Here is a 57,671-nt window from a genome sequence, read left to right on the forward strand (position 1 = left end):
CTTTAGAAAAACCTTCGCCATAAATAAGATCAATATCAGCTTGTCTAAATGGTGGCGCTACTTTATTCTTAACAATTTTTACGCGCACACGGTTGCCATATGGCTCCCCATTTTTCTTTAAGGTTTCAACACGACGAATGTCAATACGTATACTGGCAAAGAACTTTAAAGCACGACCACCTGTTGTTGTTTCAGGATTACCAAACATCACGCCAATTTTTTCACGCAACTGATTGATAAATATACACGTTGTATCCGATTTCGATAACGAACCCGCAAGTTTACGCAACGCTTGCGACATAAGGCGCGCTTGCAGGCCCACGGTGGTAGCCCCCATTTCACCTTCAATTTCTGCACGAGGCACTAAAGCTGCAACTGAGTCAACAATAATGCAATCAAATGCACCTGAATGGACCAATCGATCGCAAATTTCAAGTGCTTGTTCACCGGTATCGGGCTGAGAAATATATAAATTTTCTAAATCGACTCCGAGACGTGCAGCATATACGGGATCAAGCGCATGCTCTGCATCGATAAAAGCTGCATAGCCACCCATTGCTTGAGTTTCTGCTAATACTTGAAGCGCTAATGTGGTTTTACCACTTGATTCAGGGCCGTATACTTCAATAATACGCCCGCGCGGAACACCTCCAATACCCAATGCTGCATCAAGCGCAAGCGCGCCGGTTGGTATAACTTCAACGGCAAGGTTATGATTTCCATCCCCGAGTTTCATGATGGAACCCTTACCAAACTTACCCTCGATTTCTGCAATCACTGCCTTAAGAGCATTATCTTTGTCAGCGCCCATTACCGCTCCTTACTCCTTTGCTTTTCAAAGCTTGTATCTATTATAGCGTACAAACGTTTGAAAAAACCAAACTATTTATTTTCACAGTATAAGCATTAAATCTTGCAAAAAACGAACAAAAATATCCTTATTTATGCGTTATTTCTTCCCTATTTATACGCCATTTTGCTGTAAAAAGACGCTTTATATCCGTTTCATGTGCTCGTTTTTGTATGATATCTGTTTTGCTACTCGTTTATTTGTCCTGCTGATACGTAACACAACCGCTCTGAGAAACTGAAATATGTGTTATATCATCTAACTGACACGCTGCATGTAAAAGTTGAAGTGCAAGAATAGTTGTAGCTATGCGCACATCAAAACGCGATCCTGAAAATTGCACGGTATATGAACAGCAACGCTGATCTTTGCACAAACCAACACACACATAACCAATTGGTTTATGAGGAAGTGCTCCTCCAGGGCCAGCAATTCCACTTACAGCAACACTGAGAGTTGCGGCTAATTGCTTTTGTGCGCCACGTGCCATTTCTTCAACACACGCTGTTGTAACAACAGCATCTTCCGTTGAAAATTGCGCTCCTACATGGCAGATGTTTTGTTTGATTTGAGGCGTATAACACACCAGTCCACCTTTAACAACGCTTGATGAACCAGGTACTGAGGTAAGATATTCGCAAATCATACCACCTGTAAGACTTTCTGCTGTACCAAGGGTATATCCATGTGCTCGCGCGCAGGTAATAAGCTCGCGTGCGTATAACGTAGCATCCATCATACGATCAGCAACTGACAAAAATGATGTATCGCCCTGTAATGACGCAGCGTTTTCCGTCTCATCACACGAAACCGTGCGAGGTGTCGTTTTCTCCAATGAAGATTGCTCTAAAGCTTGTGAACTTTCATTACAGAGGTTTTGATGGTATTGGCTTGTACATAATCCCTGAACAGATGCGCTTTCATGTAGAGGGATACTTTGCTGGAACGCACTGCCATTGCTTGTGCTTGTAACGCCCTCACTGCATACGCAATTTTCAACCGCACAAGCGTCTGCAGATCCGCTATCAACAGCAGCAGAGAGCACTCCGCCAGCACCTTGTGCATCTTCAGAATGAGTAATGTTGTCGCTATTTACCCCTATACCAGCCACACGCGAAGCAGAAAAACCACTCTGATCGGTTGGAGAAGATGGAGCCAGAGGAGTTGTTTCACGGGAAGGTGCCGTACTTCGAGAAGCAGTTGAATCAAAAACGCTACTAATCGTTTTAGTGCGTGCTTGCAGCCATTGCTCGAAACTGCGCCTGTTCAACGAAGATAAACCAATCACGTGACGCGCTTTGGCAATGTAATCGAGCATGGAAACAATCGTCAATATAAGCGCGATTGTCATGACAATCCAGCTGATAATCCACAACACTTCATTGGGGCTTAACAGCATGTCTGCTTCGCTGTGCGTATCTTTAATAGTAAACAGCACGATTGCAATCATCTGAAAGACAGTTTTGAATTTGCCCAGATAACTTGCTGCAATAACAACCCCTGCTGTCGCGGCAAGCATACGAACACCACTCACAATAAACTCGCGCGCAAGGATAATAAGAACAACCCAGCTCGGCAAAGCTCCCAGCTCGATAAGGGCAAGCAGCGCTGAAGCTACAAGAATTTTATCGGCAAGCGGATCGATGAATTTTCCGAAATCGGTTACTTCATTGCGCGAGCGTGCAAGATAGCCATCAAGCCAATCGGTAGCAGAAATGATAATAAAAATTACTGTTGCAATAATGCGTTGAATATCTTGTGTAATGATAGTAACGCCTAAAAGTGCAGGCCAAGGGCTTAAAAGTGCTGTCACAAACACAGGAACAAGGCAAATGCGTATTAACGTCACCATATTAGCAGGAGTAAGTATGCGCTGCGGCGTATCAATGCTGTGAGAAGTATTGTCGTCTATTCGAGCTTCTATAGTATTTGTATCGCACGTATACGTATCAGAGTGTTCATAATTGTGAACCGTACCATGGCGTTCGTGTTCATTTGTTTCCACATATGAATTTTGAACAGAGCTTTTCTTGTTCATTACTACCTTCTATATATCTGAACTCGTTAGTATCTACGAGAGTTTAAAACTATTCTATATACAAGCTGAATATTTCTCAAATAACCGTCTATTTGATGCGTTTTACAACAGGTATGCATACCGTATACGTAACGTGCTACACAATAATCTCACACATGTGCTGTCAATACGCTTGCAGTACGCTTACAGTACGTTTTCCTTATGCACGAGACGCTTCAAGTTCATAGAGCAGCGAATCGGTAATAGTAACATTGGCTACTTCTCCAGGTGTTCCTCTATCAACAAAGGTACAACCATCAACATCAGGTGCTTGAAATGCCGTTCGTCCATAAAGCATTCCATCTTCATCGTATCCAAGCATAAGAACCGAAGCTCTGCTGCCTATGCGCGCTGCCATCCGAGGCGTACACACACAATCAGCAAGCTCGCGCAACTGTCGTGCACGCTGCATCTTTACCTCTTCGGGAACTTGATTCTCGAGGTCATACGCTCGCGTTCCCTCTTCTCGTGAATAGGGAAAAATACCAATATAGTCAAGATCAGCTTCTTCAACATAATTGCAGAGCTCTTCAAAATCATCATCACTTTCACCAGGAAAGCCAACAATAAATGTTGTGCGTATAATGCAATCAGGTATTTTTTCGCGTATATGCCGACACAATTCATCGTATTCTTGTGCGCTTCCACGTCTGCGCATACGTTTAAGAACCTGCGCATTTACGTGTTGAAAAGGAATGTCAAGGTAGTTGCATACATTAGCACGGCGCGCTATAACATCAAGCAGCTCATCAGTAATACCTTCAGGTTGAATATACATAACGCGAAACCAGGTAGTTGGGAAAACAAGCGCAAGTCTATCGATGAGGGATGCAAGGCTCGATTTCTCTTTAAAATCGTCTCCCCATCTGCCGGTATCTTGAGCAATGAGCACAACTTCTTTAGTTCCCCGCGATACTAAGTCGCTGATGTTTGCATAAATATCTTGAAACGTAAAACTGTGGTAACGCCCACGAATATACGGTATTGAGCAAAACGAACAAAAACGATTACATCCATCAGATATTTTTACATACATCGATAAGGGAGCAGCTTCATTAAGAACGTCCTTATCGGAACCTGCTGATGAGCGCGTTATATCAAAAAGCTTATCAAGCACTTCTACTATATCGTCTTCTTTTGAACATGGTACAAAAGCACGCGCTTCAGGTAATTCACGGGTAAGATCCTCACCATAGCGCGCAGGCATACAGCCAGCAACAACCAAATGACCAGTTCCAGACGCAATGCTGTCATACTGACTTACGTCAAGAATTGTTTCAATGCTCTCTTCGGTTGCACTTTGAATAAATGAGCACGTATTAACGATAACAACATCTGCTTGCTCTGGTGTGTCGATGATAGTATAGCCAGCACGCTTAAGCTTCGTTGACATGGTATACGTATCAACTTCATTTTTTGCACAGCCCATTGTTATAAAAGCAACTGATTTATCAAGGACAGATAAAGACGTCATAAACGCATTCCTTAACGATAATTGTTGAATTGCAAAGGAATACCATAACTTTGCTGCTTCACAAACGCAATAATTTCTTGTAAAACATCACGTGAAGGAGAACTAACGCGCAGCTTATCGCCCTCAATCTGAACTTTTGCCTTAAATTTTTCACCCTTGATGTCTTTGTTAATTTTGCTGGCAATATCTTTGTCGATACCTTCAACAACCTTACCTTCTTTTACGGAGGTGCCCTGAGCGCTATCGCGTGTATCGCTCCAGGAAATCGCTGCTAAATCAAGGCCTCGTTTAACCCATTTCGATGATAAGATATCAATAACTTGGCCAATTACAAAATCGCTCGGTGCATGAACAGTAATAGTTTTAGCAGCTTTATCAAAATCGATACTCGACTTGGTATCTTTCAGGTCGTAGCGCGATTGCAACTCTTTTTTTGTCTGCTGAAATGCATTATCTGCTTCTTGAATGTCCACTATCGATACAATATCAAAACTTGATTCTTTAGCCATAATCCGAAAAGCCTTTCTGTTATTGTGAACGTTCCCGCGAACTTGTACGTGCTGTTGAATTGGATTGTTTCTTTACTGATTGCTCTTTTTTGCTACTTGATTGCGAAGAGTTTTGTGTTGTTGTTTTCTTTGAGCTTTCCTGTTGCTTTGAACTTGATTGCGCATCGTCTTGGTTATCGCTTGCACGCGATGAACTATCAGATGAATCTGTTATACCGTGATCTTTTTTCCATTGCTTAATATAATCATCAAAATCAACGGTATAACTGTATACGCCGCGCTTCGAGGATTTAAGCGACACAGGCTTGCCATCAACAGTAACTTTTAAGTTAATAGGTGACGGCGTTTCAATTGTCCAACTTCCGCTTGTCAGTTCAACATCTTTGGAAATAGGCCCTTTCAGAGTTTCTGTTTTAGACTTTTTCTTGCCTTCTGTGATAGTAACTTTACTGGTAGCATCAACGGTAGCAACACCGTACGTAATGGTAATGCTTGACGGAATGCGAGGCGCTGCTTGAGACGTATCTTGGGCACTTTGCTCATCTTGTTGGCTCGTAGTATCAGCAATGCCGGTAATAGGAATAGCAGCAAGATCATCGGCGTGCTGGCGCGGTCGTCCAAAAAAGAGTGAAACAACGATTATAACAACCACGACAAGCGCAATAACTCCCAGCAAAAGTGGCCAGTTTAAACGCTTAATTCCATCGCTTAAACCTGATAAATTTGAAAATGAAAACGGTGTTGGCGTTTTAACACTGCGCGCATGGCGCTTATGAGGCCAACGACTTGGAGCATCACTTAGAAAACTTTGGGGCATGTCGCTTCGCTGATATGCGCCTATATCGTGTCGTTCATCTCCTTCCACAGGAGAAATACGCCGTGAGGATCCATATAGCCCGTAATCACCCCGTGCAAAACGCGTTCTGTCATCATAAAGATCGCGTCCTAAGGGCGAACGACGTTTAGGAATCGATGTTTGATGCGTGTTTGCACTGGTAAAGCGATGGTCACGCGCAGTTGCGGCTTGATCGTTTACGCGTGATGGCGATGTGGCTGAGTACAGCGAATCGGCTCGCCTTGAAGGAAAATTACGGCGAGCTCCCCTATCAAGCTGATCAGCATACGCTTCTTCCAAAAAACGATTCACGATATCGGTAGGATTCAAGCCTAAAAAGCGCGCGTATGCATTCACCATATTACGTGCATAACCTCGTGGTGGAATATTAGAAAAATCGCCCGACTCAATCGATCGTAAAATATCGCTTCGAATGCGAAGACGACGTCCTACCACATTGATATCAAAGCCTTGGCGTTCTCGTTCTTCACGCAAGAGCATACCTGAGGTTTTGTGAGTCATGTGTTTCACTATCCCTTACTTGTACGACAACAGTTAATCGTTTTGCTCAAAGGCTTTCAGCGCTTCAAGCTCCATCATATCTACGAGTACTTCGCGCGGGCGGCTGCCATTTGCAGCGCCAACAATACCCTTTTGTTCTAGCATATCCATTATACGACCAGCACGCGCATATCCAACGCTCAGTTTACGTTGAATGTTTGATGTAGATCCAAGACCGCTTGCAACCACAATGTCAGCTGCTTCCCACAACTTCGGATCGTCAGCTTCAACACTACCACCCGATCCATCAGGCATTGAATCACCAAGCGTTATAAGGTTTGTTTTAAGAATGTCAGTATGATACTCGGGCTCACCCTGAGATTTAAGCTGTTCAACAACAGAAAAAATCTCTTCTTCGCTTACAAAACAGCCTTGAATACGAACCGGCTTTGCAAATTCAGGCTTGGAGAGAAGCAAATCGCCATTTCCAATGAGCGCTTCAGCGCCTGCAGTGTCAAGAATAACGCGACTATCAAGACCTGAGGCAACGTTAAAGGACATGCGGTTCGTAATATTAGCTTTTATGAGGCCTGTCACCACGTTTGCAGACGGTCGCTGCGTTGCAACAATCAAGTGGATACCAGCTGCGCGCGCAAGCTGGGCAATACGACTGATAGAAAATTCCACTTCCTTACCAACATTCATCATTAAATCGGCAAGCTCATCGATGATGATAACGATGTAAGGCAGATGATCGTCAGGCAATGTTGATGCTTGAGTTGTATCGTTTGTTTGTTGCGTGCTGAATGGAGCCGCGGTAGACACGTTATCCGTTAGCAGTACTGTTTTTTCAGACGCTAAAGGTTCATCTGCACCGCCGGTTTCATATGCCGAGTCATCAGATGCGTTTTCGGCTTGCTCTTGCTGGCGTGCTAATTCCGCTAAACGTTGCTTTTCTTGAGCAACTTTTTCGTTGTATTGCGCAATGTTTTTGGCGCCCACTTTTGAGAACACTTTCAAGCGGCGCTCCATTTCAGCAACACCCCACGAAAGCGCGCTTGCAGCTTCTTTCGCTTCCGTTACAACTGGCACATAAAGATGAGGAATGCCATTATACGGACTAAATTCAACTCGTTTTGGATCGATCATGATAAAACGCACCTGACGTGGTGTTGCTCGCATGAGCATCGACATAATCATCGAGTTAATGCCAACTGATTTTCCTGATCCTGTTGTACCACCAATAAGCAAATGAGGCATTTTGGCAAGATCGGAAATAATCGCACGACCTTCAACATCCTTACCAATAGCAATTTCAAGCGGCCCACCGTGCGCTTCTTTCAAAATATCGCCCAAAAAAACGTTCTCGCGTGTTGCGTTTGGAACCTCTATACCAACATAGTGAGTACGTGGAATAGGAGCAAAAATACGTACACCTGGTGCAGCAAGTGCGAGTGCAATATCATCCGACAAGCTCATAATGCGACTAACACGTACACCAGCGGGTAAATCTATTTCGAAAAGCGTTACCGTTGGGCCCGCAATCCAATCGACAACCGTAGCCATAATGCCAAAATCGGCAAGCGTTTGTTGTAAACGCGCTGCTGTTTCGGCAAGTTCTTTGTCAAAAGAAGCGCTTTGGCGTGTCTTGGTACTCGTTTTGAGCAGCGTCATCGATGGTAGCTCGAAGGAGTCATCTTCATCACTGAATGCATCAACTACCGCACCAGTACCTGATTGTACGGGTGCAGACGGTAATGACTGGCTATGTTGCTTGCTTGATGGAGTGCGGGTTGCATGGGGGTTTGTTTGTTTACTATCGCCACTTGCACAAGAAACTGTGCGCGCAGATGACGTGGATGATGTTGGCGCGTTTCCACATCCTTGGGATGCAGTGTGAGCAAGTGAACTGCTTTTGCAGTGTGCTTTATCTTGTAAGAGCGCTTGACCTGTGCGAAGAGGCAATACGCTTGTTGGATCGTCTCCGTATGCATCACTATAAGCACTCTGATCTGATGCACCGCCCGATAAAGAAGTATATCCATTCCTTCGAGCGCGTTGCTGCCCTTGATGTTTACCGACTGAATCACCTGATGAAGCAGACGTATTAAGAACTGTTGTACCAGCAAGCGGTATACGTGTAGGATCCCATACTGCTTGTGTAACATCGCAAGCAGCAACATCTGCATCGCTTCCAGCACGGTCATACCCTTCATACGTATCATATGCGTTAACAGGAATGTTTTGAAACGATTCTACTGGTTGACAATCGGCAGCTACCTGTTGTGCCGCGCGGGCTTCTTTGCGCTGTGTAATAAAAGAATGCAGCGCCGCTAAGCTGCGCAGCGGTGAAAACCCTATGAGCGTTGCACCGATAAACATAATTCCAAGCGCAATAACAATTGAAACATATACGCCAACGGTAATAAGCCCCATCCATGCAAAAAGCGCTCCGATATAACCTCCATAGGCTACAACGGTATCGCTATTAAACATAAGAGCTGCAATATCACCTGATGAACTTGGTACCGGCGTTGCCAATGCACAGAGTATGAGCAATGCAAAAAATATAACGAAAGCACCCAATGTCAAGCGTAAAGCAAGCATTTCTCGCACACGCATGCTGATACACGCACTTCCCGCAACAAAGAAAATAAATGGGAAAAGATAGGCGCCTTTACCAAGCAACAGCAATAAAAAGTGCGATACTTGTCGTGCTACTATGCCTGTATTAGGAAGCAAGCACATAACAAAAATTACCAGACCAAGTAAGATAAAGATGATACCAATAATGACATTTTTCGTATGACCGTCTAAAAACGTTTCAGCTGGATATTCTAAAGAAAGTTGACGCTCTTGTTTGCGCGCTTGTATCTTTTCTTGAGGAGCAAGCGCGCGATCCTGGTTGCGCACGGCACGCCGTGGTGATGTCGATGATGGCTTCGTGGATTTGCGCGCCACACTTTCTCCTTACTATAAAAACCATTGACAGCTGTAATGTTTCGCAGGTGGTATGTACGTATCACTCTTATCGTATTACTACAGTATAACGCCTTTAAGCAACAGCGAGAATAGTTACAATTATTAAAGGTCGCTGCTTAATACTCTCTTGAAGCAAAAATGATGTTGCATTACGCACTTCACGCTCAAGAGCACCATTGCGCTTACCGTTTGCAAGCTGTTTTCGAATAATGTCTTGCACATTTGCTTTAATGGTATCAGTAAGCTGTTGGTTTTCTTGTTGTGAAACACCGCGAAATACTACAACGGGGGCTCCTATAATCGAAGACGTCGTATAAGAAACTGCACAACTGATGCTTACTACACCTTGCGAACCTAAGCTGGTACGATCGCGCAACACGTAATCGGAAGTGTCAGAAATCCTCGATCCTTCAACATAAATTACGCCGCTTTTTACTTTCTCACCAATATGTACCGATCCATTATGAAGTTCAAGCGATTCACCATTTTCGAGAATGAAAATATTTTCCTCTTTTACGCCCGTTGCTTGTGCAAGACGTGCATGAGCTCGCAAATGCATAGCTTCACCATGAACAGGCATAAAGTGCGTTGGTCGAACAATACTTAGAATGATTTTTAGCTCTTCAGCACCTGCATGACCAGATACATGGACGAGCGCACGCGATTTATCGTACACATCTGCACCAATTTTTGCTAATAGATTGATAATGCGTGTCACAGCTTTTTCATTACCGGGAACAGGAGTAGCTGAAATAATAACGGTGTCGCCTGCTTCAATACCAACGGTTTTATGGCTGCCACCAGCCATGCGCGCGAGTGCAGAAAGCGGTTCTCCTTGCGAACCAGTACACAACACAACCAACTTTTCAGGCGGAATATTGTTGATAGAAAACGCATCAAGAAGACAGTCGTCAGGAACGTTTAAATATCCCAATTTACGCGCGATTTCAGTATTTTGAATCATAGAGCGACCCGTAACAACCACTTTACGCCCCGCACGCAGCGCAGCATCACATACTTGTTGCAAACGATGGATGTGACTTGCAAATGACGCCACAATCACCTTACCTTTAGCATGCGCAATAATAGGCTCAAGTGCTTTTCCTACTTCTAGTTCAGATGGTGTAAACTGCGCATGAGTTGCATTTGTTGAATCAGATAACATGAGATCAACGCCAATTTTTTGAAAGCGCGCGAGGGCCGCAAAATCGGTATGAACGCCATCAATAGGTGTTTGATCGAGCTTGAAGTCGCCTGTATGCAGCACGTTTCCTGCGGGTGTTGTAAAGAAAATCCCTACTGCTCCAGGAATTGAGTGATTAACTGCCCAAAACTCTGCTTGAATGCAGCCCAGTTGTATAGTTTGACCTGCTTTAATTTCAATAAGTGGTACACCTTTAATGCCATGTTCCTTAAACTTACCCTCAATAAGCCCAAGCGTCATGCGTGTACCATAAATAGGGACTGGATGTGGCAAATCTTTAAATAAATACGGCAATGACCCGGTATGATCTTCATGACCATGGGTAATAACAACACCACGTAGGCGATCAGCATTTTCGATAACATACGAATAATCAGGAAGAATTAAATCAACACCAGGATGATCATCATCAGGAAACATCAAGCCACAATCATCAACAACGAGGTCGTTTCCACATTCAAGAACCGTCATGTTCTTACCAATAGCATCTAAGCCACCTAAAGGGATTACCTTAAGTGTTGCATGAGGATCACGCGTCGTACGCTTAACACGATTGAGATAATGCGCAGAGGTGGGCTTATCAGAGCGCTTACGGGCACTATATGGACGCGACACATTTTGATCGTCCTGAGAAACACGAGACTGCTTGTTGGTATGCACAGCGTGAATGGATGTGCTTGCGGCATTTCGTGATGTTCGCGTATTACGTTTTAGGTTTGGCGCACTCTCTGTACTGCGTGAAGCACGCTTGGTACGTGGCACGCTCGATACATGAGCATCATATGATGCAGCTGATGTACGCTCATGAACATGAGAGCGTGTATGTGCTCGCGCAGTTCTAGCAGAACCATCGTGTAATTCAGAACGCTGAGACGCGGTGTTTTTGTTTGATCGGTGTGTGTTTGAGGGGTAAGTATTAGTTTTGCGTGTTTCGTGCATTCATACTCCTTGTTAGGTGCATAGCAATATAAAGCCTTATTATCAGGCGCTATACACATCCGTTATGTATATCATAAGTGCATGTCAGCATACATGCACATACAGCCAAAAAATTAGTTCTTGTTATTGTAGCGCAAAACCGCACTCCTGCAAAAGCGCAGCAAGGCGCTGTTTTTGCTCAGGCGTAGCTTCAATAAGCGGCAAATGCAAACCGCCCACAGAGCGGCCTAACAGGTGCAATGCAGCTTTCACTAAAATGGGATTTGCTGTTTCAAACAAGCCTTTCATAAGGGGTAATAGTGCCGTATGCTCACGATACGCGTCATCGAAGCGCTCTTGTTCGCACAAGACAAGCATATGCGCCATACGCGCTGGTGCAATATTAGCAATCGTAGAAATAACGCCTGCTGCTCCCCTTTTTGCAAGTTCAAATGTTAAAGAATCGTCACCAGAATATACAGAAAAACCAGCTGGCGCGTTATCAATAATCGTTTGAATTTGCTCGATATTACCACTTGCCTCTTTTATCGCAACAATGGTATCTACATCATGCGCCAAACGCAACGTGGTTTCTGCTTGCATGTTAATTCCACATCGACCTGGGATGTTATACAGCACAAGCGGCTTATCGCTAGCGTGGGCAATATGTACAAAATGCTGATAGATGCCTTCTTGCGGAGGCTTGTTGTAGAACGGCACCACCGCCATAAGCCCATCAACAGGAAATTTGGCAATACGTTTTGCAAATGCGACAGATGCTGCTGTTGAATTCGAGCCAACATTTGCAAGAACAGGAACACGTGATGCCGCAGCGTTGCATACGCACTGTATTTGTGCTGTGCGCTCATCTTCTGAAAGGGTGGGTGCTTCACCAGTCGTGCCACACACGAGCAGTCCTTGTGCTCCGCTTGTGATAAGCTCGTCAGTAAACGATTCAAGGCGCTTAAAATCGATAGAACCATCAGCTTGAAATGGTGTAACCATCGCGCAAACAACGCGACCAAAGGGAGCATTTTGCATCATAGCGTGCTCTTTTCTCTTAAGGGTGCTTCGTGTGATATCCATAGTAACCAAAGTAAGCGATCATTGACCGCAAGCGCGTAAACTGTTTACTTCACGTCCATAAAGTTCTCAAGTCCAACAATAAGCCCCGTATGTAAAGGAGCTTTGCGAATGCCCAGCAACACACCAGGCATGTAGGAATTGCGATCCCATGAATCGTGACGAATAGTAAGCGTTTGACCAAATGAACCAAAAATGATTTCTTGTGAAGCAACGTAGCCCATTGAACGCACGCTGTGAACGGGAATTCCTTGGACGCAAGCGCCACGCGCACCCTCGCAACCTGCCGTTTCGCTTTCTTTCATCGGCGCTTGGCTTGGCTTGCCGTCGCGCGCTGCAGCGATAAGTGCTGCGCTGCGCAGAGCTGTCCCTGAAGGAGCGTCAAGCTTTTTAGCGTGATGGTACTCGATAATTTCCACTTCAGGAAAATAAGGGGCAGCCACTTGAGCAAACTGCATCATCAGAACAGCGCCTGTGGTAAAGTTGGGAGCGAAAAAGACGCAAAGCTTATCGCCTGCACATTTTTCCAGTTCATGCAGCTGTTCATCGCTTAAACCCGTTGTGCCAATAACGCAATTCACGCCTGCACGTAAAGCTGCTTTGCAATTATCAAATACTGATGTTGGTTGCGTAAAATCAACCAACACATCGCACGTATGCGCTTCAAGCGCGCTTGCAACACTGGTATACGTTGGGAAACTACGCGTTTGTTTATGAGGGTCGATACCGCACACAACCGTCATGTCGTCAGCAGACGTAACGGCATCAACAACAGCGCTTCCCATTCTTCCAGCATATCCTGCAACAGCAACGGAAATCATACTACATCCTTAAATTTATGAGTAAAACTATCTAATTACCTTGGACCTAAGCGCAAAAGCTCTTCGGTTGCACGGTTCGCTTTTATAATACACCCCCGCGCAAAAACTAAGATAGCGCATTTGAACTATCGTAGCTTTTCCGCAAGGTAAACATTTTTTCAATAGCAGAAATATCGTCGTGCGACAGATCCCAAAACGATACACAGTGATCTTTCATTCCTTCGGCACTTGAGGCATAGCAAGTTGCAATATTGCGGCGTTGCTGGAAAGGGTTAGCAGTAAAGCGCAAAGATTGTATTTTGGTGCGCGGCATAAATACGCGCGAGCCCCAAAAACCCACGTTATCAACAAAAATATACGAAGGTGTTATGTAGACGTATGCGTGAGAGAACCATTTATACGCATGAAAGGCACGACAAGCCATAAAAAGCACTGCTGCGCCAATAAAGATACCATCTACCACAATAAGACTCGGGAAAATCACACACAGATCGGGGTCAGTGCTTCCAAAGGTTATTATCGCAGCAACAAGGCAACTAAAAGCAATAACCAGATATAAAGGCACGTTTCTCCACAGGAGTTTTCGCGTAAAAGCACGAACGAGGCAATGCGCATCGGGAACCGCAATAACGTGCGCTTGCGAGAGAAAAGCCGCATGTGAAGCGGTGTCGGTATGCGTAGTGTTTGAGAGCTCATCAGAAGCTGCACGAGGGCTTTCGGTTTCACACACCCACGCACCAAGTGCAGCATCAGCACTAAACTCCGGAAGAAAATCCCTTAAAAAGCTTGGAATATCTTTTTGTTTAATAAACGGAAAAATAATTTGCGTGCCGTGTTTAACCGTTGAATCGCTTTTAATAGACTCATGCACTGACGTAATAAGTCCAATGCTGATATTTTGATAACCAAGCAGCGCATGAAGAAATTCTTTGTCGCAATGCAGCGATTGAATGCGTGCGATATCAATTTCATTTGTGTGGCGCGTAAAAAGGCCATGCTCAATGCGAATGCGATCATCAAAGCGCTCGACAGTAAACCCAACACGATGTTCAATGGCACGATATATCGCACCCCACAAAGCAATCGCATACGGAATGATAGCGAAAAACAGTTGAGGTGTTTGTGTTTGAATTGCTATCACTATAAAACACGCAAACGTAATAAGCAAAATGAGTACAGGGCCCATACATTCATTGATGATACTTAAAATAAGCTCGTGTAATGCAAGCTTGCGCTTCGCACGAGCCGTAATACGAAGACGCTCACCTAAGCCTGCTGTTGAAAAGCTTTCAAACGCATCATCAATCACATTGCTATACTCAGAACGCTCGCTACCAGAAGGAGCGGATAATGGCGCATTGGCCGATGTATTGCTGGTTTGAAGCGATTCAGGCGATTGTGGTGCGTTGGCACCATCACGTACTGGCGCAACAGGGTGAGCAGAGCTTGACGATAAGGCTTTCCGAAGTTGAAATTCATACTCAACTTTTTTTGCTTGTGCAAGTGTAATAAACGGAATTTGAATTTGCTCGTTTGTTTTCCCGCCTGCAGTTACAATATTTAAATCGCAACATCCACATAGGCGCTGTATCAACCGTGCTTTCGTGTTGGTGGATTGCACTTTAATATACGGAAGATGGATACGCTTTTTAAAGATAATCCCGCGCTTGAGCACAAATTCTTTGCCAGTAAACGTATACGACAAAAAATGACGCGTTAAGGCTGCCTGCCCGACGTAGAGCGCAATAAAAATCACCACTAGAAAAAACACGGCAAACCCAGGCACGCTAAACGTAAAACCACCAACAGAAAACTGGTGCATTTCGCCTGCATATTGTGCAAGGAGCTGAAGAGCTTTCGTAACATCATCTACCTGTATGCCCTTGCCGCTAAAAATGGAATTTTGCACTGATTGAGCAAAAATAATAAGAAGGAAAAACACGCCATACAAAGGCGAAAGCAACACAAATAACCATGAAATTTTTTGTGGATCGTCGGTTGCAATAAGATGTGCGCTTTGTGATGCAGTAGGCACATCAGACGTGCTATCTGCATCGTTTTCGGTTGTAGGTATTGTGGTAGCGTCAGAAGCATCAGAAAAAGGAGTTTGCATTATACATCCTCCTTAGCAAGACGCGTAAGATGTGCAATTTTGTCGCGCAAAGTATCGATATATTCCTGTTCAATGCCAGGAATACGCTGTTGTTCCGCAGCGGTAAACACCGAAAGGTCAAGCATCTTAAACAAGCTCAATAAGGGGCCTTGTTCAGTATCGATATTTTGAACGCGCACCAGTGGAATAACAATCGTGTGGCGCCAAATAATGCCGCGACGAATAAAAATATAGTGCTCTTCAATAGCATAGCCCGACACCTTATATTGCAAGAAAGGCAAGAGCAACGCCGCTGCCAGCAAAATAAGCCACAGCACGCACGAACACACAAGCACAATAAAGCCTGGCGTAAAGGAAGAAGTTTCGAAAGCTAGCAAAGAGAGCTCCGGTGCTGCATACACAAGAGCTCCCTGTATAACAGCGCATACAATAACCATAAATAAGGTGACGCCAATAGCATTTCCAAGCATCCATACGTATTTAATACGAGGACATAAGGGCGTGTATGCTCTGTTCATAGATATCCTTACTCGAGATGTTATACCTCATGGTGCCTGCGAACATTGCGTTCAGCATGCAGAGAATGACGATGTTGCTGATCTGGCGTAGGTGCTTTATGAGTCGCAGGAGCAGCAGGCTTGTCAATACGATCGAGAGATATCTTACCAGATTTCGCATCAACCTCCAACACTTTCACGTGTACGATGTCGCCAACGGTAAGAGCATCTTCAACGCTGTTCAAACGTCCCGTTGTGATGCGCGAAATGTGCAGCAATCCATCTTTTGAAGGCGTAAGGCGCACAAACGCGCCGAAGTCCTTAATGCCCACTACTTCGCCGTTATATTCTTCTCCCACTTCAGGCTCTTTGACAATCTCAAGAATACGCGCTTTCGCATCGGCACCTGCTTTGCCATCGACAGCAGCAATACGAATGGTGCCATCTTCAAGAATTTCAATGGTGGCACCGGTTTCATCTTGAATACCGCGCACAACTTTTCCGCCTGTGCCAATAACTTCGCGAATTTTATCTTGTGGAATATGGATAGTTTCAATGCGTGGCGCATAATCAGAGAGCTGTGCACGCGGCGCATTGATTTCAGCAAGCATTGCGTTAAGGATAAACGCACGTCCCGATTTGGCTTGTTCAAGGGCACGGAAAAGAATGTCAAGCGACAAACCGCGTGCTTTATTATCCATTTGAAGTGCGGTAATACCCTTAGATGTTCCTGTTACTTTGAAGTCCATATCGCCGAGGAAGTCTTCAAGGCCTTGGATGTCGGAAAGCACAACCACACCGTCGTCTTCCTTGATAAGACCCATCGCGATACCTGACACAGGAGCGCTAATAGGAACGCCAGCATCCATAAGTGCAAGCGTAGATCCGCAGGTGGAAGCCATAGACGACGAACCGTTTGACTCAAGAACTTCAGACACAACGCGAATAGCATACGGGAAGTCTTCTTCGCTTGGAATAACAGGCAAAAGTGCGCGCTCGGCAAGGGCACCATGGCCTACTTCACGACGCTTCGGCGAACCCATACGGCCCACTTCACCGGTGCAATACGGCGGGAAGTTATAGTGGTGCATATAGCGTTTACCTTCGTCAGGTTCGATAGTGTCAAGGCGCTGCCACTCGCTTAACATGCCCAGCGTTGCCACTGAAAGCACTTGCGTTTGTCCGCGCTGGAACAGGCCTGAACCGTGTACACGTGGCAGGTAACCAGGCTTTATGTACAGCGGACGAATTTCATCGGCGCGGCGTCCATCAACGCGCTCGCCCGTTTCAATAATCATACGGCGCATCGCATGCTTTTCAAGCTTTTTCAGCTCGGCTGCAATATCGCTTGCCCACGCTTCTTGCTCTTCTTCAGAGAAATTATCGGCAACAATGCGCTCTTTCAAGGCTTCAACATGAGCAATACGCTGCTGTTTATCGGCATCTTTCAAAGCTGCAGACATCTCGTCGTAGTACGCACTAATGCGCGTTGCAATTTCAGGCACTGCTTCATGAAGCTTCCACTGAACAGGCGTAATGTCAACACGCGACAAGAAGCGCGCCTGCGCGTCGCAAAACGCCGCAATAGCTTCCTGGCCAAATTGCATAGCAGCAAGCATGTCTGCCTCATCCACTTCGCTTGCCCCTGCTTCAATCATCGAAATATAATCTTTGGTACCAGCGATAACGAGGTCGAGATCTGACGCTTCTTGCTCGGCATATGTTGGATTAATGATAAATTCCTTGGTCTGGGCATTGCGCGCTACACGAACGCAAGCACACGGGCCATCGAAAGGAGCTGCGCCAATCATAAGCGCAGCTGAAGCGCCCTGAATGCAAATGGTATCCACCGGATTTTGCTGATCGGCTACCAAAGGCGTTGCCACAACATGCACTTCTTGCTTAAAGCCATCCACAAAACCAGGGCGAATAGGTCTGTCAATCATGCGCGCGTTCAGCGTAGCTCTATCGGATGGCTTCGCTTCACGCTTTAAGTACCCACCAGGAATACGACCAACAGCATACATCTTCTCGATGTAATCAACTGTCAGCGGGAAGAAATCGTAGTCGCGCTCTTCCCTCGAGATAACAGCGGTTATCAGTACCGTTGAGTCGCCTTGCGTCACAAGTACCGCGCCACTTGCTTGTTTTGCAAGCTCACCTGTTTCAAAGCGATACGTTTTTCCATACAGTTCAAATTCTTCTACTACTTTGTTCATATATACTTCCTTCTTCTTTGCGCTGTGCAAAGAACCTCTTTAGGCATAAACACAGGCGCCATGAGCTTATGCGTTGCATGCCTGCGAGCAAAGCTATCCTTATAGCTTCAACCGCCCTCCGTTGTGCCCACGTATTTTTTCTGGACACGTGTCTTGGTGCTGCACACAGAAAAGCCCGCGTTGCGCGGGCTCACCGAACTAGATATTGTCGCGAATGCCAATCTTTTTGATAAGCTCACGATACTGCTCAATATCGCGGTCTTTAATGTATTTCAGCAAACCGCGGCGCTTACCAATGAGCTTCATCAAACCACGACGAGAATGATTATCTTTCTTGTGTGATTTAAGATGCTCGGTAAGGTTACGAATGCGCTCCGAGAGAATTGCAACCTGAACAGGAGCACTTCCCGAATCGTTCGCGCCCGAGCCAAACTGCTCAATAAGTTCAGCGCAACGTTGCTTTGAAATACTTAACTTTTCTGCCATAATTCCTCCTTAACGCAGATGCGTTTTCGCTTTGAACTGAGACGATAAGCGGCAGTGCATACCATCTAAGTAAAAAGTAGCTCATGTGAGCAACGCGTTTAGTATATCGTATAACGCCCCGCAAACAACGGCACAATTCCACGCTTTCACAAACGAGCTTCTTTTTAACACAATTTCCAAACAACACTTCAAAAACACCGAAAGGAACTTCTGCGCATAACGCTACATCTCATAGCGTGATTACAAACATAGTGTGTGCTAGCAGCATTCGTTAAACGCAAACACAATCACGGTATTGCAGACAACGATTACGAGCACCGTCCACGCGCTAGAGCAGTAATGTCATGAGAAGCAAGACGTAGTGATTTTAATGTAATCGATAGGTGAAAGCTTAGCCACGTGCTTTCAAATTCAAAAACCTTTTTAAGGAGTGAAAGCTCAAGCACGGCGTCTGAAAGTTGTGCAAACGTAGAAGTTTCTAACGTCCAATAGCAATTCAAAAACGCATAAGAAAGCGTATGTTCATACGAGCAACTTTGACATGCAGAACACAAACAACCGCCTTCGTTACACGAAAAACGCTGATAATTACGGGTAAGCTGCAAAGGTGATCCACAGATGCAACAATGCGTTAAGCAAGGACGAAAACCTGCCATGCTATATGCTTTCAACACATACGCAGCAGCAATCCACCAACTTTGTTGTGACGACGTATGTACAATAGCGTGTAACGCAGCATGCGTAAGTGCATAAAATTTTTCAAATGCAAGATCTTCTTGAGCAAGGTGCTGTGCAAGATCTCCTACGATGCTTGAGGTAAGCAATTTGGTGTAATCATTGCGATTTGTTTCTTTAAAATTTACGGGCAGCGCTTCGGTAAGCTGTGCTAATTGTGAAGTAGCACGTGCGGAATAGCGGATAGTAGCATACAGCTCAATGGCATGAGCAAACACGCTTTGCGGCTTGCGTGCACCTTTGGCAACCATACTGATAAGCGATCCGTCTTCACAAAGAATGGTAATGATCATGTCAGTTTCTTTGAGTTTCGTTCGCTTAAGTACAATGCCACATCCGCTGATATAACGCTGTTGCTTAGACATAATTCACCACTTCAAAGTACGTACGTACCCATAAAAATAACGTATGAGCATGGCGCGAATTGCAAGCGTTTGAGCCATTACGATACCGAAAGCAGTTTATTATGAGCATCAAAACTTAACGTAAGCGTTACGTCGCGACTTTTCAAAAATACCGATTCGCCGAGGATAGTTGCATAAGGCTGCGCAGCAACGTTTGCTTTTACTTTATTGGCTCCACTATACGTTACTTGACGAACTTCGTTTATTTTATACGGAATACCGCCTAATTTTATCGTTGAGCCAGATTTAAGCTGCTGCTTTGCAAGTGCAACCAGTTCAGTACCGCGATATTTAACTGCTTTTAGCGTTACAACGCCACCAGAATGCAACTTTTCGCCTGCTGCAGGATCGCTTGAAACAACATGCTCTTTTTCGGGAGCATCGGTATATGTGTAGCTAATGTCGTACTTATAACCAGCAGTTTTGAGAACATCGCTTGCTTCTTCAACCGATTTATTCACTACATCAGGAACAACATACGGCGCAGCAAGTGTTAAGGTAATGGCACCATCAGCTGGTAGTTGCGTATTCGCATCGGGGTGCTGTTTGATGACACTTCCCTCTTCTTCATCGCTTGGAATACTCTCAACACGAATAGCGGTATAGCCATATGAAGAAAGCTGCTGCTCGGCGTCGTGTTGAGATAGTCCTTTTACATCAGGAACAATACGCGCACGTGCAACGACGAGCGTTACCACAGAGCCTTTTTCAAGACGCTTTGACGCAGCAGGGTCACTTCGCAAAACGACATCATGTGCATCATCTGAAAACTCATCAGCAAACGCAACTTCAAAGCCTGCATCCTTTACAATTTCAGCAGCTACATCGGGCGTTTTACCTGATACATCGGGAATGGGCTTTCCTCCCCACAACGACATCGCATACGTAATCGTGACAACACACAGCATGACTGGCACCAACACAGCGCTAATAAGTAAGGCACGTTTTGTACCAGCAGAAAGTGGTGCGCGCTTACGTACGGTGTTTTCTGCAATATATTCCTTTGTTTCAGAAACTTCATCGGTATGAATGGCAGGCATTTGCATAGTTTCGCCGCCTGTGGCAAAACGTGGCTGCGTAATATCAGCCACACGACGAGTTGAAACGTTATCATCGGTAAAATCTTGAAAGCCGTAGCCTGATTCTGTTAATCCTGATAAGTCAATTTTTTGCGTCAGTTGAGCATCGGATGCTACATGTGGTGTTGACGCTTCACGTACTTTATCGGATGATGGTGTACTTGTTTGTGCTTGATCAGCACTTTGAATATGCTCGTGTGGATGCTCAGGAGAAGTATCAGCACTATCCGCTTCATTGTGTGGCACGTAAGAAGAACAAGCTGCAGAAGTGCTATTGGCATCATCAACTGTTGTCACAGGTGCAGAAAAAACATCTGGATTGGTACTTTCAATATGAGATGCATGTTCGTGTTCTTGAGTATCAGATACCCGTGAGGTGTGCGCATCAAACGTATGAGATGCTTGAGCTGGCTGAGATGTATCGCAAGAACGAGAACGAGCGTTTTGCTCCAGATCTTCGACTTGTGATTCATCTTGTACATTATCTGAGGCATACGAGTGCTCATAGAGCAATGCGCCGCAACCGTCACAATAACGAGCATCGTCTCTATTTTCACGATGGCAAAGAGGACATTTCATGAACACTCACGCTCCTTATCTACTAGCGCTATTGTATATGAAAACGAGTAATGCTAACAAGTGACAAACGAAAGCTTCTGCAGTTTTACAGGCTGCCACTTTCCGCGTTTTTAGGAGCCATCTACGCGCATTCAATGCTGGTTTTTGCTCCTTGACTCCTTGTTCTAAGCGGTTTCTTTGCGCCTGTTATGCGCCTTCGCCATAGCCAAACCGCTCAATACAGCTTGCATCACGCCGCCAATTTTTCTTAATCTTAACGCGCAAATCCAGAAAAACTCGTGTTCCTAATAAGCGTTCAAGATCTCCTCGTGCTTCAATACCAATGCGCTTAATAGCACTTCCACCAGCACCAACTATCATGCCTTTTTGTGACGCGCGCTCAACATAAATAATTGCGTACAGTGACGTAAGATTTTTCTTTTTTGAAAACGACATCTCTTCAACCATCACACCAATCGCATGAGGCACTTCATCACGAAAGCTCCGCAAAATTTTCTCGCGAATAAACTCAGCAACAATAACTTCTATCGCTTGATCGGTTTTCATGTCATCGGGAAACCAGCGCGGACCTTCAGGCAAGTGATCTTGAACGCAGTGCACAAAGCGATCGACAGAATCCTTGTCAAAAGAGCTTACAACAGCAATATCGTCCCAGGTAGCAAGGGCGCGTGCAGCTTCAATTTGATGCGAAATTTCTTCTTCTGTTGCACAATCGGCTTTAGAAATCACAAGCACTTTGGGAACAGATATGTTTTTCAACTGGTCGATTACCCACTTATCGCCGCGCCCACATTCCTGATGAGCATCAAGAAGCAATGCGATGCAATCGACATCCTCAAGCGCCTTCAGCGCTGATGTATTCAGATGCTCTCCCAAAACATCGTGCGGTTTATGCAAGCCAGGTGTGTCGACCATAATCATCTGGAAACAATCGGTTGTAAGAACAGCACGAAAACGATGGCGTGTTGTTTGCGCTGTTGGAGATGTAATAGCAAGCTTGGTTCCCATGATCGTGTTAAGCAAGGTCGATTTGCCAACATTCGGACGACCGATAAAACACACAAATCCCGAGCGAAACGCGGGTGTTTGTTGCGTATAAGATTGAGATGTATTTTCTTCATGACACGATGCATCATGCTGCATACTTTGCTCCTCTTTTTCCTGGTGAAAAGTGCACGCATGAGCCTTATGACCCGTATCGGATACGTGAGAAGTGCTCGGTAGAGAATTGGTTGAAGCGTGCATAAAACTTCCTTTGTAACGTATAAAGCAGTTTACACTACCAAACGTAGCGTAGTATATCGTTTTTGCTCGTCATGGGTATATTGTGCGGCGGTAGTACTCATGGCGTATAGCGTATACCTTAATGCAAAATATGAGGAACAAAAATAAGAAGCCCTATTATAAGCGAAAAGAACGCTGCTACCAATACACTCCCAGCAGCAGCATCTTTTGCGATACGTGCCAGTTTATGGTAGCGCGCTGTTGCTAAATCAACGCAGGCTTCAAGTGCTGTATTCATGCATTCAAGTGCGCAAACAAGTGCTATACACACCAGACATACGCACCACTCCCACATTGATAAAGAAACGATAAAACCTGCTATAAGCACGATAAGCGCACACCCAAGATGAATTTTCATATTCCGTTCGTGAATAATGCAGTAGAGAATACCACGTGCCGCTACATAAAACGCAGTGAGCAACGACTGTGAACGCACGTGCTTGACGGGCGATAGTGTGCTTGAAGGCGCATTCGCTGTGCTTTCAAACACACGCGCACATTCTGGCGATGCCACATCCGCCGCAGTTTGAAACGCTCGAGTGCGGTCATGCGAAAACACGCTTGCACCATCTTCATGCACCGTGTTCCTATCCAAAAGCGTATTTGGCGCTTCACCAGTTTTTTCTTGCTGTGTTGGATGCGTGTTCATAGCACTCATTGTCCGTAGACACTACCGAATAAACGGACGCTTATAGAATGCAGATAAGATGTCGCGTTCGCGCTGCTCCATAACAAGAGCTTCATCTTCTTTCATATGGTCGTAGCCACATAAATGCAGCAGTCCATGTACAATAAGCAAACTCAGCTCATCGGTAAATGTGGTGCCGTATTCCTTCGTTTGCTCAAAACACACATCGGGCGCGATAATAACATCACCCAGCTCAAAAAGCTCGTCAGTGGGCCCAAAATCACCTGTTGTATCTTGAGCATCACATTCAAACGACAACACATCAGTTGGTCTATCAATGCCACGATAGCGCTTGTTTAAATCGTGAATAGTATCATTATCGACAAAACTAATGGAGACTTCTGTATTTTCAGGTAGGTGCTCTTGCTTCATAGCAAACAGCGCAAGCGCTTCAACATCAACGAAATCAAACACATCTCCACGATGATTGCACGCAATATGAACTTCCATATATACTCCTCATCTGCATATACATTAGTATCTTTACAACGTATTTCGCGCTTTATTATACTGCTCGCGCAGCACAATAGGAATTAAATCGCCTTTGCTCGAGTAGAGCGGGCGTGGAATTTCATGATAGCTATCGGTAAGCGCTGTATCATTTTCAACTAATACCAGCTCCTTTGTGCCAATGCGCGCATTAAAATCGGCTTCAAACAATTCCTCAGAGAGAGCACGAAGTATACTTGCCCGCATACGCTTAAGCGGCTCAGGTACTTGATTAGGCATATGGGCAGCTGGCGTTCCCGAGCGAACAGAATACGGAAACACGTGCAATTTACAAAATTGAGCAGCGCGAATAGCGTGCACCGTAGCATCAAAATCGGCATCCGTTTCCCCCGGAAAGCCAACAATAACATCCGTTGATAACGCAATTGATGGCATCAACGAGCGCAAACGTGCCACAAGATCTAAATACGTTTCAATCGAATAATCGCGCTCCATCGCTTCTAAAATACGCGTAGAGCCCGATTGCATAGGCAGATGAAGATGCCTGCAAATACGTCCTTTATGCTGCGCCATCAACTCAATAAGTTCATCATCAATATTTTGTGGCTCTACACTCGATAAACGAAAACGAAGCGGTGCTTGATCGCTGCTATGTATATCGGCGGTAAGCTCAAGCAATTTTTCTAGCAAACGCGCAAGTGTAATGCCTTCATAACAATAGGATCCAGTATTGATACCCGTAAGAACAATTTCACGCACTCCTGCTTGTGCGTAATCGAGCACTTCATCAATAACGTCGTACGCATTGCGCGATGTTGCTTTCCCACGAGCAACATGAACAATACAAAACGTGCACGCGTGATCACACCCATCTTGAATTTTAATACTCACACGCGTACGAAAATGTTCACCAACGCGCTGTGGACGCTGTGGCAGGCTTACGCCGGTGTCTGGCGTGCCGTGCTCCAATTCATCAGAAAAATAGTGACCATCCAACTCTTTTACGAGTGAAGCTTTAGGAATTACTTGTACGCGTGAATCAATGTCTGAAAATTCAGATGGATGAAGTGCACTTGCACACCCTGTTACCACAACGTGCGCGAAGCAATTATGCCTAAGCGCACTACGTGTTGCTTTGCGTGCTTTTTTATCGGCTTCTCCTGTAACAGTACACGTATTAATAACTACTAAATCGGCTTCATCAAGCGCAGACAACTCAGCACCTCGCGTCAAAAAAAGAGCTGTTAGTTGGTCTGACTCAACCTTGTTTACCTTACAACCAAGGTTAATAACGTGAAACTTCACACAAGCTCCTAGTTAAACACGTCGCGCAATTTTTCAAGAGGGCTGCGACAGTCGCTAATAGTTTCTTTTCGAAGTGCAGCAAATTGTTCGAGTAATTCACGTTGCTTCTTATCGAGTTTTTTCGGTATAACGATACCAATATGGATAAACAAATCCCCGCGCGCCTCACTTCTAAAACGAGGCATACCATGGCCTTTTGCACGAACGACTTGACCGTATTGACAGCCCTCAGGAACGTTGAAGCTTACAATTTCATCGGGCATAATACCCTCAATGGTCATTTTGCTGCCCAAACTTGCTTGAACCATAGATACATTTGTTTTAACGTGAAGATTATCGCCATCGCGCTCAAAGAGCGTGTCATCTTCAATGCGACACGTAACAATCAAATCGCCTGAATGAGCACCGCGCAAGCCAGCTTCGCCAAAACCACTTAAGCGCAGCTGCTGAGAATCACGAATACCAGCAGGAATTTCAACCGTAACTTTTTGACGATCGGGAACGCGACCTTGTCCATCGCATTCACTGCATGGCTTGTCGATAATACGTCCACAGCCACGACATTCTTTACACGGGCTTGTTGTTTGCATATCACCTAAAAAGGTACGCTGGACACTTACAACACGTCCGCTTCCATTACAATGAGGACACGTAACTTCTTTGCCATTTTCACCTAAGCCGCTTGCATGGCATTCAGGACAGGGCGATAAACGATCGTACACAATTTCTTTTTTAACGCCACATGCAACTTCTTTTAGCGTTAAGCGCAGGCCAACTCCCATATCACGCCCTTCACGGCGTTGCTGAGCATTCATGCCACCATTAAAAAACGTACTAAAGATGTCACCCATGCCGCCAAAAATATCATCAAAGCCGCTAAATCCGGCACTCTCTGATGCTGCTGATCCAGGAATAGTGCCAAAACGATCGTACGCTTGGCGCTTTGAGGAGTCTGATAACACATCATATGCTTCATTAAGTTCTTTGAACTGCTCTTCTGCACCTTCCGAAGAATTAACATCGGGATGCAATTTACGTGCTTTTGAGCGAAATGCTTTCTTAATTTCGCTTTCAGATGCATCGCGATTAACTCCCAGGATCTCATACAGATCTTTTGCCATAAACGAGCGGCCTCCTTAGTATTGGCACGTATTATGAATAATCGTACATACCATAACGATATACACTATCTTTCGTATTAAAATACTATTGTGCATCATTAAGCGCTTGAATAGCACTTTGCACCGCTTTGATTACCTTACTGTAATCAAGCCGTGTTGGTCCAATAACTGCAACAACACCTGCGTTATCTCCGCTTCCATAGCGTCCTGTTACTACTGAAACACCTGAAAGTGCGTCTTGTTTATTCTCGCTACCTATGCTCACTTGCAAGGTATTTGTGCACTGTGTCTGATTATGGTCGAGCATCTGGAAAAGCACGGTATCGTTTTCAAGAATTTGCATAAGCGGCACAATGCTTGCAGTGTCGCTAAATTCCGGTTTTTTAGCAAGACTTGACATACCTACACGATGCGATCGAGGTGCGGTTTTCTCATCGTGCAAGCATAACAGCACTGCTTCTAACACCTGTTGTTCAATACTCGTACGAATTATTCCCCGTTCATAAAGTATATGAAGATCGCTTTCCCTAAAATCATTACACGTATGTCCTACCAGAATGTTATTAAGACGCTCTTGCAATTCGCTCAGTTCTTGCGCAGAACACTCACATGAAAGCTCGATGTGCTTGTTTAAAACCTTACCATTTTTTGTAACAACAACAGCAACAATATGGATATCACTGAGCGCAACAAGCGTAAGTTGCTGTATAGGAGACTGATCGGCTTTCGGCTCGTATACAACCGATAAACAATCAGTAAAACTACTTAACGCACTCGAAGCTAATTCCAGCTTTTCGTCAAGTTCAAGCGCTTTGTTCTTCAAGTGTTGAATAAGAGCTGGAGAAGCGCTCGACTCTTGTAAAACACCTGATGCGATAAGGTCGTTTACAAAAGCACGATATCCTCTATCAGTAGGAACACGTCCTGCAGACGTATGCGGCTGTGAAATATACCCCTCATCTTCAAGGAATGAAAGTTCATTTCGGACGGTAGCAGGGCTTACGCCTAAACGGTAGCGTTGTGTGAGCGTGCGAGAACCCACAGGAAGTGCCCATGAAACGTATTCTTCAATAAGAAGTGCTAAAACACGTGCACGTCTATCCGATAACACTTGTCCTCCTTTCCTTGTAGACTCCTACGATTGCAATGCCATTCTAGCAATTGTCCAAGACGAGTGCTAACGAAGCAAGAAATCTCCTAAAAACTTACGTTTAAGGATACGTGTTACAAGTGCGTACAAGCAGTGGTGGTATCTTCAACAACGTGTTTTGAATGCAGATGAAACCATGGAAAATGCTTATGTGTTGAGATACATGGAAAAGAGAGAGTATGAAATCAGGTATAACGGTAATGGTGCGCTTACATACAGACACAACAGATACATACGCTAACAAGCTATTTACAAAGCGTTGTAAGGAGTACTGCTATCGAGTAAAGCGCTAAAAATTTCATTACCACACAACCAACCGCGCTCAGTGGGGACAAAGCGTCCGTTCACATGCGCACACAAGCCACGTTCTGCAAGTTCATCAAGAATTGCGCGCACGCGAGGAACAACGCTGCATGCTTCCTGAACAAATGCATCGCTTAAGCCGCACGACATACGCATACCGAGCATTGCATCTTCAGCATAGCGCTCAGCAAGCGTAAGCGAATCGATGCACACGCGATCATTCGCTTTCTGCAAAAAGCGCTTGCGGCCCCAGGAGCCTTGCTGCATGCTCACACTTCCCTCACCTAAGCCTAAGTAGCTGCGCGATGTCCAATACGCGCAGTTGTGTTCACACTCAAAACCGCGCTGCGCATAACTTGCTACTTCATAGCGATGAAAACCATTCTCTGTTAACAAGGCTTCTGCAATAAGCATATGACGTGCAGCTACATCATCATCAACATCGGGCATACGGCCTTGCGCTACACGCATTGCAAATGGCGTATTATCTTCTATGCTTAAAGGATATACGCTTATGTGTGTGATACCCAAATCTATTGCACGCTGAACACTGTGTGAAAATGATTCGTCACTTTGACCTGGAATTCCACACATAAGATCGATGCTTACCTTTGATACAGAGCGCTGTGCTATGCAGATAGCATCCTGCGCACGGCGCGCCGTATGAATGCGTCCAAGCAGCGATAAAATTGTATCGTCAAAGCTTTGAACACCCAAAGAAACGCGCGTAACACCACGGCTGGAGAGTACCTGTAACAGCTGGTCAGTTAAACTTTCGGGATTTGCTTCAAGCGTACATTCCAACGGATGATGCTTCAAATCACACAGATCAAAGAGCGCATCAAACACGCGCACTAAACGTTCAAGTCCCAAATAGCTGGGCGTTCCACCACCAACGTAGATTGTCTTAAGAGTGTCAAGTTCACCACGCTTAGCATGCTGATACAGCGCGTCTATAAGCGTTTGCGTGTACGTATCCATTGCTGGATTATCGGGCGCACTCGCACGCGTTTTGAAATCACAATAAGCGCAGCGCTTCGCACAAAACGGTACGTGAATGTACAACGCTTGATACGCATCGCTTACATCAGGCGCGTTCATCGCATGTCTCGCTTGTAACGTGTTCGTTTTCGTGGGCACGTTCGTGAACAGGCGCAGGTGCGCTTTCAGGTGTGGGCGCGGGAGTGGATGCAGAGTGTTTTGCTGTCTGTAAACAAACGGTGCTTGTCTGTTCTGAGGTGGAAGCTAGCTGACATTCAAGTTCGTCAAAAACATCCAGATAGTCTTGAAGCGTTAAGCAAGAACAAATGCGAGCGCGCGCATGCGTTGCACCAGGTAATCCCGATACATACCACATAGCATAGCTGCGCATTTTTTTCAGTGAAAAGTCAAACTGAGCAAGCATACGTGCATGAGTACGCGCACATTCAAGGCGTTCAGCAGGTGAAACGTACACATCGTGCGGAATATCTATTCCGCTGCGGTACGCATCTATTGCATTGCGAACACTGCGAAACACCCATGGATTTCCTTGTGAAGCGCGTGCAATCATAATGCCATCGCAATTCGTTTCTTTATACAGAGCAATTGCGTCAGCCCCGCCACGAACATCACCATTTCCGATAACAGGAATCGATACCGCCGCTTTAACACGCGCAATCGCAGCACGTGATGATACTCCCCGATACATCTGTTGCGCATAACGCCCATGAACCGTAAGTAATGAGGCGCCTGATTGCTCCATACGCTGGGCAAATGACACGCATGTTTCACGATCAAGGTAATAGCCACGACGAAACTTTACACCAACAGCGCAGCTTACACTATCACTCACAGCGCGCACAATGCTCGCAGCACGCGCAGGTTCTTCCATAAGCGCACTTCCGTCACCCTTGCTTACAATTTTTCGGGCAGGACAGCCCATATTGATGTCAATATATGCCAAATGAGTTCCAAGATGCTCCTGTACAAAAGCAGCTTCGTGAGCCATCACAGAAGCGTCATGTCCAAAAATTTGCACCGCAACATACGGCTCATGTGCGCCAAGGGCAATTAAGTCGAGCGTCTTTTCGCTGTGATATTCAAGGCCTTTCGTAGACACCATTTCCGTATACGCTAAAGACGCACCTGCTTGCAAAGCTAATTGACGATACACAACATCACTCACGCCTGCCATCGGTGCACATACAATCGGATAGCAGGCAAAAAAAGCCTCAAAATCAAACGGCTTTGGCTCTGATGCGTACCGAGCATCTGATGCTTGGTGCGCACTTGCACATGAACAATCAACATGCGTCATGTTAGTTTGCATAGACGGATTTTGTTGTTCTGAATATAAAGGTATGTCACGCGCTGAAACGCATGCGCAGGAAGGCGCACTATTCGTATGTGCATTTTCAAATCTTGACATTCAAATTCGCTTTCTGGTAAATCTTCAACGCTGTTAGTTATCCACTTTAAGAATTGCCATAAACGCTTCTTGAGGTACGTCAACATTGCCGATACTTTTCATGCGTTTTTTGCCTTCTTTTTGCTTCTCAAGCAGTTTTCGTTTGCGCGAAATATCGCCACCGTAACATTTTGCAAGAACATCCTTGCGCTTAGCACGAACAGTTTCGCGCGCAAGCACACGCCCGCCAACAGCTGCCTGGATGGGCACTTCAAACATCTGACGTGGAATAATATCTTTAAGTTTTTCAGTAAGAATGCGTCCTCGCTCGTAGGCTTTGTCTTTATGGATAATAAACGACAGCGCATCGACTGGTTTTCCAGCAAGCAAAATATCAAGCTTCACTAAGTTGCTGGGCTTATAGCCAAGAAATTCATAATCAAGCGATGCGTAGCCTTTGGTGCTCGATTTCAACTTGTCAAAATAGTCCATAATAAGCTCGGAGAGTGGCATTTCCCACACAAGTTCTACTGTTGTTGGCGAAAGGTAATTCATCGTAATAAATGTTGCACGCCGCGACACGCTTAAATCCATCACAGCGCCCACGTAATCGGGTGGTACTAAAATTTTAACGGTTAAATAGGGTTCTTCAATCTGTGCGATTTCACTTGGATCAGGCAGTTCCTGAGGCGAATGCAGGCAGATACACTCCTTATTGCGCAAATAGACTTTATACTCAACAGAAGGTGCTGTTGCTAACAAGTTCAAACCGAATTCACGCTCAAGCCTCTCTTCAATGACTTCCATATGCAAAAGACCTAAAAACCCTACACGAAACCCAAAGCCAAGTGCATGTGATTTTTCTTGTTCCCACACAAGTGCAGGATCGTTTAACGACAACTTCTCTAAAGCTTCACGCAAGGGTTCAAACTGATCGCCTTCGATAGGAAATAAACCCACAAATACCATCGGCTTAACATCACGGTATCCAGCAAGTGGCTCGCTTGCTGGTGTATCAAAATGCGTAATGGTATCGCCTACTTTCACAAGCGATACGTCTTTAAGCCCGGTAACAACAAATCCAACATCACCCACATTAAGTGATGGAAGCGAAAGTTCAGCAGGAGTTTTGACACCCAAATCTTCAATTAAGGCATCGTTATGAGTTGCCATAAATTGAATATGATCGCCTTGCGACAAATATCCATCAACAACACGAACAAAGGCAATAACGCCACGATACGGATCGAAATACGAATCGAAAATAAGCGCACGCAATGCAGCGTGCTGATCGCCTTGAGGAGGCGATACATTGTAGACAATAGATTCAAGTAAGTCTTGTACACCCACACCTGTTTTTGCAGAACAAAGCACAGCGTCTTGTGCTGGAATTGCAAGGGCTTCCTCAATTTGAGCTTTTACACGTTCAGGTTCGGCAGCAGGTAAATCAATTTTGTTAATGAGCGGCACAATATCGAGATTGGCATTCATAGCCATCATTGCGTTAGCAAGTGTTTGCGCTTCAACACCTTGTGTTGCATCCACAACAAGCACAGCACCTTCACAAGCAGCAAGCGAGCGTGACACTTCGTAGGTAAAGTCTACATGACCTGGAGTATCAATAAGATTAAGCTCGTATTCCTTGCCATCATGAGCCGTATATAATACCCGAACAGCCTGGCTTTTTATGGTAATGCCTCGTTCGCGTTCAATATCCATGCTATCAAGAATTTGCTGTTGCATATCACGCTTTGCAACACTGCCGGTAATTTCAAGAATGCGATCAGAAAGCGTAGATTTTCCATGATCAATATGCGCAATAATCGAAAAATTACGTATGCGTGAGGGATCATGAGCTGTTGAAGTTTGTTCTTTACGTGGCATGAATACTCCATCTCGTTTCTAGGTCGATTACCTGCGCATAACATGTATAATAAATACTACCATCGATGGAAAACCACCGATTGCTTAGAGCATATACGCAACCGTATTGCTAACAGCGTTCTATAATGTACCAAAGATTTCTGTGCTAATTATAGATAAACGATAAAGAATTACGGAAATATAAGCTACATTATTGAAAAAATATGTTAAAATTTTTGAGTTTTCGGTAAGAAACCCACGTTTTATGGAGGATTAGAGTGGCGAACATTAAGAGTCAAAAGAAACGCATTATCACCAATGAAAAAGCACGTTTGCGCAATCGTGCCGTGAAATCGGAGCTGAAAACTGCAACACGTCGAGTACGCGAAGCAGTTGCTGCTGGCGCAGGTCAGGAAGCATACCGTGCAGCTTTAAGCGCATGTCGCTTGTTAGATAAAGCTGTATCTGCTGGAGTTATTCACAAAAATCAGGGTGCTAATCGCAAATCGGGTGTTATGCTTCTTGCAAATACCATCGTAAGCCAAGCCGATCGCGATGCTTATGTAAAACCCGCAAAAGCTGAAAAGAAAACTGGCACCAGCAAGGCCGATAAAAAGGCAGCTCGCGCAAAAGAGCAAGAACAAGCTAATAAGGAAAAAGCCAAGCGTGTTGCAGATCACAAAAAAGCTGTGAGTGCTGCTGCAAAACGCAAAGCAGCTGAACCTAAACAGGAAGAGGAAGCTGCCGGTGAGGCTGAATAGCCTGCATTGGTGTATTATTCCCCACTCATTTTGGTCTCTTACGTTTACTAAAAAGCTCCTGGTGCGCAGGAGCTTTTCTCATATAAACTACGAGGCACAAAACACTGCGTAGATCGTGCTTTAGCCTACGTTATATAGAATGTAGCGTGCGCGCACCGTTATTGCACTACGCACCATGCTTATAAGCACTCTTGATACGCTGTAGCAGTATCTCTTATGCCTACGACAACGATGTAACTTCATAGCCTGCTTCAACGATAGCGCCGCGCAGCGTATCATCACTTACATTAGCACTGCATTCTATCTGAGCATTTTTATGTTCAAGACTTACTTCAACCTTTGTTACGCCATCAAGTGCTTCAAGCGCTTTGGTAACATGCGCAACACAGTGACCACACATCATTCCTTCGATTCCAATTGTTTTCTGCATAATAGTGCTCCTTTCATTATGATTAGCGCGCTTATGGGCGCCTGTGGTAGTACTTACAACACATGATAATGCAATCGGCTCAATATGAACATCGACACGTTGCATAGTGTCGCGTGTATTATTTGAAGTGCTTCGCGCAGGCTTAAAGCGACGTAAACGAAGTGCATTACTTACGACGCACACCGACGACATGCTCATCGCAGCAGCTGCAACCATCGGATTTAACACGAATCCGATGCCGCTTAAAACGCCTGCCGCTACAGGGATACAAAGCGCGTTATAGAACAATGCCCAAAATAAATTTTGCTTAATAATTCGCATTGTTGCGTGCGAAAGTGAAAGCAGTGTTACTACATCAAGGACAGAACTGTTCATTAAAACAGCGTCGGCGCTCTCAATAGCAATATTTTTGCCAGCGCCAAGAGCTATACCAACATCAGCACGCGCAAGCGCTGCAGCATCATTAATACCATCGCCCACAAACGCACACGGCTGCTGAGCTGATACACGTTTTACATACGCATCTTTCTCAACAGGGCTTACCTGTGCTTGAACAGTAGCAATGCCTAGTTCTCGCGCAATGACGCGAGCAGTGGTTTCATTGTCACCCGTAAGCATACTACAATGAACATGGTTGCTTGAAAGCAATTGAACAGCTTGAACGCTTGATGGTTTAAGAGTATCAGACAAAGCAATCACACAACGTATCGACACACCATCGCTTAAGAACAGCGCTGTTTGCCCTTTATGCGCTAAACTCCAAGCGCATTCAGCAAACACAAGAATTGCTTCTAACTGGCATATATCATAATCCACACATGCAGGTTCATGCTGTATTTGTGCGAGAATTTCACTTCTATGATCATCCATGATGCTTTGCTTAGCTACTAACGAAGCCGAAAGCACATCCTGGAAAGCATCAACTGCATGTTCGGTGTTAGTCTCCCCATTCCCACACCTGCGTTCAACAGCATCAAACGCACTATCGAACGCGCGCTGCAGCGAATCAGACAGTGTAAACTTATTTCCTAAACGAATAACACTTCCTTGGTAGCTCGCTTGAACACCACTTGATTCAAGTACGGCGACATCGTTGAGCTGTTGCAGTTCAATATCATGCTCTTGCGCATAGCTCACAATAGCGCGTGCAAGCGGATGATTAGAAGCTTGTTCCATGCTTGCAATCAGACTGAACACGTCACGTGGCGTCTCGGATGGCAGATGATACAACGCACATACGCTTGGATTTCCTGTAGTAAGCGTTCCTGTTTTATCAAAGACAATCTCTCGAATATCGCTAGCACGCTGTAATATTTCTGCATTTTTAATAAGGATTCCCAGTTTAGCACCGCGTCCTGTAGCTACCATCAGCGCAGTAGGCGTTGCAAGACCTAAGGCACACGGACATGAAATTACCAATACCGATACTGCGTGCACAAACGCAGTATCAAGCGATGCGCGCACGATCACAAGCCATACGAGAAAGGTAATAAGACTAACAGCTAATACAAAAGGAACGAAATATTTACTAACCGTATCTGCAAAATGCTGAATGGGTGCTTTAGTTGAAGTTGCATCGTCAACAAGCTCGATAATACGTGCCAAAAGCGTATCGTTACTCGTTTTTTGGATGCGCATATGAGCAAAGCCCGAAACACACATACTGCCTGCAAGCACTTCGTCATCTTGCTTCTTATCGACAGGAAGCGATTCTCCGGTAAGTGCCGATTCGTCGCACGTTGCAAAACCTTGTACAATAACACCATCAAGTGCAATCGTTTCACCAGGGAAAACGGCAATAGTCTGACCTACCTGAAGCTGATCGACTGCACATTTTTGCTGCGTTCCATCATCAAGAATACGGGTAGCATACGTAGGCGCAAGCGCGATAAGCGAATTAAGTGCCGATGTTGTTTTTGCTTTAGCGCGCGCTTCAAAATACTTACCAAGAGAAACAAGCGTTAAAATCATCGCTGCAGATTCAAAATAAATAGCATGTGAACGATGAAGTGCCAAGTCAATATGCTGTGATCCTAAATACCACAACACGACAAACAGCGTGTAGAGTCCATAGATTAACGCACTACCAGCACCTAAAGCAACAAGTGTGTCCATCGTGGGCGATTTATGCAAACACGCTTTCCAGCCGCGTTCAAAAAAATGCCAATTGAGGATAACAACTGGCAATGCACATAGGAATTGTGCAAAACAGATAATGCCCACGAACGCAGGATCGTAAAACGCAGGCGGAAGTGGCAAGAAAAACAAATGACTTAAGCAGATATACAACAAAGGAATACTGAAAAGTGCCGATATAATAAGATGCGTGCGTTGCTGATGAAGCTGACGTGCGGCATCTGCGCTCGAAGAGTTAGAAGCACTTGAAGCGTTGCGTGCGTTTTGTGTGCCTGTCTGGGGCAACGCCGCGCTTTCTTGTACCCCCGTCGAGCACGACAAGCCCGCTGTGTTCACAGCACCGCAACACGCGGCATTACTTGACGCGTCCCCAGCACCTGCTTGATCGTATGCGCTGGTAGATGGTTTGTAATTAGTAAGTGAAAACGACTGTGCAGAAGATTCGCGAGCGCCTTGAAACTGCGTTGGATACCCAGCATCAGTCACAACGCGACATACTTCCTGCTGATCAAGGTCTGTATTGCTTCCTGTTATAAGCATAGTACCTTTAAGCAAATTAACTGCTACATCATCAACACCACGACAACTACGTGCAGCTTTTTCTACACGTGCTGAACAAGCAGCGCAACTCATTGATGCAACATTAAACTTCATTTGCATACGCAATCTCCTTAACCGTGTCTAGAACATATTCGCGAACACACCGTGAAACCACTATGCAAACTGCTAGTTAAAATTAAACAGCTTTTGAGCGATACGATACCCTGTCATACCTATTGCTCTTCCTGTTTTTCCTGGTAAATTCATACCAACGTTAACAATATTTTTGCGAATATGCGGATAAGTTACCGGCTGCTTTTCTTTCAAATACAACCACACGTCTTCAAGTTTTGCTAATGAATCGGTCGTATTGATCATGCGTAAAAATACCGAACAAATACAAAACATAATCGCAAGATAATTCTCCATATACTTACGCAACTTGGGATTAAGCGAAATTGTATCAAGATTAATGGTATCAATCATCAGTTTTGTTACACGAATATGCTGGTCAATACGCGATTTCATAATATCTTCGTTCACGCTTTGACCTTCACGACCAATAAAATAGCGATACATGTCAACATTAAAATAACGAATTGTTTTTACAGCGACTAAAGGCACATACACAAAAATATTGTCAACGTAAAAACAATGCTCAGGCAATTGAAGGTGAACATCATACAACAGTTGTGTACGATAAATTACAGAATGCATCAATAGATACTGGCTTGGGCGAAATGAATTGATATCACTCCAGGTAAATATCTTGTCTTGAGGAAACACATTCGTATAACCCATAGGCGTTTGGGTGTGCTCGTATACTTTTTCATACACATAGTTGCCAACAATTAAATCAACAGGATGTTCAGTTTCTGCTTGCTCGTAAATGAATTGCATAATAGTGCGCATCGATGAAGTATCAAGCCAATCATCAGCATCAACAACTTTGAAATACAATCCTTTTGCACGCTGTAAGCCCGCATTTACCGCCGAGCCATGCCCTCCGTTTTCTTTATGGACAACGTGAATAAGATGCGGAAAACGTTGCTGCCACTCATCTAATTTGCGAGCAGTTTCTCCATCAGTCGAACCATCATCAACCGCAATAATTTCAATAGACGCATCAAGAGAAGTATCAATAGAATCGTCACGAGAAGCTGAATTATTACCATGTATAGTGCCACTATTCGGTAAACTTTCATCATCTTGCCTATGAGGCGCAATGCATGCAGCCTTGAGCGCGCTTAACGTGTTTTGATTATGTAAAGAGTTGCTCTCACGTGGAGCGCAATCGGCAAATGATAACAGCGATTTCATACACGTATCAATATACGGAGCAGCATTATAACATGGGATAACTAAGGACAATACTTTCACGTTTTACCACGCAACTTTCTTACTCATCTATTGAAAAAAGCACTCTGTTGTAGCACAATATGGTAACTTAAATACAGGCGCTTACGCACATAATCCTCATAGAAAAGGCAACTCCACTATGACTTCATTCATCGATTCGGTTATCCAACAAGCCAAACGTCATACTATGAAAATCGTGCTTCCTGAGGGAGGCGATGCACGCATCGAAGCTGCAGCGAAACAAGCAGCTCACGATGGCATAGCAGACATCAGCGTTATAGTAACAAACGATGAAGAGAAAAAACGCTATGCTCATGATAATACAATAACACTCATTGACGCTGCTACATATGAACACCGTACGCAACTTGCACAAAAATTGTATGAGCTTCGTAAACATAAGGGTGTAAACACAGCACAAGCTTTTGAAATGCTAGAAAATCCACTGATATTAGCTATGATGCTTACCCGTGAAGGGGTGTTTGATGGCGTTGTAGCAGGTGCTGCTCATGCAACAGCAGACGTATTGCGTGCTGCGTTGCAAATTATTAAAACCGCACCTGGCACGTCACTTGTAAGTTCGTTTTTTATGATGACTTTGCCTGCAAACAGCCCTTTAGGCGAGCGAACCCTGTTATTTTCCGATTGTGGTTTAAATATTGAACCAACTTCAGACGAACTTGCCGCTATTGCACTTGCTTCTGCGCAATCATTTCAGCAGCTTACAAACACAAAACCAGTTGTTGCACTCCTTTCACATTCAACGCACGGCTCATCGTTGCAAGCATGTGCCACGCGTGTTGCAAAAGCGTGCACGCTTGCACACACCATGAATAGCACCGTAACGCTCGATGGAGAACTGCAACTGGATGCAGCGCTTATCCCAGAAATTGCAGCTTCAAAAGCACCACATTCAAGTGTTGCGGGGCGTGCAAACTGCCTTATCTTCCCCTCTATTGACGCGGGAAATATTGGCTATAAACTGGTTGAACGTTTAGCGGGCGCCCAAGCATTTGGGCCTATAACGCAAGGATTAGCAAAGCCAGTTAACGATCTTTCACGAGGATGTAGCGCACGTGACGTCTATGGTGTTATTGCTATAACAGCACTTCAAGCTCAACAAAAACGCTAAAGCAAACCTTTAAGCACGCAAATACACCTTTTCTGCGCTCTTTACCGCTCCTTGTACGGCTCCCTTAGCTGCTACTTTTGCTGCACAATACGTTTTGTATCAAGCGCAATCATCAGCTCTTCATTGGTTGGAATAACCAAAATACGAACTCGAGATGTATCGCTTGAAATCTCGCGCTCGCGCGTTTTTTCTTTATTACGCGATTCATCAAGCTGGATTCCTAAGCTTTGTAAATCGGCAAAGACCAGTCGCCGCATAATAGGACAGTTCTCGCCTACGCCGCCTGATAATACGATAGCGTCAACACCACCTAAAAGCGCAATATATTGTCCCACGTAGCGTTTGATAGAAACCGCAAACATCTCATAAGCTAATTTGGCACGATCATTTCCCTGTTCAGCAGCATCATAAACGCTGCGCAGGTCGTTGCTTACGCCCGACACACCTAACAAACCCGATTGCTTGTTTAAAATATCGTTCATTTCCTGGGGCGAAAGATTCTCGCGCTCCATAAGATACGTAACAATCGCAGGATCAATCGAGCCACAGCGCGTTCCCATCATAAGCCCCTCAAGCGGCGTTAAACCCATTGAAGTATCAAGCGCTTTGCCGTGGTTGATGGCTGTAATAGAAGCACCATTTCCTAAATGACAGGTAATAAGCTTTAAATCCCACATGTTTTTGTGCAGGAACTGTGCAGCGCGCTGCGCAATATAGCGATGTGACGTTCCATGTGCTCCATAACGGCGAATATCGTATTTTTGAGCAAGCTCATAAGGAAGAGGATACGTATGGTATGTTGGTGCAAGATTATGAAAAAATGCAGTATCAAACACTGCAACTTGTGGCGTCGATGGGAGAAGCTTTTGACATGCTTCTATACCCATAAGCGCTGCGTTATTATGAAGTGGTGCTAGTTCAGCAAGCTGGCGAATTTTATAAATAACATCAGGTGTTATGCGCGCCGATTGAGAAAAATATTTTCCACCTTGCACAACGCGATGTCCGATAGCGTCAATTTCGTCAAGACTGTTCAGGATATGCTGTTTGGGATCACAAATATGGTCAAGTACTACTTGAAGCGCTTCACTGTGATTACGCATTGGTGTTGAAATTACTACTTCTTCTGCATCGACACAATGAATATGATTAGCACCTTCATTACCAACGCGTTCGCATAAACCACGAGCGATAACGCGCTGCGTTTCTACATCAATAAGCTGGTATTTTAGCGACGACGATCCAGCATTTAGTACAAGTATATTCAAAAAATACCCCTTAAATATGTATTTATAAACGCAAAGACGCAACTAAGCTTACACAACGAAAAATTCAACGCACCACCACGTAAAAACTACGCACAATACAAGCTAACAACTGCACTAACGCGATGGATTACCGCTGTTCATCGGCGCACCACCAAGCACATGAACATGTAAATGATGCACGGTTTGTTGAGCATCGTCATTCGTATTAGCGATAACGCGAAAACCCCGCTTAGTTAAGCCTTTCATTTCAGCAACATGCGCTGCTGCTGAAAATACATCACCCAAAACAGCAGGCGGTACGCTGTCGGCAAGTGAGTCGTAATGTGTTTTTGGAATAACAAGTACATGAACTGGCATTTGCGGACTAATATCCTCAAATGCAAGCACAGAATTGCTTTCATATACCTTCTTGCAGGGAATTTCGCCTGCAATAATTTTGCAAAATAAGCAATCGTCATGTGACATACACACCACTCCTTCAAGCAATACTTACAAAATCATACGCCAGCAGTACAAAGGATATACTCCGTCTGCGCAAAACACATCATACCTGCGCATACACGCATAACACAATATGAACGCGTCTGTCTTACGAAAGTGTTGTATCGCGCTGTTTATCGTCTTCATTTACTTCAAGCTCATCCATTAAAGATTCAACTTTAAAAGATGCTTGTGAAAGGCGGTTTTTAAGACTTTTCAGCAATGCAACACCGCGCTCATACTGAGCAAGACTGTCCTCAAGCTCTAAGGTATTGCTTTCAAGCAGCTTTACAATCGTTTGAAGCTCATCCATTGCCTGACGAAAACTAAGCTCATCAACAGGAGTTATTTTAGTATCCATACCTATATCCTCTCTGGTATACCATTTCTACTATACGTGCTTTCCCTACTGGTACGCATAAAAGCGAACTGAGCATATGCAATAATCTCATAGAGACACAACTCTTACGAAGCAGTATGGGTTTTGCTTGCATCAGCTGGTAAAATATCGGTAACATTACAGGCAACAACACCATCTGAAAGCGTAATGTTTACTGAGTCGTGAGGCATTACTTGCTTGCAACTTTTAACTAACGCACCTGTTGACAGGCGCGTAATGCTATAGCCGCGTGCAATAACTTTCAAAGGAGACAAATCGTCTAAACGCGATGCTTGCAAAGCGCAAGCATGTTCTTCATGTTGCACAACACTACATGCAGCTTTATGCAAGGCTTGAACACCCAACTCACAGCGCTGCCTAGCTGCTTGCATATAAGAGCGAACACCCGACAACAATAACGCTTGGCAGCGCGTAAGCTCTTTTGAGTCTAAATCAAGCCCACTAGGAATTGCCGTCTTTAAGCGTTCGCGCAAAAGATCCAATGAGTCACTTTGCTGGCGCAGCGTATGCGGAAACGCGCTTGTAAGCGAAAATAAAGCAGCATCAAGGTTTTGAAACTCAGTTTTAAAAAGCTCTTCTGGAGCTTGAAATATAGGACGCGATGCAAATTTATCGAACTGAGTTGCAAAGCGTGCAAGCGAAACCTGTGACAGATGATGCAACCGGTTTAAAGCATCGGCAAATCCAGCGTATAGCTCCTCTTTTAAAGGAGTAACTGCTTCTGCTGCTGCGGTTGGCGTTGCTGCGCGCTTATCGGCAACCATATCGGCTATTGACGTATCAGGCTCATGGCCAATACCTGTTACCACAGGTACAGGGCATGAAGCTATTTCGCGTGCCAGCATTTCATCGTTAAACGGCATAAGATCGTCATATGAACCTCCGCCGCGCACGAGAAGTAACACATCAATGTTTGCTGAACACACACAACGCATCGCTTCAATAAGATGTGCTGGAGCATCAGAGCCTTCTACAGGAACACCTGCAAACACCATCGTTGTAAGTGGAAAACGCTGTGCAAGCGTACGGCGAACATCGTGAACTGCTGCACCACGCGGCGATGTTACAACACCAACGCGTGCAGGAAACAGCGGAATAGGACGTTTACGCTGTTCACTCATCAGACCTTCTGCTTGCAATTTTTTTGCAAGGTTTGCAACGCGCAAACGCAAATTGCCTTCGCCCGCAAGATTAAGCTGTGAGACATCAAATGACATGCGGCCTGTTTGCGCATAGCACGAAAAACGTCCCTGCACTTCCACGAGCGCACCAGCTGTCAGTGAAACACCGCTTGCCACGTAGCGATTATTCCACATAAGGCAGTTCAAAACGCCTTTTTCATCCTTGATTGTGAAATAAACAGCCTTGTAGCCGCGTTTTGCATTTACTTCAGATACTTCACCGATAATACGCAGCGAAACACCATTAAGCGTACGATTAACCACCTGAAGCGCTTGTGAAACACTGAGCGCACGTGGTGCACTATCCAATGACTGCGCCTCATCAGAAAAACCTGAAGCACCAAACGGCTGCGATGCATCGCTCGACGTATGATACGAATATGACGATCCGCGCGGCATTATTCTGCATCTCGGTTCTGAGTAAGCAACCACGCTAACTGCAATACTGAACTGAGCGCTGCTGCAACGTAGGTAAGTGCACAGGCGCGGAGCACATCAAACGAGCCTTTACGCTCGTCTTCAGGCAAAAATGTTGAATTCATATATACCATTGCACGCCTTGATGCATCAAATTCTACAGGCAGGGTAACTAAACTAAACAACACAACAATGGCGTACAGCGCAATAGCAGCTTGAACAAAACCAGCTATATTAAGCGCTACACCAGCTAAAAATATAAAAATCCAACCATTAGATGCAATATTTACAACAGGAACAATAGCACTGCGCAGTTGCATCGGTTTATAGCGCTGCGCATACTGATACGCGTGTCCACACTCATGACAAGCGGTAGCGGTAGCGGTAATACTGCGTGAATCGTATACAGAAGGAGACAGCGTAACACTATTTGTTTGGGGATCAAAAAAGTCTTGCCCTTCTTCCCCACGATGAATTTCTACATCGCGGATATCATAATATGAGAGCATTTTGCGTGCACATTCTGCACCGGTAAGGTTAGTACTAATAGGAATATCTTCATAGTGACGGAGGCGGTTTTTAACATACATCGAGGCAGCAAGCCCCAACAATACGGTTACTCCAACAAGCATCCAATAATTAAATGGCATAGCGATAACCCTTTCTCAATCGATATGTCGGAAGCTTATTATAGCGAACATTTACGAGTGTTGCGCACTCAGATGCGTAAGTGAAACCTTATTGTTGTGAATAGAAATACTAATTTTGCCATGGAGCGCATCAAGCAGTTCAAGACCGATAAGCGAGCGACGCCATCCATGCATACAGCGGCATAAATCGAAGTGTCCACGCGCTAAATTCACCAAATCGCTGTGCGATGCAAGGGTCTGAAATGCAATGTTGTTCTCCTCAGCACGCAGACGCACAATGCTTGAAAGCACATCAATGATACCATCAACGTTGGGTTCAGAATGACGGGATGAACGCTCAAGCTCAGGCCACGTGGAAGGATCCATCTTCCACACTTTTTGCACGCGCGCGATAAGTTCACGCGCTTCAGGCACAGTAATTTTGCGCTTGATGCCACGTACCATAAATAACTCATCGATAGAATATAAATTACGGCGCGCTGCTTCTACAATTTGTTCATCAGTAAGCACCCACTTGCGAGGCAGATTACGCGCACGCGCTTCAGTTTCACGCCATGCCGCCAATTCACGCGCTGCGGCAAGTGCTTTGCGATTAAGTGACGATCCATGTGCAAGATGTCGATAGCGTGTAAAAGGATCAATGACGTAATTTTCAAGATTAGCAAGTTCGTCAAAATCTTCATTTAACCAGTTCAAGCGACCACGATGCTCCAACTTTTGGTGCATTTGCGCATACATATCGGGAAGAAACAGCACATCTTCACGTGCGTAATTAAGTTGAGAGTCGCTCAGCGGTCGCAGCGACCAATCGGTAAATGCGTCTGACTTTTTGAGCTTTTCGCCACATAAAGCGCTCACCAAATTTCCATAGCCAATTTGTTGCGAATAACCTAACAATGCAGCGGCGATTTGCGTATCAAAAAGCGGTGCAGGAATAACGCCCAAATGGTCATATAATAGCTCGATGTCCTGGCGGCCAGCATGGAAAATTTTCATAATAGAAGGCGACGTAAACAGTGGTGCTAGCGCATCAAGAGAAGCTATGCGCAAAGGATCAACCAGTACGATTTCATCATCAGTAGCAAGTTGAATAAGGCACAATGTTGCATAATATGTTTTTTCGCGAAGAAATTCGGTATCGATTGCGAGCACTGATGAATGTGCTGCGCGTTGTGCAAAAGCAAGCAAATCGTCTTGAGTTTGAATATACATGCGTGTAAAACCTCGCTATACTAAGTACTGTCAGATGTATTTTAGCAAATACGCACGAGGAATGGTTCTATTGAAGCTACTTGTTGTTAATAACTTACAAGCGGGAGTTGAAGACGGCGCGCTCTTTGATTATCTGCGCTTTATCTCTAAAGATGCACAAGAAATTTGCTTGCGTAATACAGATGGTAGTTGTGACCTGCGCGAACTCCTACAAGGTGCTGAACGCTTTGATGCAGTTGTTGCATCGGGAGGCGATGGTACGATTGCAACTATATCTCACGCGCTTGCTGACACAAAAATCCCTATTCTCCCCTTTCCAGCTGGAACAGCAAACTTATTAGCCGATAACTTAAATAGCCCCATTGAACCCTTTGCACTTGCGCAAATAACAAAAAATATGAAAACACTTGATTTCGATTTAGGCGAAATTGTTGTGCAAGGAAAGCGTTTTGGCTTTGGAATAATGGCAGGTGCAGGCTATGATGCTACTATCATGCATGGGGCAAAACGCTCGAAGCAGCTGTTGGGAGCGCTTGCATACTTTCAAGCAGCAGTTCAAAACCCACTTCCAAAACGCTCACATATCAGCCTTGATATAGATGGCACGCATATTGAACGTGAAGCGTTGGGTGTTTTATTGGTTAATTTCTCAAAAATACAATTCGATATCACGCTTGTTCATGAGAATTTACCGCGCGATGGATCGCTTGATGTGATTATTCTTAAAGCGGAAAATGCATTTGGTTTGATACCTGCACTTATAGCTGGAATTTTAGACAGAGATGGTGAGTTTCCATCGCGCAGTGACGGGCTGGAGATTTTGCGTGGTCGCAATGTAACCGTGCATGCTGAACCACCTTTGCAAATTCAATACGATGGAGAAGTGCCTGGTTTAACGACGCCTTTCAGCGCGCATGTGCGAGACAAAGCAGTACGCTATATATTATCGCAACGAGGCTGGGAGCAATTTAGCGAAAAGGAAGCAACAAAAAGTAATTGCTCTTAAGCAGCATCGTGCGCGGGTTACATACTCGGAGCACACCTCACACCACTGGCAGGAAGCGATTACGGCATGAATAGGCTGATGAACTTAGGTGGATGGGTTGAATCTCGTACCGAACCTGAATGCAAAGGCTCCGTATATGCTAAGCGCATGAAGTAGATTATTATTCCTGCTTAGAATTAGTTTCTTTCTGTTTGCGCTGAGAGCTTTCTTCTTGTAAGTCATGCGAATGTACGTCATGCGAATGCTCTTTGAGATAGGCATTTTTTAGCACGTTATAGCGCATTTGTATGCATTCTAAAATTAAAGCAAATGCCATCGAGAAATACACCATCAGCTTCTCAACATGCATGCCTAACACTTCGATATGCGAGTTAATACCCAGCGAATCTAAGAACAACAATACGCCAATCACAGATATAAACACCAACGCAAGAATTTTCATCTCAACGTGCGTTTCAATAAAGTCAGAAATGACGTCGATGAATATCATCATGATCATAATAGCAATAAACACAGCTGCGATCATGACAAATAAATGGTCAGATAAACCTACAGCAGTAATGACAGAGTCGATAGAAAATACAATGTCCATCAGCATAATCGTTACTACAGCGCGCAGAAGTCCAATACGTTTTCGAACGTGAGGCTTCTCGTTTGGTGTGTGCTCGAATGCTTCTTTCAGCTCGCGTAACTGAAGCAGCTCAAGTACTTCCTGAATACCCTTAAAAATTAAATAGCCACCACCGAGAAATAAAATGATGTCTCGCACCGAAAAACCGTGATGGAAGAAAGGCACATCAATTTCAAAGAGGGGTTTTGATAGATGGGTTAAAAATGCTGCTAAACTTAAAAAAGCTGCGCGCATTAAAAAAGCGCCCGCCAAACCCACGTGGCGACCAATGGAGCGCAACCGCGGATCAAGCCTATCTGATGTAAGTGTAATAAAAACGATGTTATCGATACCAAGTACTATTTCAAGAAATGTAAGCGTTAAGAGTGTGATCCATCCTTCTGCGGTCGTAAAGATTGATAGATCAAACATGCAATTCCTTTTTAGAATACTGGATACAACACAAACATGGTGGGCGGTACAAGATTTGAACTTGTGACCTCTTCCGTGTCAGGGAAGCGCTCTCCCCCTGAGCTAACCGCCCGAAAAGCAAGGGGTATACTACGCAGCGTCTTTATACGTAGTGCCTTTGCAGTATACCCTAAGATAGCATTCTTTGAAAGGTTGATTCCGTGCTCACATGAAATACGTATTTTCAAATGAAGCATACGCATTAATCAGCTATAAAAACGAGCTGCATATCGCCACATGCGTGCGGCTGCTCAATGGTAATTTCATTTTGCTTGTAAAGCTCAAGCACGGCAAGAAATGATGCAACAATACGCTCAGGAGTTGCCTTGGCGCCTATAAAACTCCAAAATGACACGTGATTATCTTTTGACAGCCGTGTACGCAAACGAGTAATTGTCTCCGACAAAGGAGCACGAGGTTTACCAATGTGCTCTGAGCTTAGCAAAGCCTGTGTTTGACGATCAGCAACGCGCAGAATCGCTCGAGCAAGAACACTCTGATCACTTGCTTTAACGGCAGCATATTTCGCATACGGAAATTCGAGCGTACGCCCTATACGGCGCGCATGGATTCGCAAGCGCTGCACGCGTAATTCAAGCAGCGGGTCAATTGTGCTCCGTATATGAGAATATGTTAATAACTTTTCAAGAAGCTGGCAGCGCGCATCAAGTGGCTCAAGTTCTTCCTGTTCATCGCTTGATACATCAACGTGGCTTTCAGCATGATGCGGCAGTAAGCGAAACGCTTTCATCTCAAGCAAGCTGGATGCAATCGATAGAAAATCACTTGCAAGCTCGCTACTATACGATTCATCTATACTGTTATCAAGTGCTTCCCTCGCAGATTTATTATGCGCCGAGTCTTCCCTCTTGTTATGCTCACGTGCGTCATGAGAAGCTTCATCACGAGAAATGTCACTACTAAACATTATTTCATCAGGAATCGAACGTGCAGTATTCATAGCACTCAGATACTGAACAACAATATCGTCAAGAGAGAGCGCGCATACATCGATTTTATTTGAAACCACTAAACGCAGCAGTAAATCAAAAGGGCCGTCAAATGCATCGGTTCTAATACGCGGTGTGCTCACTATATCCCCTGCATAAATGGAAACAAAACACGACCTAAAGCGCGTGCAGTTACGTCAAAATAACCACTAAACAAATCAATATGCGCCACCTGCGGCAATACAATAACAACAATAATAAATACGGGAAAAGCATAGCGCTGAATAGCATAATACTGTGGCAAATACTGCTTAGGCATAATAAGTGCAAAAAGCGATGAGCCGTCAAGCGGTGGAACAGGTAACAAGTTAAAAAACATAAGGTATAAGTTTACAAATGCAAATAAAGGCAGATAGAGCGTAAAAAATATCGAGAAAATAGCATCGTTAAGCCACACGTTCAAAGGCGCATAGCTATACAGTACATACGCAATTGCTGCTGCAAGTAACGCGAGTAATAAATTCATGCACGGTCCTGCAATACCAACAAGAAAATCATCGCGGCGTGGGTTTTTAAAATTGTGAGGATTATAGGGTACTGGCTTTGCATACCCAAAAACTGGCATGTTAACTGCCATAAGCATTAAAGGCAACAGCACCGTGCCAAAAGGATCAATGTGGTTAAGCGGGTTAATTGAAGTACGTTTACGCTGGTAAGCTGTAGTATCACCCAAGCGTTTTGCCATAAGTGCGTGCCCCATTTCGTGAAGCACAATTGCTGGCACAAATGAGAGCAATGAACAGACAATATAAGGAACAGAAAACATAGTCACCTCATGCGAGAAACCAACAGATATCTCAGACGTATTTCAAAGCAGTATACCAAAAAGACGCTCCACGCAGAGTGCATACGAGCGTCTTTCTGAATTAACATGCTATTGAGTAAGCGCCAAGGCACTACACATTACTTAAAAAAGCCTTCGTAATTGTGCATCTTAAGTTGGCTTTCCATTTTCGTCATAGTATCAAGTGCAACGCCAATCATGATGAGGATAGACGTACCACCAAATGCTTGTATCAACTGGTTGTTCGTAAAGTAAAACAAAATCGAAGGCACAATGGCGATAAGAGCAATAAAAATACCCCCGGGCAGCGTAACACGGCGCAACACATTACGCAAATACGTTTCAGTGGCAAAACCAGGACGAATACCTGGGATAAAGCCGCCTTGCTTTTTCAAGTTATCAGACGTGTCAACAGGGTTAAACACCATCGATGTATAGAAATACGCAAAGAACACGATCAAGAATAGCGTTAATACCCAGTTTACGATACCCGTAGAAATCATATTCGCAAAGCTTGTAAGCCAGCCAACATTGAACAGAGCGGCAATTTGAGCTGGGAAGTAAATAAGGCAGCTTGCAAAGATGATAGGGATAACACCTGCTGCGTTCACTTTAAAAGGAATGTAGGTGCTTTGCCCGCCCATCATGCGTCGTCCTTGCATACGCTTAGCATAATTTACCGGAATACGGCGCTGAGCACGCTCTACATAAATGATAAGCGGAATGCAAACGCACACGACAGCTACAATCAAGATAGTAATAGCGATACCTTGTTGCATGGTAGTGCTGTGCGTAATAGACGAGAAAATAGCGCTCGGAACACGTGAAACGATGCTTACAAAGATGATCAACGACATACCATTACCTATGCCGCGCTGAGTGATAAGCTCGCCCATCCACATGATAAATGCTGTACCAGCCACAAGCGTAAACACCACGATAATCGACGTTAACGCATAAGGAACATCTGATGAAAAACGCACACCATACGCAGGCGATTGGAACAACAGCAAATAACCTACCGCATTGATTAGGCCAAGACCCATTGTCATATAACGCGTAACCTGAGTAATTTTACGACGTCCAGTTTCTCCATCTTTAGCCCAGCGACCGACTGTTGGAATAACACCTTGCATAAGCTGCATAATAATTGATGCCGTGATGTATGGCATAATTCCAAGTGAAAATACCGAGAAGTGCGAGAGCGCACCACCAGTAAACAAGTCGAGCATCGACATTGAAACGCCCGAACCTGAATTTGCAAATGCTTCAGCAAATTGGCGAAACGGAATGCCTGGAACAGGCAGATAAGCGCCAAAGCGATATAACGCCAAAATTCCAAGCGTAAACAGTATTTTCTTTCGAAGTTCTGGAACTTTGAAAGCTCCAATCAGTGCGCTTAGCAAGGCTCTTCAACCTTTCCGCCAGCCGCTTCTACTTTGGCTTTGGCACTCTTAGACACTTTATCAAGCTTAATAGTAAGCTTTTTCGTAAGTTCTCCATCGCCCAAAAGCTTCACCAGTGCATCGCTATGCTTGATGATACCCTTTTCTTTTAACGCTGCGTGATCTACCACGCTGCCAGCTTCAAATTTAGCTTCCAAACGCGACACATTTACTGGAATATACTCAACGCGGTTGATGTTCGTGAAACCAGGTAATTTAGGAAGACGACGCGCGAGCGGTGTTTGACCACCCTCAAAACCTGCGCCTTTGGTGCCGCCTGAGCGTGAACCCTGTCCGTTAAGACCACGACCAGCTGTTTTACCTTTACCAGCAGCATGACCGCGTCCTACGCGTGTACGCTTCTTTTTTGAACCTTGAGCGGGAAAAAGATCAGATAATTCCATGTGAAAAACTCCTTAAATCGCTTCGAACACATGTGTTCGACCTGGCAGCTCGCCGCCAGAAACTTCCATTGCTGCAGCACGACACTCGGTGCGGTGCTGACACATACGCGAGATTATAACACAAGTTGCCTGCGTATTGAAAAAACTACAAAAAAAGAGTCGCATGCAAATAAGAATTCACATGCGACCTTATAAGTTCTTGTCTATGCGCTACCAGCACGTTATACTTTCAATGCATGTGGTGGCGCAGCGTACAACGCAGAGCTCACTGCGTTGTTTTATGCTTCCTGCACTTCCACAAGATGCTTTACTTTGAAAATCATGCCACGAACGCTGTCGTTGTCAACAAGCTCGCTGGTTTTACCAATGCGCCCGAGCCCAAGAGCTTTCAGTGTACGTTCTTGATCGTATTTACGACCAATAGCACTTTTAATTTGTGTTACTACAAGTTTCTTGCTCGCCATTATTTGACCTCCTTGCGACCAAAGATCTGATCTACTGTCAAATTACGACGCTCAGCAACTTGCTCGGGGCTTTGCATGTTCTTTAAGCCTTCAGCACATGCTTTCACGATGTTCATCGAGTTCGTTGAACCAAGCGATTTGGTAATAACGTCGGTAATACCGGCAAGTTCCATGATGGCACGTACAGCGCCACCAGCCATAACACCAGTACCAGGCATAGCAGGGCGAATCAAAACGCGCCCAGCGCCAAACTCACCAATAATGTCATGAGGAACTGTTTTTTCTTCAGTCAGAGGTACCGTGAACATGTTCTTCTTAGCGTCTTCAACGCCTTTTGCAATAGCAGCAGGCACTTCTTTAGATTTGCCAAGACCGATACCAACGCGACCGTTGCCATCTCCTACCACAACGAGGGCAGAAAGGGACATACGACGTCCACCTTTTACTACCTTTGAAACACGATTTACTAAAACCACGCGCTCCTGAAGTTCGGGAACACTTGATTCTTGTTGCTGTTTACGAGCCATAAAGCCACATTCCCTTCTAGAACTTCAGACCAGCACTGCGCGCGCCTTCAGCTACTGCCTTAACGCGTCCGTGATATAAATTACCGCCACGGTCAAAAACAACTTCTTCAAGCTTCAGAGCTACTGCTTTTTTAGCGATGATCTCACCTAAAGCATAAGCACCTTCCACTGTTGCAGCTTTTTTGCCTGTTTCTTTGAATTCAGGACCTAAGGTAGATGCACCGCATAATGTTTTGCGTGCTACATCATCGATTACCTGAACATACATATTGGCATTACTGCGCGTAATGCACAAGCGAGGACGAGCTGCCGTTCCCGACACCTTAGCGCGAACGCGACGATGACGACGGGAAAGTCCGCTTTGCCTCTTTAAAAAATTGCTATTCATAAAGAATTCCCTTTCAATCTTTACATGCTCTTTTTACAAGGCAGCGTTATTCGCCCTTACCGGCTTTACCAAGCTTGCGACGTACATATTCACCATCGTAGCGAATACCTTTGCCCTTATAAGGCTCGGGTTTACGCCACTTGCGAATGTCAGCCGCGACCTGTCCAACGTGCTCTTTGCTAATGCCGTGAACGATAATTTCAGTTTGAGAAGGAACTTCAAAGCTGATGCCTTCCGTTGCTTCTACTAATACTGGATGTGAATAACCAAGCTGCAACTCAAGATTTTTGCCCTTAAGTGCTGCACGGTATCCAACACCTACTAACTGGAGCTTCTTTTGAAAACCAGTTGAAACACCTTCAACCATATTCGCGAGCAGCGAGCGCACCAATCCATGGAAACTACGAGCTTCACGAGAATCGTCTACGCGCTCAACAATAATATGATTGTCTTGTTCGCTTATGCGAACGTGTGCTGGAAACTCGCGTACCAGCTCACCTTTTGCACCCTTTACCGTTACCTGGGAACCGTTAATTGTAACCGTTACGCCGGCTGGAATGGCTACGGGCTGTTTTCCTATGCGGGACATACTTAACCTCGCTCCCCTTTCCTACCAGACGTATGCGATAACTTCACCACCGATGCCCAATTTACGAGCATCGCGATCTGCCATCACACCCTGGCTTGTAGAAATAATTGCCGTTCCAAGTCCGCCTAATACGCGTGGAAGTTCATCTTTTCCTGCATAAATGCGCAAACCTGGTTTAGAAATACGCTTAATACCACGAATTGTACGCGATTTCTTATCGCCATACTTCAAAACGATATCAAGACTGCTGCGGGGATCACCAGCTACTACTTCAAAGCTTGTGATATAACCCTCTTGCTGCATAATGCGAGCAATTTCAACCAACTTTTTGCTCGAAGGCATAGACACAGAGTCTTTGCCTGCAGAATGTGCATTACGTATACGCGTAAGCATATCTGCTATAGGGTCGGTCATTGTCATTTAGATTCTCCTTTTATTCATGATGAACCACATCACTCGGTTCGCTTACACCCTTAATGCATGCGCCTGAGTAAGGGCACATCCCAAACGTCTGCCAAATGTCTCTTACCAAGACGACTTGGTTACGCCAGGAAGCTCGCCTTTATTGGCAAGTTCACGCAGGCACACACGGCACAAGCCAAACTTGCGATAAAAAGCACGAGGACGACCACAACGTGTGCAGCGATTATGTTCGCGCGTTGAAAATTTAGCCTCACGCTTGGCTTTGGCGATCATCGACTTCTTAGCCATTAAATTCCTTCTTTCTCATGTAAGACATGTACGTTTGTCTCAAAATTCGTTTGATACAGCGGCATTATGCAGTTTCAACATCTTTAAATGGGAAACCAAGTGCCTTTAACAGTGCAAGGGCATTTTCGTTAGAACCTGCATTCGTAACAAAGGTAATGTCCATGCCGCGCGTACGATCAATCTTATCATAATCAATTTCAGGGAAGATAAGTTGCTCAGTAATACCCAATGAATAGTTACCACGGCCATCGAAGCTTTTAGGAGAAATACCACGGAAGTCGCGTACACGAGGAAGCGCCGTTGACAAAAGACGATCAAGGAATTCCCACATGCGATCGCCACGAAGCGTTACTTTAGCGCCAATTGCCTGGCCTTCACGAACATGAAAACCAGCGATTGACTTGCGTGCACGCGTAACGCATGGCTGCTGTCCGGTAATTGCACGTAAATCGGCAATCGCACCGTCAAGCAACTTCGAATCGCTTGCAGCTTTACCTACTCCCATGTTTACAACAATTTTCTGAAGACGTGGAACTTGATTTACATTGCTTACACCAAGCTCTTTTTCCAGTTGTGAAACAACTTTTGTTTTGTAAAGTTCCTTCAAACGAGGTGTCATTTACATTCCTTTCCGATGAATTAAACTGAGGATTTCCAACCCTCGGTCCCTCCTGAAAGCACAGGAGGGTCATAACGTTTTAAGCACGTACTAGTCGAGATCTTTTCCCGATGGGCGTGCTACACGCACTTTCGTACCATCATCTTTTACACGATAGCCCACGCGCGTAGGCTTTTTAGTTGACGGATCAATCAGTGCTACATTAGACACATGAAGTGGTGCTTCAACAGAAGAAATACTACCCTGGGGGTTTTGCTGTGTTGGACGAACAGCTTTCTTCGCAATATTGATGCCTTCAACAACAACTTTGTTTTCAGAAGGAAGAGCACGAAGAACTTTGCCTTGTTTGCCTTTATCTTTACCAGCGATAACTTGAACAAGATCGTCCTTTTTAATTTTCAAACCACTCATAAGTGCACCTCCTTACAGTGTTTCTGGTGCCAAAGACACAATTTTCATATACTTCTTGTCGCGCAATTCACGAGCAACAGGCCCGAAAATACGCGTACCGCGAGGCGATCCATCTTCGTTAATAAGAACAGCAGAGTTCTGATCGAAGCGAATATACGAACCGTCATTGCGGCGAACTTCCTTTTTCACGCGAACAACTACGCAGCGAACAACATCGCCTTTCTTTACATTCGCGTTAGGAATAGCTTCTTTTACTGCACAAATAATGACATCGCCAAGACCAGCATAGCGACGACCAGTACCACCAAGAACCTTAATGCACATAACTTTACGAGCACCAGAGTTATCGGCAACTGTCAGCATGGTTTGCGCCTGAATCATCTGATTACCTAACTTTCTTCACACGAGTAAACGAGAAACTTACGCCTACTACTGAGCTTTTTCGACAATTTTAACGAGGCGCCAACGCTTCATTTTAGAAAGCGGACGAGTTTCCATAATAGAAACTGTGTCACCGATATGGGCTTCATTATGTTCGTCATGGGCATGAAACTTCTTAGTTGTGGTCATCATCTTACCGTAAATGGGATGCGGCTTGCGCTCCTTGATTTCCACAACGCATGTTTTGTCATTAGCGTCGCTTACCACAACACCCTGACGCGTCTTACGATAATTGCGTTTTTCAGTCATGATATTCTACCTTCCTAAAACCCGCGCTAATTAAGAGCTTTAAGCTCGCGGGCGCGCATCTCAGTCTGGATACGAGCAATGTCGGTTTTGACTTGTCCAAGACGCGCTGTGTTATCAAGCTGACTTGTTGCCATTTGAAAACGCAAGTTAAATAACTCTGCGCGCGCATCTTTTAGCTTTGCCTGCAAATCTTCGGCGGAAAGCTCGTGAATTTCTTTCGCTTTCATTTATTCCCGCCCTTCTGTCTCACGAGTTACAATCTTGCACTTGATAGGCAATTTATTAACCGCAAGACGAAGTGCTTCGTGAGCAACCTCAGGCTCAACGCCGCCAACTTCGAACATAATACGGCCCGGTTTTACAACCGCCACCCATGCCTCAGGGTTACCTTTACCGGAACCCATACGGGTTTCAGCAGGTTTTTTAGTAATAGGCTTATCAGGGAAGATGGTGATCCAAACTTTACCACCACGCTTCATTTCACGCGTCATAGCAATACGAGCTGCCTCTATCTGACGGTTCGTAATCCATGCAGCTTCAAGTGCCTGAATGCCAAATTGACCATGATTCAAACGCGTTCCACCTTTGGCTGCGCCTTTCATGGAACCACGCTGCACCTTACGGTGCGCAACACGCTTAGGTACGAGCATTTACTTAGCACCCCTCTCAGAGCGATCGGCACGTCCAGCGCCACGGCGCGAACGTGAAGGACGAGCGCTGCCTTCGAGCGCAGGCTGTGGAGCTTTCTGACCAGGGAGAACTTCTCCGTGATAAATCCACACTTGAACACCAATTGAACCCATGGTAGTTGCAGCAGTTGCAAATCCATAATCGATCTTGGCGCGCAGAGTATGCAAAGGCACGCGACCTTCACGATACCATTCACGACGGCTCATTTCTGCACCGCCTAAACGACCTGAACACTGAATACGAATGCCCTTTGCACCGCTTTTCATAGCAGACTGTACTGCCTTGCGCATAGCGCGACGGAAAGCAACGCGGCCTTCAAGCTGTTCGGCGATCGACTGAGCAACCAAAATTGCATCGAGCTCGGGACGCTTAACTTCCAAAACCTCAACTGACACAGTACCGACAGCAATCGATTGCAGCTTTTTGCGCAAAGAATCGATTTCTGATCCTTTTTTACCAATTACAACACCAGGGCGGGCAGTAACGATAATAACTTTGGTTTTGTCTCCTGCACGTTCAATTTCGATACGAGAAATTGCAGCGCGTACTAATTCTTTCGAAAGAAAATTACGAATAGCCTGGTCATTTTCAAGAGACTTTGCATACTCTTTGTTTGCATACCAACGGCTACGCCAATTTTCCGTAATGCCAAGACGAAAACCGGTAGGGCTTACTTTTTGACCCATAAGACTTTAATCCTCCTCTCGTGTTGCAACGATAATGGTAATATGACTCGAACGTTTACGAATACGTGCAGCTGAGCCTTTTGCACGGGGACGAATACGCTTCATCGTAGGACCCTCGTTTACAAAAGCTTCTTTCACATACAGTAAATCAGCACGAACATTATGTACATTTTCGGCATTCGCAACTGCCGAATTGAGTGTTTTTTCAACACACTCAGCGATAGCACGATTGGTATATGCCAAAATTTCTTGCGCACGCACAACCGATTTGCCACGTACCAGGTCTACAACGATACGCGCCTTACGGGGCGAAACACGCACATAGCGTGCAACAGCTTTAGCTTCCATTTTTCACCCTTCCTATTTGCGCTTATCGGCGGCATGACCCTTAAATGTACGGGTCGGAGAAAACTCTCCTAATTTATGCCCAACCATCGACTCAGTAACATATACTGGCACATGTTTGCGCCCGTCATGCACGGCAATCGTGTGTCCAACCATCTCAGGGAAGATAGTAGATGCACGCGACCAGGTTTTTATAACCTCTTTTTTTCCGGCCTCGTTCATAGCCTCAATACGACCAAGAAGGCGCGGCTCAACAAAAGGCCCTTTCTTTAAACTTCTGCTCACTATTGCTCCTTAGTTCTTGACGCTATTTCTTACGACGACGAATAATCAAGCGGCTGGTAGCCTTCTTAGGATTACGCGTACGATGACCCTTAGTTGGAACGCCCCAGGGTGACACAGGATGACGACCCGAAGACTTGTTCTTACCTTCACCACCACCATGGGGGTGATCAACAGGGTTCATAACGGTACCACGAACGGTAGGACGAATGCCTAACCAGCGGCTACGACCAGCTTTACCGATCTTGATATTTGCATGTTCTGCGTTGCCAACTTCGCCGACTGTTGCACGGCATGTTAACAAAACACGACGCATTTCACTTGATGGCATACGCAAAATGGCATATTTGCCTTCTTTACCCATAAGCTGAATGCTTGTACCTGCACAACGAGCAAGTGCTGCTCCGCGACCAGGCTGAAGCTCAACTGCATGAATAAGCGTACCAACAGGGATGTTTGCAAGTGGCAAGGTGTTACCAGGCTTAATGTCAGCCTCAGGGCCACTTAACACAACGTCTCCCACATGCAAACCTTTCGGGTGCAAGATGTAGCGCTTTTCACCATCTGCATAGTGAAGAAGAGCGATACGCGCACTGCGGTTTGGATCGTATTCAATGGTAGCAACTTTTGCTACGACACCATCTTTGCGACGCTTAAAGTCGATGATACGATAACGGCGCTTATGACCGCCACCTTGATGACGTGTAGTAATACGACCATTGTTGTTACGACCCGCTTTCTTAGAAAGCGGTGCCAAGAGCGACTTTTCAGGCGTTGTTCGTGTGACTTCCGCAAAGTCGGAAACCATCTGAAAACGACGTCCAGGGCTCGTGGGCTTGTACTGCTTGACTCCCATATCTGAGATTCCTTTCATAGCTTGACGCGTTTGCGCACATCAAGCTGAACCGTGACCTTTGCTCGCACGCCTCGTCGTACACCAAAGATCATCTTTACCTTGTGAATTACGATTGCCTGTAAAGCTATGATGAGGGCATATCTTAAGACGCCGCAATCCACGCGCCCGGGTGTATCCATAACCACCACAGACACAAATAAGCAGTATACGTGCTGCATTACATGCACTCAAGCATATCTTGAAGAAGAAATGGAATTCCACTGAAACAACATAACTGAAGAATCATCAGCGGTGCGGCGTGCCCCCATGCAGCTGTTTGTGCGATGGCTACACCTTACAGGCTCACTGCCGCATTATTGTATTGCTCGTAGAGGCGCATACACGAGGATACCGTATTGATCTTGGTGCAGCTATCATTACTAAAGGCATAACGCCGTTTGCACGCGGGATGCAAAAAAACTTACTTGCGCGTTATACAATATATAATTACACGCATCAAGAAACATACACGCAGCGCACAAACATGTTACGTCGTTTGCGACACTTTCAACACACGCAAAGCACTGGGAGCAACGCTAATTGAAAAGCGACTGCCCTCAAAATACTCGCCGTCAATTTGCACGGGAGGCGTTTGCTCAAACACTAAATCGAAGGTTCTGCCGCTTAGAAAATGAACGCCTGGTCGGTTGATGTGCTTTCCATGTTTCGCCATAAGGAAGGTACGCAGCGCTGGAACAAAGGCCTGAGGGCCGTCAACCCAACACGCATCCAGTATGCCATCTGCAATGTTTGCATCAG

At 45.0% G+C, this 57,671-nt stretch carries 57 protein-coding genes and 1 tRNA gene (2 of these 58 only partly in view); 3 read left to right on the forward strand and 55 right to left on the reverse strand.

The window, feature by feature from the left end; translation table 11 throughout:
- The 24 genes from recA to lepA form a co-directional block, all read right to left on the reverse strand.
- Positions 1 to 811, reverse strand: the 5' portion of a protein-coding gene (gene recA, locus HMPREF3190_RS02365; protein ID WP_066780009.1) for a recombinase RecA. The gene continues 230 nt to the left of window position 1, outside the view; only the first 811 of its 1,041 coding nucleotides appear in the window; it begins with the start codon at positions 809 to 811; its stop codon lies beyond the left edge, outside the window.
- 235 nt (positions 812 to 1,046) lie between these two features.
- A complete protein-coding gene (gene pgsA, locus HMPREF3190_RS07245) occupies positions 1,047 to 2,888 on the reverse strand; it encodes a CDP-diacylglycerol--glycerol-3-phosphate 3-phosphatidyltransferase (RefSeq protein ID WP_082715096.1) in 1,842 nt (613 codons plus the stop codon).
- Between the two features lie 199 nt (positions 2,889 to 3,087).
- On the reverse strand, positions 3,088 to 4,401 hold the full coding sequence (gene rimO, locus HMPREF3190_RS02375; protein ID WP_066780011.1) for a 30S ribosomal protein S12 methylthiotransferase RimO: 1,314 nt from the start codon (positions 4,399 to 4,401) through the stop codon (positions 3,088 to 3,090).
- An 11-nt stretch (positions 4,402 to 4,412) separates the two neighbouring features.
- On the reverse strand, positions 4,413 to 4,910 hold the full coding sequence (locus HMPREF3190_RS02380) for a YajQ family cyclic di-GMP-binding protein (RefSeq protein WP_066780013.1): 498 nt from the start codon (positions 4,908 to 4,910) through the stop codon (positions 4,413 to 4,415).
- A 19-nt stretch (positions 4,911 to 4,929) separates the two neighbouring features.
- Complete coding sequence (locus tag HMPREF3190_RS02385) at positions 4,930 to 6,267, reverse strand: helix-turn-helix domain-containing protein (RefSeq protein ID WP_066780015.1); 1,338 nt, start codon at positions 6,265 to 6,267, stop codon at positions 4,930 to 4,932.
- A gap of 33 nt (positions 6,268 to 6,300) precedes the next feature.
- Positions 6,301 to 9,207, reverse strand: coding sequence for a DNA translocase FtsK (locus HMPREF3190_RS07555; protein ID WP_066780017.1), 2,907 nt, complete (start codon positions 9,205 to 9,207; stop codon positions 6,301 to 6,303).
- Between the two features lie 94 nt (positions 9,208 to 9,301).
- The gene (locus HMPREF3190_RS02395) at positions 9,302 to 11,371 is read right to left on the reverse strand and encodes a ribonuclease J (RefSeq protein ID WP_082715097.1); all 2,070 of its coding nucleotides are present in this window, start codon (positions 11,369 to 11,371) and stop codon (positions 9,302 to 9,304) included.
- Positions 11,372 to 11,494: 123 nt separating this feature from the next.
- Positions 11,495 to 12,436 (reverse strand): 4-hydroxy-tetrahydrodipicolinate synthase, encoded by a 942-nt coding sequence (gene dapA / locus HMPREF3190_RS02400; RefSeq protein ID WP_449676041.1) that lies wholly within the window; start codon positions 12,434 to 12,436, stop codon positions 11,495 to 11,497.
- Positions 12,437 to 12,480: 44 nt separating this feature from the next.
- The gene (gene dapB / locus HMPREF3190_RS02405) at positions 12,481 to 13,254 is read right to left on the reverse strand and encodes a 4-hydroxy-tetrahydrodipicolinate reductase (protein ID WP_066780019.1); all 774 of its coding nucleotides are present in this window, start codon (positions 13,252 to 13,254) and stop codon (positions 12,481 to 12,483) included.
- A 106-nt stretch (positions 13,255 to 13,360) separates the two neighbouring features.
- The gene (locus HMPREF3190_RS02410) at positions 13,361 to 15,367 is read right to left on the reverse strand and encodes a PH domain-containing protein (protein ID WP_066780021.1); all 2,007 of its coding nucleotides are present in this window, start codon (positions 15,365 to 15,367) and stop codon (positions 13,361 to 13,363) included.
- On the reverse strand, positions 15,367 to 15,885 hold the full coding sequence (locus HMPREF3190_RS02415) for a PH domain-containing protein (protein WP_066780023.1): 519 nt from the start codon (positions 15,883 to 15,885) through the stop codon (positions 15,367 to 15,369). The genes HMPREF3190_RS02410 and HMPREF3190_RS02415 overlap by 1 nt, the downstream gene beginning before the upstream one ends.
- 20 nt (positions 15,886 to 15,905) lie before the next feature.
- Positions 15,906 to 18,083, reverse strand: a complete 2,178-nt coding sequence (locus tag HMPREF3190_RS02420; RefSeq protein WP_066780024.1) for a polyribonucleotide nucleotidyltransferase — start codon at positions 18,081 to 18,083, stop codon at positions 15,906 to 15,908.
- Positions 18,084 to 18,281: 198 nt separating this feature from the next.
- Complete coding sequence (gene rpsO / locus HMPREF3190_RS02425; protein WP_066780026.1) at positions 18,282 to 18,569, reverse strand: 30S ribosomal protein S15; 288 nt, start codon at positions 18,567 to 18,569, stop codon at positions 18,282 to 18,284.
- A gap of 308 nt (positions 18,570 to 18,877) precedes the next feature.
- Positions 18,878 to 19,669, reverse strand: a complete 792-nt coding sequence (recO, locus tag HMPREF3190_RS02430; protein ID WP_066780028.1) for a DNA repair protein RecO — start codon at positions 19,667 to 19,669, stop codon at positions 18,878 to 18,880.
- Between the two features lie 77 nt (positions 19,670 to 19,746).
- Positions 19,747 to 21,366, reverse strand: coding sequence for a PASTA domain-containing protein (locus HMPREF3190_RS02435; protein WP_066780030.1), 1,620 nt, complete (start codon positions 21,364 to 21,366; stop codon positions 19,747 to 19,749).
- Positions 21,367 to 21,552: 186 nt separating this feature from the next.
- A complete protein-coding gene (gene era, locus HMPREF3190_RS02440) occupies positions 21,553 to 22,611 on the reverse strand; it encodes a GTPase Era (protein WP_449676045.1) in 1,059 nt (352 codons plus the stop codon).
- 118 nt (positions 22,612 to 22,729) lie between these two features.
- Positions 22,730 to 23,299: a diacylglycerol kinase family protein gene (locus tag HMPREF3190_RS07250; protein ID WP_082715098.1), complete on the reverse strand. Its 570-nt coding sequence runs from the start codon at positions 23,297 to 23,299 to the stop codon at positions 22,730 to 22,732.
- 21 nt (positions 23,300 to 23,320) lie between these two features.
- Positions 23,321 to 23,788: an rRNA maturation RNase YbeY gene (gene ybeY, locus HMPREF3190_RS02450; RefSeq protein WP_066780032.1), complete on the reverse strand. Its 468-nt coding sequence runs from the start codon at positions 23,786 to 23,788 to the stop codon at positions 23,321 to 23,323.
- Positions 23,789 to 23,821: 33 nt separating this feature from the next.
- The gene (gene mtaB / locus HMPREF3190_RS02455; protein WP_066780034.1) at positions 23,822 to 25,093 is read right to left on the reverse strand and encodes a tRNA (N(6)-L-threonylcarbamoyladenosine(37)-C(2))-methylthiotransferase MtaB; all 1,272 of its coding nucleotides are present in this window, start codon (positions 25,091 to 25,093) and stop codon (positions 23,822 to 23,824) included.
- 8 nt (positions 25,094 to 25,101) lie between these two features.
- On the reverse strand, positions 25,102 to 26,214 hold the full coding sequence (dnaJ, locus tag HMPREF3190_RS02460) for a molecular chaperone DnaJ (RefSeq protein WP_066780037.1): 1,113 nt from the start codon (positions 26,212 to 26,214) through the stop codon (positions 25,102 to 25,104).
- 85 nt (positions 26,215 to 26,299) lie between these two features.
- Positions 26,300 to 27,325, reverse strand: a complete 1,026-nt coding sequence (hrcA, locus tag HMPREF3190_RS02465) for a heat-inducible transcriptional repressor HrcA (RefSeq protein WP_066780039.1) — start codon at positions 27,323 to 27,325, stop codon at positions 26,300 to 26,302.
- Between the two features lie 288 nt (positions 27,326 to 27,613).
- Positions 27,614 to 28,768, reverse strand: a complete 1,155-nt coding sequence (hemW, locus tag HMPREF3190_RS02470; RefSeq protein WP_066780041.1) for a radical SAM family heme chaperone HemW — start codon at positions 28,766 to 28,768, stop codon at positions 27,614 to 27,616.
- A complete protein-coding gene (locus HMPREF3190_RS02475; RefSeq protein WP_449676049.1) occupies positions 28,755 to 30,077 on the reverse strand; it encodes a tRNA dihydrouridine synthase in 1,323 nt (440 codons plus the stop codon). Before HMPREF3190_RS02475 ends, hemW begins: the two co-directional genes overlap by 14 nt.
- Positions 30,078 to 30,110: 33 nt before the next feature.
- Positions 30,111 to 31,940 (reverse strand): translation elongation factor 4, encoded by a 1,830-nt coding sequence (gene lepA, locus HMPREF3190_RS02480; protein WP_066780043.1) that lies wholly within the window; start codon positions 31,938 to 31,940, stop codon positions 30,111 to 30,113.
- A gap of 257 nt (positions 31,941 to 32,197) precedes the next feature.
- Here lepA and rpsT point away from each other — a divergent pair, with 257 nt between their 5' ends.
- A complete protein-coding gene (gene rpsT / locus HMPREF3190_RS02485; RefSeq protein WP_066780045.1) occupies positions 32,198 to 32,680 on the forward strand; it encodes a 30S ribosomal protein S20 in 483 nt (160 codons plus the stop codon).
- A gap of 220 nt (positions 32,681 to 32,900) precedes the next feature.
- Here the strand turns inward: rpsT and HMPREF3190_RS02490 are convergent, their stop codons facing one another.
- Complete coding sequence (locus HMPREF3190_RS02490) at positions 32,901 to 35,906, reverse strand: heavy metal translocating P-type ATPase (protein ID WP_066780047.1); 3,006 nt, start codon at positions 35,904 to 35,906, stop codon at positions 32,901 to 32,903.
- Positions 35,907 to 35,972: 66 nt separating this feature from the next.
- Positions 35,973 to 37,166 carry a glycosyltransferase family 2 protein gene (locus HMPREF3190_RS02495; RefSeq protein WP_449676051.1) on the reverse strand — a complete coding sequence of 398 codons (1,194 nt, stop codon included), beginning with the start codon at positions 37,164 to 37,166 and terminating at the stop codon, positions 35,973 to 35,975.
- Between the two features lie 118 nt (positions 37,167 to 37,284).
- On the opposite strand from HMPREF3190_RS02495, the gene pta reads away from it, so the two are divergent.
- The gene (gene pta / locus HMPREF3190_RS02500) at positions 37,285 to 38,277 is read left to right on the forward strand and encodes a phosphate acetyltransferase (protein ID WP_066780049.1); all 993 of its coding nucleotides are present in this window, start codon (positions 37,285 to 37,287) and stop codon (positions 38,275 to 38,277) included.
- A gap of 71 nt (positions 38,278 to 38,348) precedes the next feature.
- On the opposite strand, the gene HMPREF3190_RS02505 is transcribed toward pta, so the two are convergent.
- The 6 genes from HMPREF3190_RS02505 to rnd form a co-directional block, all read right to left on the reverse strand.
- Positions 38,349 to 39,545 carry an acetate kinase gene (locus HMPREF3190_RS02505; protein ID WP_066780050.1) on the reverse strand — a complete coding sequence of 399 codons (1,197 nt, stop codon included), beginning with the start codon at positions 39,543 to 39,545 and terminating at the stop codon, positions 38,349 to 38,351.
- Positions 39,546 to 39,659: 114 nt separating this feature from the next.
- Entirely contained in the window at positions 39,660 to 40,010 is a 351-nt protein-coding gene (locus tag HMPREF3190_RS02510) for a histidine triad nucleotide-binding protein (RefSeq protein WP_066780052.1), read from the reverse strand.
- Positions 40,011 to 40,134: 124 nt separating this feature from the next.
- Positions 40,135 to 40,386: an exodeoxyribonuclease VII small subunit gene (gene xseB, locus HMPREF3190_RS02515; protein ID WP_066780054.1), complete on the reverse strand. Its 252-nt coding sequence runs from the start codon at positions 40,384 to 40,386 to the stop codon at positions 40,135 to 40,137.
- Positions 40,387 to 40,490: 104 nt separating this feature from the next.
- Positions 40,491 to 42,005: an exodeoxyribonuclease VII large subunit gene (gene xseA, locus HMPREF3190_RS02520; RefSeq protein WP_066780059.1), complete on the reverse strand. Its 1,515-nt coding sequence runs from the start codon at positions 42,003 to 42,005 to the stop codon at positions 40,491 to 40,493.
- Complete coding sequence (locus HMPREF3190_RS02525) at positions 42,005 to 42,673, reverse strand: zinc metallopeptidase (protein WP_066780061.1); 669 nt, start codon at positions 42,671 to 42,673, stop codon at positions 42,005 to 42,007. The genes xseA and HMPREF3190_RS02525 overlap by 1 nt, the downstream gene beginning before the upstream one ends.
- Before the next feature lie 51 nt (positions 42,674 to 42,724).
- On the reverse strand, positions 42,725 to 43,885 hold the full coding sequence (gene rnd / locus HMPREF3190_RS02530) for a ribonuclease D (RefSeq protein WP_066780063.1): 1,161 nt from the start codon (positions 43,883 to 43,885) through the stop codon (positions 42,725 to 42,727).
- 61 nt (positions 43,886 to 43,946) lie between these two features.
- Here rnd and HMPREF3190_RS02535 point away from each other — a divergent pair, with 61 nt between their 5' ends.
- Positions 43,947 to 44,891 carry a diacylglycerol/lipid kinase family protein gene (locus tag HMPREF3190_RS02535; RefSeq protein ID WP_449676054.1) on the forward strand — a complete coding sequence of 315 codons (945 nt, stop codon included), beginning with the start codon at positions 43,947 to 43,949 and terminating at the stop codon, positions 44,889 to 44,891.
- A gap of 160 nt (positions 44,892 to 45,051) precedes the next feature.
- Here the strand turns inward: HMPREF3190_RS02535 and HMPREF3190_RS02540 are convergent, their stop codons facing one another.
- The 23 genes from HMPREF3190_RS02540 to HMPREF3190_RS02650 all read right to left on the reverse strand — a co-directional run.
- On the reverse strand, positions 45,052 to 45,933 hold the full coding sequence (locus HMPREF3190_RS02540) for a TerC family protein (RefSeq protein WP_082715099.1): 882 nt from the start codon (positions 45,931 to 45,933) through the stop codon (positions 45,052 to 45,054).
- A gap of 37 nt (positions 45,934 to 45,970) precedes the next feature.
- Positions 45,971 to 46,045: transfer RNA gene (locus HMPREF3190_RS02545), tRNA-Val, on the reverse strand.
- A gap of 129 nt (positions 46,046 to 46,174) precedes the next feature.
- Positions 46,175 to 47,065: a segregation and condensation protein A gene (locus HMPREF3190_RS02550; protein WP_066780066.1), complete on the reverse strand. Its 891-nt coding sequence runs from the start codon at positions 47,063 to 47,065 to the stop codon at positions 46,175 to 46,177.
- Positions 47,065 to 47,748, reverse strand: coding sequence for a site-2 protease family protein (locus tag HMPREF3190_RS02555; protein ID WP_066780067.1), 684 nt, complete (start codon positions 47,746 to 47,748; stop codon positions 47,065 to 47,067). Before HMPREF3190_RS02555 ends, HMPREF3190_RS02550 begins: the two co-directional genes overlap by 1 nt.
- A gap of 137 nt (positions 47,749 to 47,885) precedes the next feature.
- Positions 47,886 to 49,172, reverse strand: coding sequence for a preprotein translocase subunit SecY (gene secY, locus HMPREF3190_RS02560; protein ID WP_066780068.1), 1,287 nt, complete (start codon positions 49,170 to 49,172; stop codon positions 47,886 to 47,888).
- Entirely contained in the window at positions 49,166 to 49,615 is a 450-nt protein-coding gene (gene rplO / locus HMPREF3190_RS02565) for a 50S ribosomal protein L15 (protein WP_066780069.1), read from the reverse strand. The genes secY and rplO overlap by 7 nt, the downstream gene beginning before the upstream one ends.
- Before the next feature lie 278 nt (positions 49,616 to 49,893).
- Positions 49,894 to 50,079 (reverse strand): 50S ribosomal protein L30, encoded by a 186-nt coding sequence (rpmD, locus tag HMPREF3190_RS02570; protein ID WP_066780070.1) that lies wholly within the window; start codon positions 50,077 to 50,079, stop codon positions 49,894 to 49,896.
- Entirely contained in the window at positions 50,079 to 50,606 is a 528-nt protein-coding gene (gene rpsE / locus HMPREF3190_RS02575) for a 30S ribosomal protein S5 (protein ID WP_066780071.1), read from the reverse strand. The genes rpmD and rpsE overlap by 1 nt, the downstream gene beginning before the upstream one ends.
- A 16-nt stretch (positions 50,607 to 50,622) precedes the next feature.
- On the reverse strand, positions 50,623 to 50,994 hold the full coding sequence (gene rplR, locus HMPREF3190_RS02580; protein ID WP_066780072.1) for a 50S ribosomal protein L18: 372 nt from the start codon (positions 50,992 to 50,994) through the stop codon (positions 50,623 to 50,625).
- Positions 50,995 to 51,040: 46 nt separating this feature from the next.
- Positions 51,041 to 51,583, reverse strand: a complete 543-nt coding sequence (gene rplF, locus HMPREF3190_RS02585; protein ID WP_066780073.1) for a 50S ribosomal protein L6 — start codon at positions 51,581 to 51,583, stop codon at positions 51,041 to 51,043.
- 21 nt (positions 51,584 to 51,604) lie between these two features.
- The gene (rpsH, locus tag HMPREF3190_RS02590) at positions 51,605 to 52,003 is read right to left on the reverse strand and encodes a 30S ribosomal protein S8 (protein WP_066780074.1); all 399 of its coding nucleotides are present in this window, start codon (positions 52,001 to 52,003) and stop codon (positions 51,605 to 51,607) included.
- Between the two features lie 105 nt (positions 52,004 to 52,108).
- The gene (locus HMPREF3190_RS02595) at positions 52,109 to 52,294 is read right to left on the reverse strand and encodes a type Z 30S ribosomal protein S14 (protein ID WP_066780080.1); all 186 of its coding nucleotides are present in this window, start codon (positions 52,292 to 52,294) and stop codon (positions 52,109 to 52,111) included.
- 64 nt (positions 52,295 to 52,358) lie between these two features.
- Positions 52,359 to 52,913, reverse strand: a complete 555-nt coding sequence (gene rplE, locus HMPREF3190_RS02600; protein ID WP_066780081.1) for a 50S ribosomal protein L5 — start codon at positions 52,911 to 52,913, stop codon at positions 52,359 to 52,361.
- A gap of 90 nt (positions 52,914 to 53,003) precedes the next feature.
- Positions 53,004 to 53,324, reverse strand: coding sequence for a 50S ribosomal protein L24 (gene rplX / locus HMPREF3190_RS02605; protein ID WP_066780082.1), 321 nt, complete (start codon positions 53,322 to 53,324; stop codon positions 53,004 to 53,006).
- A 12-nt stretch (positions 53,325 to 53,336) separates the two neighbouring features.
- Entirely contained in the window at positions 53,337 to 53,705 is a 369-nt protein-coding gene (gene rplN / locus HMPREF3190_RS02610; protein ID WP_066780083.1) for a 50S ribosomal protein L14, read from the reverse strand.
- Positions 53,706 to 53,753: 48 nt separating this feature from the next.
- Complete coding sequence (gene rpsQ, locus HMPREF3190_RS02615; protein WP_066780085.1) at positions 53,754 to 54,014, reverse strand: 30S ribosomal protein S17; 261 nt, start codon at positions 54,012 to 54,014, stop codon at positions 53,754 to 53,756.
- 26 nt (positions 54,015 to 54,040) lie between these two features.
- Positions 54,041 to 54,241, reverse strand: a complete 201-nt coding sequence (gene rpmC, locus HMPREF3190_RS02620; protein WP_066780087.1) for a 50S ribosomal protein L29 — start codon at positions 54,239 to 54,241, stop codon at positions 54,041 to 54,043.
- Positions 54,242 to 54,664: a 50S ribosomal protein L16 gene (gene rplP / locus HMPREF3190_RS02625; RefSeq protein WP_066780089.1), complete on the reverse strand. Its 423-nt coding sequence runs from the start codon at positions 54,662 to 54,664 to the stop codon at positions 54,242 to 54,244.
- Positions 54,665 to 55,390, reverse strand: a complete 726-nt coding sequence (gene rpsC / locus HMPREF3190_RS02630; RefSeq protein WP_066780091.1) for a 30S ribosomal protein S3 — start codon at positions 55,388 to 55,390, stop codon at positions 54,665 to 54,667. It abuts the gene before it with no gap.
- A gap of 6 nt (positions 55,391 to 55,396) precedes the next feature.
- Positions 55,397 to 55,738 (reverse strand): 50S ribosomal protein L22, encoded by a 342-nt coding sequence (rplV, locus tag HMPREF3190_RS02635; protein WP_066780092.1) that lies wholly within the window; start codon positions 55,736 to 55,738, stop codon positions 55,397 to 55,399.
- A gap of 12 nt (positions 55,739 to 55,750) precedes the next feature.
- Complete coding sequence (rpsS, locus tag HMPREF3190_RS02640) at positions 55,751 to 56,020, reverse strand: 30S ribosomal protein S19 (protein ID WP_066780094.1); 270 nt, start codon at positions 56,018 to 56,020, stop codon at positions 55,751 to 55,753.
- 22 nt (positions 56,021 to 56,042) lie between these two features.
- On the reverse strand, positions 56,043 to 56,873 hold the full coding sequence (gene rplB / locus HMPREF3190_RS02645; RefSeq protein WP_066780095.1) for a 50S ribosomal protein L2: 831 nt from the start codon (positions 56,871 to 56,873) through the stop codon (positions 56,043 to 56,045).
- A gap of 526 nt (positions 56,874 to 57,399) precedes the next feature.
- Positions 57,400 to 57,671, reverse strand: the 3' portion of a protein-coding gene (locus HMPREF3190_RS02650; RefSeq protein WP_066780096.1) for a diacylglycerol/lipid kinase family protein. Its footprint extends 694 nt past the window's final position; the window shows 272 of its 966 coding nt (coding positions 695-966); its start codon lies off the right edge, out of view — the gene reads right to left on this strand; it ends in the stop codon at positions 57,400 to 57,402.

This window comes from Umbribacter vaginalis (assembly GCA_001552935.1).
GTDB lineage: Bacteria > Actinomycetota > Coriobacteriia > Coriobacteriales > Eggerthellaceae > Berryella > Berryella vaginalis.

Bases quoted from the DNA above. Each gene is read 5' to 3' on its own strand.
- HMPREF3190_RS02380 (WP_066780013.1), bottom strand. From the start codon at position 4,910: ATGGCTAAAGAATCAAGTTTTGATATTGTATCGATAGTGGACATTCAA.
- rpmD (WP_066780070.1), bottom strand. From the start codon at position 50,079: ATGGCGAGCAAGAAACTTGTAGTAACACAAATTAAAAGTGCTATTGGT.
- HMPREF3190_RS02395 (WP_082715097.1), bottom strand. From the start codon at position 11,371: ATGCACGAAACACGCAAAACTAATACTTACCCCTCAAACACACACCGA.
- rplP (WP_066780089.1), bottom strand. From the start codon at position 54,664: ATGCTCGTACCTAAGCGTGTTGCGCACCGTAAGGTGCAGCGTGGTTCC.
- ybeY (WP_066780032.1), bottom strand. From the start codon at position 23,788: ATGGAAGTTCATATTGCGTGCAATCATCGTGGAGATGTGTTTGATTTC.
- rplN (WP_066780083.1), bottom strand. From the start codon at position 53,705: ATGATTCAGGCGCAAACCATGCTGACAGTTGCCGATAACTCTGGTGCT.
- HMPREF3190_RS02385 (WP_066780015.1), bottom strand. From the start codon at position 6,267: ATGACTCACAAAACCTCAGGTATGCTCTTGCGTGAAGAACGAGAACGC.
- HMPREF3190_RS02555 (WP_066780067.1), bottom strand. From the start codon at position 47,748: ATGTTTTCTGTTCCTTATATTGTCTGTTCATTGCTCTCATTTGTGCCA.
- rpmC (WP_066780087.1), bottom strand. From the start codon at position 54,241: ATGAAAGCGAAAGAAATTCACGAGCTTTCCGCCGAAGATTTGCAGGCA.
- HMPREF3190_RS02410 (WP_066780021.1), bottom strand. From the start codon at position 15,367: ATGCAAACTCCTTTTTCTGATGCTTCTGACGCTACCACAATACCTACA.
- HMPREF3190_RS02595 (WP_066780080.1), bottom strand. From the start codon at position 52,294: ATGGCTAAGAAGTCGATGATCGCCAAAGCCAAGCGTGAGGCTAAATTT.
- HMPREF3190_RS07250 (WP_082715098.1), bottom strand. From the start codon at position 23,299: ATGAACACGCATCCAACACAGCAAGAAAAAACTGGTGAAGCGCCAAAT.
- rpsH (WP_066780074.1), bottom strand. From the start codon at position 52,003: ATGACAATGACCGACCCTATAGCAGATATGCTTACGCGTATACGTAAT.
- pgsA (WP_082715096.1), bottom strand. From the start codon at position 2,888: ATGAACAAGAAAAGCTCTGTTCAAAATTCATATGTGGAAACAAATGAA.
- HMPREF3190_RS02475 (WP_449676049.1), bottom strand. From the start codon at position 30,077: ATGTCAAGATTTGAAAATGCACATACGAATAGTGCGCCTTCCTGCGCA.
- dapB (WP_066780019.1), bottom strand. From the start codon at position 13,254: ATGATTTCCGTTGCTGTTGCAGGATATGCTGGAAGAATGGGAAGCGCT.
- lepA (WP_066780043.1), bottom strand. From the start codon at position 31,940: ATGCCACGTAAAGAACAAACTTCAACAGCTCATGATCCCTCACGCATA.
- pta (WP_066780049.1), top strand. From the start codon at position 37,285: ATGACTTCATTCATCGATTCGGTTATCCAACAAGCCAAACGTCATACT.
- era (WP_449676045.1), bottom strand. From the start codon at position 22,611: ATGCACGCTTCAACCAATTCTCTACCGAGCACTTCTCACGTATCCGAT.
- hemW (WP_066780041.1), bottom strand. From the start codon at position 28,768: ATGAACGCGCCTGATGTAAGCGATGCGTATCAAGCGTTGTACATTCAC.
- xseB (WP_066780054.1), bottom strand. From the start codon at position 40,386: ATGGATACTAAAATAACTCCTGTTGATGAGCTTAGTTTTCGTCAGGCA.
- dnaJ (WP_066780037.1), bottom strand. From the start codon at position 26,214: ATGGCAAAAGATCTGTATGAGATCCTGGGAGTTAATCGCGATGCATCT.
- rpsC (WP_066780091.1), bottom strand. From the start codon at position 55,390: ATGGGTCAAAAAGTAAGCCCTACCGGTTTTCGTCTTGGCATTACGGAA.
- rplF (WP_066780073.1), bottom strand. From the start codon at position 51,583: ATGTCCCGCATAGGAAAACAGCCCGTAGCCATTCCAGCCGGCGTAACG.
- HMPREF3190_RS02490 (WP_066780047.1), bottom strand. From the start codon at position 35,906: ATGCAAATGAAGTTTAATGTTGCATCAATGAGTTGCGCTGCTTGTTCA.
- rplR (WP_066780072.1), bottom strand. From the start codon at position 50,994: ATGAATAGCAATTTTTTAAAGAGGCAAAGCGGACTTTCCCGTCGTCAT.
- HMPREF3190_RS02540 (WP_082715099.1), bottom strand. From the start codon at position 45,933: ATGTTTGATCTATCAATCTTTACGACCGCAGAAGGATGGATCACACTC.
- HMPREF3190_RS02420 (WP_066780024.1), bottom strand. From the start codon at position 18,083: ATGAACAAAGTAGTAGAAGAATTTGAACTGTATGGAAAAACGTATCGC.
- rplB (WP_066780095.1), bottom strand. From the start codon at position 56,873: ATGGGAGTCAAGCAGTACAAGCCCACGAGCCCTGGACGTCGTTTTCAG.
- rpsO (WP_066780026.1), bottom strand. From the start codon at position 18,569: ATGGCAGAAAAGTTAAGTATTTCAAAGCAACGTTGCGCTGAACTTATT.
- rplE (WP_066780081.1), bottom strand. From the start codon at position 52,913: ATGACACCTCGTTTGAAGGAACTTTACAAAACAAAAGTTGTTTCACAA.
- rplX (WP_066780082.1), bottom strand. From the start codon at position 53,324: ATGAGTGGTTTGAAAATTAAAAAGGACGATCTTGTTCAAGTTATCGCT.
- rimO (WP_066780011.1), bottom strand. From the start codon at position 4,401: ATGACGTCTTTATCTGTCCTTGATAAATCAGTTGCTTTTATAACAATG.
- HMPREF3190_RS02415 (WP_066780023.1), bottom strand. From the start codon at position 15,885: ATGAACAGAGCATACACGCCCTTATGTCCTCGTATTAAATACGTATGG.
- recO (WP_066780028.1), bottom strand. From the start codon at position 19,669: ATGTCTAAGCAACAGCGTTATATCAGCGGATGTGGCATTGTACTTAAG.
- xseA (WP_066780059.1), bottom strand. From the start codon at position 42,005: ATGCCGCGCGGATCGTCATATTCGTATCATACGTCGAGCGATGCATCG.
- rpsQ (WP_066780085.1), bottom strand. From the start codon at position 54,014: ATGACTGAAAAACGCAATTATCGTAAGACGCGTCAGGGTGTTGTGGTA.
- rplV (WP_066780092.1), bottom strand. From the start codon at position 55,738: ATGGAAGCTAAAGCTGTTGCACGCTATGTGCGTGTTTCGCCCCGTAAG.
- HMPREF3190_RS02510 (WP_066780052.1), bottom strand. From the start codon at position 40,010: ATGTCACATGACGATTGCTTATTTTGCAAAATTATTGCAGGCGAAATT.
- rplO (WP_066780069.1), bottom strand. From the start codon at position 49,615: ATGGAATTATCTGATCTTTTTCCCGCTCAAGGTTCAAAAAAGAAGCGT.
- HMPREF3190_RS02535 (WP_449676054.1), top strand. From the start codon at position 43,947: ATGGTTCTATTGAAGCTACTTGTTGTTAATAACTTACAAGCGGGAGTT.
- rpsE (WP_066780071.1), bottom strand. From the start codon at position 50,606: ATGGCTCGTAAACAGCAACAAGAATCAAGTGTTCCCGAACTTCAGGAG.
- rnd (WP_066780063.1), bottom strand. From the start codon at position 43,885: ATGTATATTCAAACTCAAGACGATTTGCTTGCTTTTGCACAACGCGCA.
- HMPREF3190_RS02525 (WP_066780061.1), bottom strand. From the start codon at position 42,673: ATGCCATTTAATTATTGGATGCTTGTTGGAGTAACCGTATTGTTGGGG.
- dapA (WP_449676041.1), bottom strand. From the start codon at position 12,436: ATGGATATCACACGAAGCACCCTTAAGAGAAAAGAGCACGCTATGATG.
- HMPREF3190_RS02435 (WP_066780030.1), bottom strand. From the start codon at position 21,366: ATGAAATGTCCTCTTTGCCATCGTGAAAATAGAGACGATGCTCGTTAT.